The sequence below is a fragment of the Actinoplanes sp. NPDC026623 genome, from assembly GCF_040638275.1.
In the GTDB taxonomy this organism is placed as follows: domain Bacteria; phylum Actinomycetota; class Actinomycetes; order Mycobacteriales; family Micromonosporaceae; genus Actinoplanes.
The window spans coordinates 1-55,560 of the sequence record NZ_JBEZXZ010000036.1 but is presented as its reverse complement, the minus strand read 5'-3'; the positions used below and the strand labels follow the sequence as shown (position 1 = coordinate 55,560).

Here is a 55,560-nt window from a genome sequence, read left to right as displayed (position 1 = left end):
TGAAATCCGGCGACACCCTGCTGGACGTCGGCTGCGGTCCCGGCACCATCACCGCCGATCTGGCGACCCTCGTCACACCGGGGCGGGTGACCGCTCTCGAGGTCACCGCGCCGGCCCTGGACCTGGCCCGCGCCGAGATCGGGCGCCGCGGGCTGGACAACGTCGACTTCGCCGTCGGCGACGTGCACGCGCTCGACTTCCCGGACGGCACCTTCGACGTGGTGCACGCCCACCAGGTGCTGCAACACCTCGGCGATCCGGTCGGCGCGCTGCGCGAGATGCACCGGGTCACGAAGCCCGGCGGCGTGATCGCGGTACGCGACAGCGACTACGCGGCCTTCACCTGGTTCCCGCCGCGGCCGGAACTGGACGAGTGGCTGGACCTCTACCAGCGGGTGGCCCGCGGCAACGGCGGCGAACCGGACGCCGGGCGCCGCCTGCTCGCCTGGGCGCACGCGGCCGGCCTGACCGACGTGACCGCCACGTCGAGCACCTGGTGCTTCGCGACGCCGGAGGACCGCCGCTGGTGGGGCGGCATGTGGGCGGAACGCATCCTCAAATCCGACATGGCACGCACCGCGCTGGATACGAACGCCGCGACGCCCGAGGACCTGGAACGAATCTCCCAGGGGTGGCGGGACTGGGCCGAGGAGAGCGACGGCTGGATGTCCCTGCTGCACGGCGAGCTGGTCTGCCGGGTGCCGGGAGAACCGGGCAAGCCCTAGAGCGACTTGGGCTTGAAGGCCCAGTGCCACGGCTCACGCGGGGTGTTCTCCACGAATCCGTACTTCTCGCCGTTGGCGCGCATCCACGCCTGCGCCTTGTTGTTGAGGTCGAGGTCGGTGGCCATGCCCCAGCCGTGCTCGCTGGTGCCGGGCTTGGCCGCCAGCCCGCCCTGCGAGTAGAGGCCCTTGCGCCGGGCCACGTCGACCTGCTCGTCGTACGAGCGGTACGAGTCGGTGATCCCGATCTTCACGCCCTGCGCCTTGGCGTCGGAGATCATGCGGGTCAGCGACTCGGCCGCCGGCGCCCAGAGCTTGTGGCCGGTGTCGCCCACCTTCTCCAGGGCGCTCGCCGGGATCTTGCCGTTTCCGTACCCGGCCAGCTCGTTCGGGATTCCCTTGCCGTTCAGCGAGTAGGACTTCGCGGTGCCCGCGGACGACTGGGTTCCCATGGCGTCCGCGAGCGCCGTCGCGAAGGCGGTGCCCGAGGCAGGCGTGGTGGCCGTGGTGGACGACGCCTGCTTGGGCGCCGTGACCTGCTGGGTCTGCATCGCGATGATCCGGCTCTGGATCTGCGCGATGCGGCTGTTGATGCCCTCGATCCCCAAAGCCAAAACCTCCGCGCTCGACGCCTTTCCAAGTACCGATCGGCGTCGCACGCAGCTGGCTGAGCGTAAATCGGAAGTCAGACAGCCAGCGGCAGGTCGATGGTGTGCGCGGTGTGTGCCACCTTGGCCTGCAGGTAGCGCACGTTGGCGTCCGAGGCGTGCACCTTGGTCGGCACCACGGTCCGCACGTCGACACCGGAGGCGCGCAGCTGGGCCGGCTTGTCCGGATTGTTGGTCAGCAGGTCGACGGTGCCGACGCCGAGGGCGGTCAGCATCTGCGCGGCCGCGGTGTAGTCCCGCTCGTCGTCGGCGTGCCCGAGTGCCCGGTTCGCCTCGTACGTGTCCATGCCGAGGTCCTGCAGCGCGTACGCGTCGAGCTTGGCGTAAAGACCGATTCCGCGGCCTTCCTGACGCAGATAGAGCAGGAAGCCACCGGTGGCGGCGATCCGCTCGACCGCCTCGCGTAGCTGGGGGCCGCAGTCGCAGCGCTCGGAGCCGAGCACGTCCCCGGTGAGGCACTCGGAATGCGGGCGCACCAGCGGCACCTCGGCGCCGAACGCGTCACCCAGTGCGAGCGCGAGGTGCTCCTTGCCGTCCGCGAGGCCGTCGAAGGTGATGACCTCGGCGGTGGTGCGGTATCCGTCCGCGAACTTCAGCGGCACGGTGACCCGGCTGCGAATACCCAAAGACATGAGAACTCCCTAAGCACTTGACGCTTCAAGCGCGTGATTCACCATACGCCGCCCTTGTTAAGACACCACGAGCCAAACGTCACAACGGATCAAGGAACAGCCGACAAAGATCAGCAAGAGTCGCCGCGCCGGCCGCGGGGTACCCCGGAAACAGGCCCGCAGGCCCGCTCAGGCAAGGTCGGCGGGATTCGTGTTCGCGCCGCAGAGAAGCACGACGACCCGCTCCCCCGAGGCCGGCACGTAGGCACCCGAGTCCAGCGCGGCCTGCGCGGCGGCGGTGCCGTGCTCCACGACGATCCGGTAGTCCTCCCACAGCCGGCGCCGGGCATCCACGATCGCCTGGTCGTCCACCAGTACGGAGCGCAGCCGCTCGGCGACCGCGGTCTCGTACGCGATCGTCCCGGTCCTGCGCGCACCGAGGGAATCGACCGCGACGCCCGAGACGGGCACGTCCACCGGACCGCCCGCCTCCAGCGCCGCGTTCAGGGCGGCCGACGTGTAAGGCTCGATCGCCACGACGCCGGCCCGCCCGCGCAGGGCGGCCGCGAGGCCGGCCACCAGCCCGCCGCCGCCCACCGCGACGAGCACGGTGTCGAAGCCGTCCGGCACCTGCTCCAGCAACTCCAGCCCCAGGGTGCCGTTGCCCGCGACCATGTCCGGATCGTCGTACGCGTGGCAGAACAGCGCGCCGGTGACGTCGGCCCGCACGATCGCCGCCGCGTACGCCTCCGCGTACTCGTCGCCGACCTGGACCACCCGCGCGCCGAGCTTGCCCAACTTGGCGACCTTGACCGGCGGGGTCGTGACCGGCACGAAGATCTCGGCCGGCACGCCCAGCTCGCGGGCCGCGTAGGCCGCGGCGAGGCCGGCGTTGCCGCCGGACGCGCCGATCACGCCCGCGGCCGGCAGGCCGCGCTCCGCCGCCGCGAGGATCCTGTTGAACATGCCGCGGGTCTTGAAGGACCCCGCGTGCTGCAGGAACTCGAGCTTCAGGAGGGCCGGCCCGTCCCGCAGCACCGGGGTGCGCCGGATCCGGCCGGCGATCCGTCGCGCCGCCGCCTCGACCTCGCTGGTAGGTGTCACCCGATCCGTTCTACACGACGCCGAACCGGTAGGGGGCACCCGCCGGCACGGCCTCACGTTCCCCCACGAGGCGCGCCAGATCCAGCAGCCGGTGCGAGAAACCCCACTCGTTGTCGAACCAGCCGCGCACCTGGACGCCGCCGTCGGCGCTGGTCTGGGTGCCGGACGGGTCGAAGAGGCAGGAGGCCGGGTTGTCGCGGACGTCGATGGAGACCGTGGGGTCCGGGTCGTAGTCGAGGACGCCGGCGAGATAGCCGGCCGCGGCCTCGGCCATGGCCCGGTTGACCTCCTCGCGGCTGACCGGACGGTCGGTGAAACCGGTCAACTCGGCGAGCGAGCCGATCGGCGTCGGCACGCAGTAGTAGCTGTAGCGCACCTTGCCGAGCTCCGGTAACGCGACGCTGAGCAGGTCACCGGCGACGTGGTTGTGCGGAATGATGCTCTCGGCGGTGGCCCGGCCCAGCCGGGGATCCTCCCGCGACGAGCCGATCACGGCGTCCTGCGCCTTCTGCCAGCCCTGGACCGCCAGCACCACCGAGGTGTGCACCGAGCGCAGGCCGAACCGCTCGAGCAGCACCTTCGCCAGCACCGACAGCGCGTTCACCCCGCAGGAAGCCGGCGAGATGACGTGATGCAGGAGCGGGTCGTAACGATGATGGTTGGCGCCGTAGACCAGCACGGCGTCCGGGTTCTCCGCCGAGGCGCTGATGACGACCTTGCGGGCGCCGCCCCCGGTGATGTGGCCGCGCGCGCTGCCGCCGTCGCGGAACCGGCCGGTGGCCTCGATGACCACGTCAACGCCCGCGTCGGACCAGGGGATCCGGCCCGGCTGAGATTCACTGAACGCCCAGATCGGGCGGCTGTTAACAATCAACTGACCGGCTCCGGCGGCGACCGTTCCCGCGAATCGGCCGCGCAGACTGTCGCGTTTCAGCGCGTACGCCAATCTGTCCACCGGAGCAATGTCGTTAATGGCGGCCACCGTGATTCCCACATCGGAATCGGCACCGATGATCCGCATAACACTTCGCCCGATCCGACCGAAACCGTTGATGCCGATCACGACACTCACCAAGATCTCCCTACGGCCGGATGGTCGACGGACGTGCCGTGCGCGACCGTACTGGCACCGCGCCCACACACACTAGCCGTCACCCTTCAGACACTATGAGTGTGCAACTTGCACGTCAACTGAGGTGCTGCGAACGGATACTCACAGTGTGACACCCGATGACGACGGGGTGACCGAGCAGTGTACTCAATCCGGTACTCCCCACTGGACAACGCCACCCACCTGGGAATATCACCTCCGCGAGAGAATCCCAGGCAGAGCTGACGCGGTGCCGCTAGGTAGTCACGGAGTCGACCCCTCGGAACCACCCCGCGCGCCGGCGCCCTCACGGACAGACCAATTGTCCAAATCGGACGGTCTTGCGCCCCCGGGCGGGAAAATTGGCACACCCGTCCCCGGGGCGGCGGCGCGTCCGCTACGAGGAGTCACGTATCCGGGCCCGATTCCGATCATCGGCGTTTTCGATGGTCCACTGCCTGGAAGACCATTCATTCAGCCCTTCGAAACACGTGCCGACAATCGATCCAGATCCGTAGTCAATGACGAGGACAGGCGCGGCGGCGGCCGGGTTGGAACGCCATCCGGAACCGTCACCTAACGGATTGCCGCGCCGCTACCCGGGCGGACGGCGGGGCCGGCGGAAGCCATGAATCGGCGTACCGAATCGGCGATCCGGTGAGCTGGTTCGCCCGGCCGGCCCGTTACGAGCACCGGCCGGAGAGCAACACGGCGAAAGCCGGGCCCGCCCGCGAACGATCGGGAGTGGACCCCGGCGGCGCACGCTTCACCGGCCGGCTGTCCGTTTCTACCCGGGCGTTTCCTGGTGATTCACGCGGCTTCCGGCCGGCTGACGGCTTCGGATCGGGCAAAATCGCGGTACTTCACCTTGCCCCACCGGCCGTCCGGGTGATGCCACACGATCCCCTCGTACCGGGGATGCGCCAGCACCCAGTCGCGCAGGCCCTCGAGGTCCCGCGGTCCAGACGGCCGCCGAGTCCGCGCCACCGGCCCGCCGCCTGCTCGAGGTGCTCCACGAATGCGCCCGGGACAACCCCCTGGCCTTCCCGGCCCAGGTGATGGTCAGAGATCGATGTGGTGTTCGGTCGAGTGGTGGTCCTGGCCGGCGTACTCGCTCAGAGCGAACCGGCCGGGCTCCTCGGTGGGGTGCACGGTGACGGTCAGGTGGCTCGCGTCCGGGAACCGCAGTTCGAAGACCGGATCGAGATCGCGGAGAAACACAAACCCCTCGCGGTCCTCGTCGTTCTCGGTGATCAGGTGACCCTGCGCGTCCCAGCCGGCGCCGGTGGGGGTGAATCACGACGTCGACCTCCTCGCTGCAGAGCAGGGTGCTGGAGTTCCCCCACCAGTCCAGCCGGCAGCGTCCCTCGAAGCGGTCCATGGCCGTCATCTTCCCCGGCCCGAGCCCGTATGGACACCGCGTCAACAATGTCTGCGTGACCGTCTTCCTCTGCGCGAAGTGCAGCACCGAGCTGACACCGGATCTCACCCGGCTTCCGGGCGTTCCCGAGGTCGCGGACGACTTCGGCCGAGAAAGGGGCCAGCACCTGGCACGGTGGTCATCCATCCCGGCGACGCGCCGTTGCTTCAGCATCTGCCGGGTTTCAAGAACAGCAGCGGATGCTGCGGACCGGGAGGAACCCAGGGACCCAACCGGGCCTGCCCCTGCGGAACGGTGGTGGCGACCCTCGCCGCCGATTGCCTGGGACCGTTCGAACTGCACTTCGACCCGGTGCGGGTGATCCCACTGATCTGACCCGTCCCGGCGGCCCGGCCATCCAATCCTGGACCAGCTACAGCAGACGCATCTCGACTCGCCCGAACACGTTGTTCTCACGGACGGGCAGGCTCCCAGGATCGCGTCACTCGAACAGACCGGCGGGCGGCAGGATGCGGCCCTCCTTGACATGGGAGTAGTCGCGGGCCTCGACCACCAGGCCCTCGTCGTTGAAGCGCAGCAGCGTGCAGCCGGAGATGGTGAGTGGCCCGCCATTCGGGTAGGTCACCGCCCAGTACTCCACGGCCGCCAGTTCACCGCCGACCTGCGGTTCACCGAACCAGACCTCAGCCGGGCGGGTTTCCTCGTCGAAGCTCTCCTGGACGTAGGTGCGTAGTCCCGCACGCCCGCGGTACGGACGGAACATGGACGCCCAATGATCGCCGTCCTCGGCTTGCAGACCGACGATGCCCTCGACGTCCTTGGCGGGCCAGCCCTGGGCCCACATGTTCGCCCACCGTTTCGCCGCGTCGCGTATGTCCACGATCCATCCCCCTCACGACAGTGCTTGCCACAATTCTGCCGACCACCTCCGACATCCCCGAGCCGACAGTGCGCTCAGGCCGACCCGCGGTTGTCGGCCCTCCGCCAGCTCCCAGAACTGGACCGAGATCAATGCAACCGCCAGGTGTGGTCGAGGCGTCGGTTGGGAAACCCGCGCGGGCAGCCGCACGCGTATCGTCGCCGCCATGCCGGCCCCGCACTGGTTCTTTCGCTTCATGTACGACCGCGAGAGCGCGGCCTGGGAGCGGCGACGCGACGAGCCGGAGCATCGTGAGCTGGTCGAGCGGACCGTCAGTGAGCTCGCGAACGTGGTCGCACCGCCCGGGCCTGTAGCCGACCTCGGCTGCGGACCAGGCGCGCACGCGCTGGCACTCGCGCGGCGCGGTTACGACGTCGTGGGTATCGACGGGTCGCCTCGCATGATCGAGGCCGCGCGGACAGCAGCCGCTCGTGACGAGGTCGACGCGACGTTCGACGTGCTCGACGTCAGCGCGCCGCTTCGCCTCGCGGACGCGTCGCTCGGAGGTGTTCTGGCGATCCTCGTCATACAGCATCTGCCGGATCCCGCGGCCTTCATCACCGAGATCCGGCGCTGCCTCCGGCCGGACGGGTACCTGTTGATCACCGCTCCCGCCCGCGACCGTATGTCGATGAAATCCCAGAACTGGTACTGGCGGACGCGCGCGGCGTGCTACCACCTCGTGCCTGGCATGGTCCGCTTCTACGACACGAACTCCCTCCCTCGTCTCGTCGAGGAACGGGGTCTGACCATCGTCGAGTGCAAGGGCGAGCCCGGTCGCGTGAGCGTGTTGGCTCGCGCATGACGTCGCTCGGCGATGTGCGCTCCGGCCAGGGCCGATCCGGCTGACCCACCGCAGCGTGCCCGGCGTGGGCGATGCCGACGTGGATTCGCTGCATGGCGATGACCAGGGCGCCGGTTGCTGGATGCAAAGGATGCCCGCCGGGTCGCTGCGGCAGGACGGGCCGTCCGGGACGGCTCCGGTTTACGGCTTTGAACCGGCTGATCGCTTTGGTGGTGGTCCGGGGCACCTCGGGTCACCGGCACCCCGGCCTCGACTTCGAGCACAGCGCGATACCGCTACTCCTTCATGGTCAACTCCATCAGCACCCGGCGAAGTGTCACGTACCAACTGAAGCCACGGTGTAACGCATCAAGCGGAGTACGACACCAGACCGGCTAAACGCTTGTGAGAAGCTTCTGTACGGGTTCAAGGCGGCCCGCTTCGCAGGCCGCTCGCGCCGCCCAGCAGGGCCGGGCCGGAGGCCCGGCGCTCGGGGCCCCGCGCCCGGGAGCTTCGCTGGGCGCACCCCGGCGGTTCCAGCCCGGCGGCAGACAAGACACACGAGGAAGCGAAGTAGCTGGCAGATTGGCTAACCAGTCCGCGATGACATGACGCCTCCGGCGGGGACTCTGACCTCGGGGATGGGTGGTGCCATCCCATCAACCTTCGTCCGGGCGAAGCCGAGCAGACAGGGCCTGCCTGGTCAAGGTCGGTCAGACAGTGGGGTGCTCCACCTTGCCCAGGCAGGCCCTGTCCGCTCCACGGTGTGTGGACGAAGGCCGACGGGATGACGGGTGACGCTTTATGCGCACGACCTCAAGCCGATACGTCAGCAACAAACAGCGGGTAATCAAATTCCGCTACCTCAATGCCAACGATCTTGTGGTCGCGAGACAGGGCGCGAAGAGCACTCTGCACTGTTCTGGAATCTAGGCCGGTCATCCGTGCAAGCTCCTCTGACGCAATGCGTTCAGAAGACTGAGCGAAATGTTCCTTGAGCACTGTCAGGACCAATTCCTGCACCTCAGGAGGTGTGAGTTGGTCTCGAATCCCGTTACCTCGTGGCGCTGCAGCAAACTGGACCCTTAGGGTGCGCTCGGTCGTTGGCTGCTGGCCGTAGAGCGGCGTAGTTATGTTAAGTTTCCGGGAGGCTCCAAGAACCGGAAGCTCAACCTTCAACTGAACAGACGAAAGCACTCCTAGGTATTCGTCCGTGTTGGGCGTCAGCTTTCCAAGTACGCCATAGAGTTCGACACGCAATGTGCCGGGACCGGAGCAGTAGAAGCCCTCAGGTGTAGAGCTAATAGGCCCAGAACTGGCAACGATCGGACTCGCAGTCAGCGCCTGCTCGGAGCCCCAGATGTTTAACGTAGCCGTCATTAAATGAGTGGGAATGGCAATCGCCCCTGGTTGCAAGTGCTCAATGTAGAGTGTGATGCCGCCTCGAAACTGCAGTGCCGATTCGGCCGTGGCACTGATTCGACCTTTAGCAGCCAAAAGTGTCGCGCTAGGTACGGAGACTGTTGGGAGGAGCGTCCTTAACAGCTCATGCCGCTTCGCGCTGCGCGTACGGGTGCCGGCGCGCCAAGGAATCTCTAGCTCCGGCGTTCCGCCACCGGGGTTCTTAACAGCATACGGCGCCCTGTCAGTCGTGAAGTGCAAGGCCAAGACGAGCCTGTCGCCGGGGAGGGGTATCCACAGCGATGTCAGGCCGGGGGCAACCTGATCGTCGAAGCACCGCTCCACCTTGGCCCACCAGTCGGCCAGGTCCACGGTCGAGTCGACCGTCACGACCTCTGCTGCTGCCTCGTCCACGCCGACGATCCAAATGATGTCGTCTCCTAGCGCAGCGTTGGCTGCTCCTGCGAGCTGCCGAGCCTTCGCGGGCGGCATAAGCTCCGATTTGCACTCGATGCGCTCGTCCTCGATTCTTTTACCGGACAAGACCGCATCTACTGCGGAGATCACCAGCGCCTCGATGAAGGCCTTTTTCGGCATGTAGTCACCCTGCCCCCTGGTCGCACAGCTTGTCGATAGAGTTTCAAGGTGCACATCGGCGAGTCCATACAAGTGGCAACGCTTGACGACTGGCGTGCCGTTGTGTGTCCAATGCTGCAGCTAACGGACAGCGATGGCGGTCAAGGATGGAAACCACGAGCGCCGATGAGCTGGAACCTCGGCAGGTGAGCGACCCAGGACCCGCGGATTGTCCAGGATTCCTAAACTGCGTGGCGACCGGTGAGCCGTACAGCAGGGAAGTACAGCAACTAACTACACCAGGCCGGACCGTCTGAGATGCCAGCACCACGTCTGACCTCGCGCGCGACCCTCAACGACCGTTTCGCGTGAACCTGTTACAGAAGCGGCACCTCGGTCGGACCCGTCGATCGACCGCGCTCCTACTAGCGCCTACGCACCTGCCGCATCTTGGCCCAGTTGGACAGCTCGGATGGAACTGCTGCGAGCATCCGTTGCAGGATGGCGCGAGCGACACCCTCCTGGTCGAAGTAGTACGCGACCTCACGGCCATCCGAGCCACCTTCCCGTCCAGCCGGTAGGCGTGCGGATGAGGTAGACGTCGCGCCGGTTCGGGCCGTAGCGGCGGTTGAACCAGTGCTCGATTCGTTCGCCCATGGCGCTAGATCAGAACACGCGTTCGATGTGATCGAGGAGGTGCGGCCGTAGCCGCCTACATCACGGCCCCAATCGCGGCACCCTGGACTTTCGCCGACAGCGAGGCGCAAGGGCGCCCAACGTTCTCCCGGCTCCGGGGCGCCTTCGGGGCGTCGGGGCGCCAGTGGGGCGTCAGATGTCGACCAGAATCCACCAACGTTGACCATCAATGCTGATCCATAAGTCCAGCTCACATCCCTACCCGGGCAGGTGGCCTTGAGGGCGACGGACGAGTCGACCTATACGCCGGATTTTGTACGCGGCGGCCCTGCGGCCGCCGGTGGCGGTCATCCATCTCGGCTTACCGTTGCCGGCACGCTCTTGCGGCCTACCCGCAGACTCGGGCGAGCAGCCCTCGAATGCCTGCGCCGGCCTCCGCCTCGCGGCGGGGGCCTTGCTTGGCCTTGCTCCGGGTGGGGTTTACCTAGCCACCCCGGTCACCCGGGGTGCTGGTGGGCTCTTACCCCACCGTTTCACCCTTACCGGCACGAAGCCGGCGGTCTGTTCTCTGTGGCACTTTCCCGCGGGTCGCCCCGGGTTGCCGTTAACAACCACCCTGCTCTGCGGAGTCCGGACGTTCCTCGGTGACGCTCGTGAGAGCGCCGACGCGACCGCCCGGTCGACTCGTCCGTCGCGCCGTCATCTTACTTGCGGCTCGCCGGGGCCGGCGGGCGGCGCTCGGATCTTCGCACCCGTAGATTCGTCGGCATCATGGACCTCGCGCATATCCTGCTGCTCGCCGTCGCCGGCCTGGCCGCCGGCGCGGTCAATGCGATCGCCGGCGGCGGTTCTCTGATCACGTTTCCGAGCCTGATCGCGGTCGGGCTGCCGACCGTCGACGCCAATGTCACGAATTCTGTCGCGGTTTTTCCCGGGTACGTCTCCAGCGTCGCGGGAAGCCGGGCTGATCTTGCCGGGCAGGGGCGGCGGCTGCGGGCGATCATTCCCGCGAGCCTGGCCGGGTCGGCGCTCGGCTGTGCGTTGCTGCTCGGTACGCCGGCCCGGGCGTTCGAGGTCGTCGTGCCGTTCCTGGTGCTGGGGGCCGCGGCCACGCTGTTCTTCCAGGATCGGCTCAAGGCACTGGTCGGGCGGTCGACCTCCGAGAAGCGGGTCGCCCTGCAGGTCGTGGTCTTCGTCGGCGCGATCTACGGCGGGTATTTCGGTGCGGCGCTCGGGGTCATGTATGTCGCCGCGCTCGCGCTGGTGCTCGACGAGACCCTCAATCGGATCAACGCGCTCAAGAACGTGCTGTCGGCCTGCGTCGGGTTCGTCACGGTCGTGGTTTTCGCGTTCTTCGCGCCGGTGCACTGGGGTGCGGTGCTCACGCTGGCGCCGGCCACGATCGTCGGGGGGTACGCCGGCGCGCGGCTTGCCCGGCGGCTGCCGGCCCGGGTGCTCAAAATCCTGATTGTCACGTTCGGCACGACGATCGGTCTCATCCTGATGTGGCGGGCATTCAGGCAATAGTCGCTTTCAGCAAACGTTCAGCAACGGCAGGAAAAATACAGCAAAACATAGCGACCCGGGACGGGAAGGAAAGATGGCCGACGACGACGCGGCGCTGGGGACGATCGAGACCCAGGTGGCAATGCTGATGCGGCTGGGCGAGGCCACCCGCCGTTCCTCGCCCCGACCGCACCGGGCCCTCGACCGGGCCGCCTACGTCATCCTGCGGTCCCTGCAGGAGGGCGGCCCGCAGAACGTCTCCTCCGTCGCCGAGCGGCTCAACCTGGACGGCTCCACGGTGACCCGGCAGGTCGGCGCCCTGCACCGCGACGCCCTGGTCGAGCGCAGCGCCGATCCCGACGACGGTCGCGGCACCGTCATCGCCGCCACCGCCAAAGGGCTCGCCCAGGTCGAGGCGGTCAGCCTGGCCCGCCGCGAGTTGTACGCCACCGTGCTGAAGGACTGGACCTCGGACGAGCGCCGCGATCTCGCCCTCGCCCTCGAGCGGCTCACCCGCGCCATGGACGCGTACCTGAAGGGCCTCGCGCCTGGCTAGACCTGGAAAGGGCCGTGGCCCCGGAAGGACGTCCGGGGCCACGGCGCGGGAGCGGGTCAGGTGGAGGACGCGATCGCTTCCGGGCTGGTGCGGGCCTTCTCCAGGCGCGGGTCGCCCTCGTCGGCGAAATAGTCGTCCGGCTTCGTGCCGTCGACGCCGTCCGGTGTCTTCATCGCCCGCAGGATCAGGGTGACGATCACGACGATCAGCAGGTTGACCGCGACCGCCACGAAGCCGACGTAGATCGTCTTCGGGGTGTCGAAGCCGAACTTGCTGAGCGGGAACGCGGAGCCGCCGAAGTGCTCCTTGTGTGTCGACGCGTTCGGGATCTGGTAGAGCATCCAGAACCCGAGGCACATGCCGGCGATCCAGCCAGCGACCAGGCCGCCCCGGTGCAGCCACCGGGTGTAGAGGCCGAGCGCGACCGCCGGGGCCGTCTGCAGGATGATGACGCCGCCGATGAGCTGCAGGTCGATGGAGAACTGCGGGTCCAGGAAGATGATGAACGCGACCGCACCGATCTTCACGACCAGCGATGCGATCTTGGCGACGCCGGCCTCCTGGGCCGCGGTGGCGTCCTTGCGGAGGTATTCCTTGTAGATGTTGCGGGTGAACAGGTTCGCCGCGGCGATCGACATGATCGCCGCCGGCACCAGGGCGCCGATGCCGATGGCCGCGAACGCGATGCCAGCGAACCAGGACGGGAACTGCTGGTCGAAGAGCAGCGGCACGACCGTGTTGCTGTCGACGCTGCCCGCCTTGGCGCCGGGCAGCGGCTTCACCCCCGCCGAGATCGCCATGAAGCCGAGCAGCGCGATCAGGCCGAGCAGCAGGCTGTACGCGGGCAGCGCCGACATGTTCCGCTTGATCACGTTGCGGTTCCGGCCGGCCAGTACGCCGGTGATGCTGTGCGGGTACAGGAAGAGGGCGAATGCGGAGCCCAGGGCCAGGGTGATGTATTGAAGCTGGTTGTTGGCGTTGAGGATGATGCCGTCGCCGGGCGCGGGCGACGCCTGGAACTTCGCGCTCGCGTCGTCGAAGATCGTGCCCCAGCCGCCCAGCTTGTAGGGCAGGTAGAGGACCGCGACGATGATGACGATGTAGATCAGCGTGTCCTTGACGAACGCGATCAGCGCCGGCGCCCGCAGCCCGGACTGGTAGGTGTATGCCGCCAGGATCGCGAAGGCGAGGATGATCGGCGCGTGCCGGGCGAGCGGGCTTTCGCCGGTCACGCCCATGGTCTTGAGCACGGCCTCGATGCCGACCAGTTGCAGCGCGATGTACGGCATGGTCGCGACGATGCCGGTGATGGCGACGAGCAACGCGAGCGTCGGCGAGTCGAAGCGGGTCCGGACGAAGTCGGCCGGGGTGACGAAGCCGTGCCGGTGCGACACCGACCAGAGCCGGATCAGCACCAGGAAGAACAGCGGGTAGATCACCACCGTGTAGGGCACCGCGAAGAACCCGGCCGCCCCCGCGCCGAACATCAGCGCCGGCACGGCGACGAACGTGTACGCCGTGTAGAGGTCGCCGCCGATCAGGAACCAGGTGATCCAGCCGCCGAAGCTGCGTCCGCCGAGGCCCCACTCGTCCAGGTGTGCCATGTCCTTGGGGGCGCGCCACTTGGCCGCGACGAAGCCCATGCCGCTGACCAGCACGAACAGCAGCGTGAAGATGATGATCTCGGTGATGTGCTCACTCATCGGACGCCTCCGAGGTCGACGGCGTCTCCGAGGTGGACGGAGCTGGCGAGGTGGACGGAGCCGGCGACACAGGGGCCACCGAAGACGAAGCCGGAGCCGCCGCCGGGCGCCTGGTCATCTGGTAGACGATCGAGGTCGTCGCGACGCCGAGGAGGATGAACGAGAACTGGATCCAGTAGAACGCGGGAAAGCCGAACAGCCGCGGGGAGTCGAAGTTGTACAGCGGCGTGAGCAGCGGAATCACGATCGGGATCAGCAGCAGCCAGTTCCACGGGCTGCGATCACTGCGGGGTGTTGACATGCCGTACCTCCTCATCGGAGCGCAGACGAGGTGGTGACCGTGGTCACGGCCATCGGCCGCAGGTTACCGAGAGGTTTCGTTCCGGATGCGCCCGGTTGAGATCACCCTGCGCCGAACGGCCAGGGTGGTGCGCCGAACGGCGCACCACCCATGATCGGACGGCTAGTGTCCGGGGGTCCAGAGACCCGCCGAGATCGTACGGGTGAGAGAGGCCTGCTCGTCGTCCCCGTCGAGCGACCACATCATCGCGCCGCCGAGGCCCTCGACGCGGATGTACGCCGTCTTCTGCAGAACCTGCGCCGGGTCGTCGTACGTCCAGAAGGTGGTGCCGTCGAAGAGCCACGAGTGGCCGGAGCGCCAGTCGCGGTGCAGCTTGAAGCCCTGCGCGGGCAGCGTCTTGAGGGTCTTGTAGTCCTCGGTGCCGACCGCGAACTTGCCGGGCGCGCCGCCGGTGACGGTCGCGAACAGGCCGTTGCCGCCGCCGGTCGCGCCGGTCCAGCCCTGGCCGTAGTAGGGAATGCCGAGGACGAGCTTGCCGCCCGGCGCCCCGCGGTCGCGCCAGGTGTCGATCGCGACCTGGGCCGAGAAGTCCGGGTTGTCCGGCGCGCCGGCCGGGACCCGCAGCGCGGACTGCTGGTTGGTCCGCGACTCCCACGAGCCGTGGAAGTCGTAGCCCTGCACGGTGCCGAAGTCGAGGTACTTGAAGATCTTCTTCGCCTCGAAGCCGGCGTCGATCTTGGCCGGGGCGGCCGGCAGGAACGCGGTCAGGTCGTAGTGCCGCTTCGTGGTGCGGGTCAGCGCGTCGAACTGCCTGCGGAATTCGGCGGCGAGCAGGGTGAAGTTCGGCTTGTCCTGCGGCCGGATCACGTTGCCGGCGTTGCCCTCCGAGCCGGGCCACTCCCAGTCGAGGTCGACGCCGTCGAAGATCCCGGCGCCGGCGCCCGCGGCGAGCCCGGGCAGGTTGCCCTTGATCCACAGGTCCACGCAGGAGGAGACCAGCTTCTTGCGGGAGGCGTCGGTCAGCGCCGCGTCGGAGAAGTACGCCGAGCCGGTCCAGCCGCCGAGCGAGATCAGCACCCGCAGCTTGGGGTTCGCCTTCTTGAGCTCGGCGAGCTGGTTGAGGTTGCCGGAGATCGGCTGGCCGGCGACGTCAGCGACGCCGTCGACGCTGTTGGCGTCCGAGAACGGCACGCTCCAGTCGGCCCAGGAGTCGGCGGAGTCGCAGACGCCGGCGGCGGTCACCGGGCCGAACGCGTAGTTGAGGTGGGTCAGCCCGGCGGCGGCGCCGGATCGCTGCACCTTGGCGAGCTGGAAGTCGCGGCCGTAGATGCCCCACTGGGTGAAGTATCCGACCTTGACGTATGACTTCTTCTGATGTGCCTGTGCGGTGGTCGGTGCGGCCGTGACTGCGACCAGTACGGCAGCGCCGACGGCCAGCAGGCGGCGGGAGAATCCGCGCATGAGCCCTCCAGGGGCGGACGGAAGTTGTCGACGAGGAATCGTGAAGAAAGTTTCCTAATCGAGGAAGCTAAACGTCCGCACCTGGCGGGGTCAATAGGTTCAGCGCAGGTGTGCCGTCTCGTTCACCGATCGCACCGCAACGCCCCCGTCCGGCCACATGTCCACGGTGGAGACGCCGGCCGCGTCCAGGAAGAGCCGGTGCAGGAAGGCGTCGCCCGCGGCGAGCGCGTCGCGCAGGATCAGCTTGATCGGCGAGACGTGCGAAACCACCACGACCGTGCCCGACGGGTACGCCGACTGCAGCTTCGCGCACGCGCCGCGCACCCGCTTCGCCACCGCCTGGAAGGACTCCCCGTTCGGCGGCGCGACGGCGGTCGAGTCGAGCCAGCGGTCCAGCTCGTCGGGCCAGCGCTCGCGCGCCTCGGCGAAGGTCAGGCCCTCCCAGTCGCCGAAGTCGCACTCGATCAGCTCCGGCAGCACCGTGACCTTCACGTTGCCCAGCTCGGCCGCGATGAACTCCGCGGTGCGCACGCACCTCCGCAGGGGTGACGAGACGACGGCCGCGACGTCGCGGGAGATGCCCGCCACCCGCCCGGCCGCGGCCATGGCCTGCGCCTCGCCCTGCTCCGAGAGCGGGACGTCGCCGCGGCCGGAGTAGCGGCCCTGAGCGGTCAGCGCGGTCTCGCCGTGCCGCACGAGGATGAGCCTGGTGGCCGAGTCGAGCGACGGCGGCGCCCAGTTCTTCGGGGCCTTCGCCTCGAAGGCCGGCGACTCGGAGCGCACCGGCTTGCCGGCGGCCTCGTCCATCGCGCGGTTGGCCAGCGCGTCGGCCAGCTTGTTGCGCTCGCGCGGGATCCACTCGAAGGACACCGCCGCGAAGCCGTCGACCAGCTTCGCCGCCTCGGCGGCGAGCGGGCGCAGCCCGGGATTCTTGATCTGCCAGCGGCCGGACATCTGCTCGATCACGAGCTTGGAGTCCATCCGCACGTCGACCCTGGCGGCGCCCAGCTCGGCGGCCGCCCGCAGCCCCGCGATCAGGCCGGAGTATTCCGCGACGTTGTTCGTCGTGGTGCCCAGCGAGCCGTGCCGCTCGAGCAGCACCTCGCCGGTGCCCTCCTCGAGCACGACGGCACCGAAGCCGGCCGGGCCCGGGTTGCCCCGCGAGCCGCCGTCGGCCTCCACCACGACCCGCAGGCCGCTCGCCGCATTGGTCACAGCCCGGACTCCGCGGTGCGGACCATGATCCGGCGGCACTCCTCGCAGCGGACCAGTTCGTCGGCGGGCGCGGTCTTCACCCGGTTCAGGTCGGCGCCGTACAGCTCGATGCGGCAGCCGCCGCATCGCCCGGCGCGGAACAGCGCCGCGCCCAATCCCGACTCCGCGCGGATCTTGTCGTAGAGGGCGAGCAGGTCGGGCGGCAGGTCACCGGCGAGCGGGGCCCGCGACTGGTTCCTGAACTCCTGCTCCTTGGTGATGTCGGCGTTCGCCTCGTCGCGGCGGGCCTCGGCCGCCGACCGGCGCTCGCCGGCCTCGGCCAGCCTCTTCTTCACGTCGTTGAGGGTCTGCTCGGCGCCCTCCTTCTGCTCCATGAGCTCGAGCTCGGCGTCCTCGAGCTCGGACTGGCGCCGGTTGAGGGTGGCCAGCTCGTGCTGCAGGCCCTCGATCTCGCGCAGGGCGCCGCCGGCCTCGAGCCGGGCCTGGTCCCGGTCCTTGCGGGTGCGGACCTGCTCGATGTCCTTCTCGAAGCGGGCGATGTCGCGGTCCAGGTCGTCGACGGCGACCTGGGCGCGGATCCGCTCGTCCTCCAGCGCGGAGAGCTCGCGGGAGATCTTGTCGATCTCCGCCAGCTCGGGCAGCGACTTGCGCCGGTGGGCGAGCTGGGCAAGTGCGGTGTCGATGGCCTGCAGGTCGAGCAGACGGCGCTGGGCTTCCGGGGCGGCCTTCACGTCAGGTACTCCTTATTTCCACTGACCGCATGCACGGTCCAGGGGTCGGTGTCGAGATCGGACACGAGTGCCGTGACCGGGAACTGGGCGCGCAACCAACCGGCCACCTCGTCGAGCCACGGCCGCTCGCTCGCCCAGTGGGCGACGTCGAGCAGCGCCGGGCCGTCGGCGGCGAGGTGCTCGCTCACGGGATGATGCCGCAGATCGGCGCAGAGGTACGCATCGGCACCCGCCCGGTCCGCGTCGCGCAGGAATGAGTCGCCCGCTCCCCCGCAGACGGCGAGGGAGCGGATCAGCCGTGCCGGGTCCCCGGCGGCACGCACCCCGGCCGTGGTCGGCGGCAGCCTGGCGGCGACGAACCGGGCCAGCTCCGCGAGCGGCATCGGCGCGGCCAGGTCGCCGACCCGGCCGGCGCCGCGGCCCTGCCCGGCGGCCGGGCTGCCCGCCTCGGCGGGGACCAGCGGCCGGGTGCCGGTCAGGTCGAGCCGGGCGGCCAGCGCGTCGGAGACGCCCGGGTTCGCCACGTCGGCGTTGGTGTGCGCGACGTAGAGCGCGATGTCGGCCTTGATCAGCCGGTGCACGATGCGACCCTTGTAGGTGTCCGGCGCGACCGACGAGACGCCCTTGAGCAGCAGCGGGTGGTGGGCGACGATCAGGCTCGCGCCCCCGGCGACCGCCTCCTCGACGGTCTCGGGCACGCAGTCGACGACGCAGAGGACCCTGCTGACGGGGGTGTCGAACTCCCCCAGGACGAGGCCCACCCTGTCCCACTGCTCGGCCCAGGCCCTCGGATAGCGCGCGTCGAGGGCGGCCACCACCTCACGGACGGCGGGCGGGGCAACGGCGGTGTCGGTCACGGCCGCCAACTCTACCCAGGCTCAGGATCGGGCTCCGGGCTCGACTCGGTTGTCGGTCACGAATCTGCTGTGCAGCGCCTGAAGCGCGCTCCGCCACGGGAACTGGCTCCGAAAACGGTCGTTCTGTCCCGGTCCGCCGAGTCGTACGACGTCATCGCCGTAAAGCACTTGGACACCCCAGTTGCGAAGTTTGTCCATGCTTTCGTGCAGCGTCGGGTGCAGGGCCATCACCTTGTTCGTGTACGGCACCACCACGGTCGGCACGCCGAAGCCGTAGCCCTCGACCAGCAGGCCGAGCACGAGCGTGTCGGTGATGCCGGCCGACCACTTGTTGATCGTGTTCACCGTCGCGGGAGCCACGATCATCGCGTCGGCCGGGGGCAGCAGGTCCTCGTCGCCGGGATTCTTGTAGTAGCTGCGCACGGCGTGCCCGGTCTGCGCCTGAAGCGCGGCCGCGTCGACGAACTTGCGTCCGTCCGGCGTGGTGATCACACAGACCTCCCAGCCGTCGCGCTGGGCCAGGTCGACGAGCACGCCGACGTCGCGGGCGATGGGCGAGCCGCACACGAGCACGTACAGCACGCCGGGCGAGATGTTGACACTCATCACCCGAGAACCCACCTCATACGCCGACTCCCATCTGCTCTGCCAGCTCCGCTATGGGCGCCGGCGGTGTGCCCCGCGTGCGTCGCAGCACGTCGGAGATGACCTCATGGGCGAGCGGGCGGCAACGGATCTCCGAGGGGGCCAGGCGGTCACCCTCCAGCAGCATCTCGCTGGCCATCTCCACGTCGCCTACCTGCGTGTAACCCCGGGCGATGTCCAGGTAGTGATGGGCACGCCGCTCCGGGAGCATCGCCGCGAAGCTCTCTTTGTTGATCTTGTTGTGCGTCTCGATGGCCTTGCCGCCGTCGCCGAGCTCGATCGCGGCCGCGGCCCGATGCAGCTCCACGTTGGTCGGCCCGAACGAGGTCCAGTAGTAGTTGTAGTCGCCGCCCAGCGCGCCGGCCGCCTGCTCCGCGCCGCAGACCAGGTCGCGCACGGTGGCGCTGTCGCCGATCCGGGCCGCGGCCATCGCCCCGGTGAGCAGCAGCAGGCCATAGACGGAGAGCCGCTCCGGCGTGGCCGCCTCGGGCGTCATCGGCGCGAGCCGGTTGGCGATGTTGACGTTGACCTCGAGCGCCGAGCGGATCCGGCCCAGCGAGAGCAGCGCCATGCCGACCCGGTGGCTGGCCATCCCCGCCAGCAACTGGTCGCCGGCGCGCTGCGAGACCGCGATCGAGCGGTCGGCGGCCAGCCAGGAGAGCTCGTGCTCGCCGACCTTGCGCAGGGCCGAGGAGGCGATCTGGTACACCTGCCCGAGCAGGTGCGCCGCGTCGCGGGCCTCCTCGCCGCTGGCGTGCGCGCTGTCCGCGGCCTGCGCGTCGCGCAGCAGCTGCGGCAGCTTGCGGGCCAGGACGCCGTACTTCGCGTGCTGATAGGTCAGCCAGGCGTGGCTGACCGCCTTGCGCATCTCCATCAGCGGCGGCGCCTGCGGCACCGGATGGAAGAACGCGCTCATCTGGTCGTACCGTTCGAGCGCCGCGCGGATCTCCTCGACCTCTACCTGGTCGATGCAGTTCTGCGTCTCGGGCCGCCGCTCGACGTCCTTGCCCAGCAGCAGCTGGACGTCGATCTGCAGCACGTCGGCGATCTCATAGACGACCGAGAACTTGTCGAGACGGCGGACCCCGCGCTCCACCTTGTCGACCCAGCTCTTGGATTTCCCCAGCCGATCCGCGAAGACCTGCTGGGACATCTTGCGACGGCCGCGCCAATAAGCAACTCGGCGGCCGATCGGCAGCTCGTCCACGGGTGCCTCCCCCACTCAGCCGGCGACCGGCGCCGGTGAGCATTGCGGTGTGTCAGCTGCAGTGTGGACCTCACTCGTCCGCGCAGGTCGCACAGGCTGTGTGATCGTCTGCCCACCGATGCTCGATAGTTTCTCATGCAAGTTGCAAGACGTGATCTGCCCGAACAAACGAAGCGTGTCGAGCTTGGTGACGGCGGCCGCGCCTGGTAATGCGGCTACCGATCCCGAATCGGGGGTTTTACGACCATGCAGTGGACCAACAGGCGGCCGATCGGCCCATGGGAGCACATAGATCGGATACGCCTGCGCCGGGCGGCGCTGCGCTATGCCGCTCGCGGCTGGGCGGTGACGCCCGGTGCGTACCTGTCCGGGCACCGTTTCCGCTGCGGGCGGGCCGGCTGCCCGATCATGGGGTGCCACCCCGCGATCGAGTCCTGGGAGGACAACTCCAGCACCGACGCCGGGCGGGTGGCCCGCTGGTGGCGACGCCGGCCGTACACGGTGCTGCTGGCCACCGGCTGGCGGTTCGACGTGCTGGAGGTGCCGGCCACGGTCGGCCTGCGCGCGCTGGGCGCCATCCGCCTGCAGACGGGCGTGCTGGGACCCGAGCGCGGCGACGCCCGGGGCCCGGTCCTGGTGACGCCGACCGGGCGCTGGATGTTTCTGGTCCAGCCCGGCGAGGAGCTCCGGCCCGAGCTCGGCGCCTGCCTGGACGTGCTGCGTCACGGGCGCGGCTCGTGGGTGCCCGCCGCGCCCAGCCGTACGCCCGAGGGCCCGGTCCGCTGGGCCGTCGCACCGGAGCAGACCGGCTGGCACCTGCCGGGATCCGCGGCCGTGCAGGCGGTGCTGCTCGACGCCCTGGACGCCGTCGGCGGCCGCCCACAGCGCACGTTCACGATGATCGTGCCCCGGCAGATGTCGACCGCCCGCCGGGCCGCCTGACACCCGGCAGGTAGACGCCGGGCAGCCGCCGGCCGCCGGGTCGCTGACCCGGATCGCGGACGGTGTTCGGGCATGGTCGGTTACGCACATGTCAGGTGACAACGTATTTGCCTACCTTGCGGTAGCGAGTCACCCGAATAGGTGAACACCAGATCACCCTACGCAGGCAACGGATCCGACCGGCTCCGCCGATCGGTCAACGGGACCTGGCACCATCCATCCAATGATCATGATTCGTACGGCGGAGCCCGGGACACCGGACGCCGTGGCCCTGGTGCGGTCCTACCTGAGCGAGATGGTGGACCGCTACCACGGCCGGCCGATGCCGGCGTCGGCAGTGGACGAGGCGCTCGCCGACGAACCCGCCGACGACGTGGCGGTGCTGCTGGTCGCGTACCGCGGCGAGGAGCCGGTGGGCTGCGTCGGCCTGCGCCTGGCCGAGCCGGGCACCGGCGAGATCACCAAGATGTACGTGCACCCGGGCGCCCGCCGGCTCGGCATCGGACGCCGGCTGCTGTCCGCGGTGGAGCACGCCGCCCGGGAGCGCGGCCTGGGCGTCCTGCGCCTGGACACCCGCACGGACCTGACCGAGGCCCGGTCGATGTACGCGGCCGCCGGCTACGCCGAGATACCGCCGCACCGCGTCGAGCCGTACGCGGATCACTGGTATGCGAAAGACCTGACACCGCCGCGGCAACCATGACCGTCGCTGTCCGGGGAGGATGGCGGCATGACGCACACGCATGATCATGTCGACTGGGGCGAGCACGGACCCGACCTGATCGCCGACGCGGAGATCAACGCGCCGATGGTCGACCAGGCCCTGCACTGGCTCACCGAGCGCATACCGCACGCCGCCCTGGTCCTCGACGTCGGCAGCGGTCCGGGGGTGGCGGCCTGCAGATTCGCCCAACTGCTGCCCGGCGCGACGGTGCTCGCCACGGACGGCTCGGCCCCGCTGGTGGCGCTGGCCCGCTCCCGGGCGGAACGGCTGGGCCTGGCGGACCGGGTCGCCGTCCGCGAGATCAAGTTGCCGGACGGTCTCGCCGATCTGCCGACCGCGGACCTGATCTGGGTCAGCGGCGTTGCGCACCATCTGCCGGATCCGGCAGAAGGGATAAGGGCCTTGGCGGAGCTGCTCCGGCCCGGCGGGCTGCTGGCGCTGCGCGAGGGCGGCCTGCCGCTGCACTTCCTGCCCTCGCACGCGGACGGCGGCCTGACGGCACGGATCAACGCGGTGGACAGCGCCCTGTCCCAGAGCCGCACCCACCCGATGGGCGCGATCGAGCCGCCGCGGGCCTGGCCCGACCTGCTGGCGGACGCCGGGTTGCGCTCGGTGCGCAGCCGCAGCTTCCTGCTGGACCTGCCGGCGCCGCTGAGCGAGGCGGCCCGGCAGCAGCTGGCGCGGACACTGCGGCGTACCCGGCAGATGCTGGACGGGCACCTGACGGGCGCGGACGCGGACCGGCTGGAACAGCTGACCGACCCCGGCGACCCGGAGAGCGTGCTGCGGCGCGCGGACGTCTTCATGCTCCGCGCGGCGACCATCCACACCGCCGTCCGCTAGCTAGACCGGGCCCGCCCGGCCGGAGCGGGTCGAGCGGGCCCGGACGTGCATGCGCTCGCCCTGGCTGCCGAAGATGGTGAGGAACTCGACGGCGTCGCCCGTCACGCTGCCGAACCAGTGCGGGACCCGGGTGTCGAACTCGGCCACCTCGCCCGCCGGCAGCACGAGGTCGTGCTCGCCGAGCACCAGGCGCAGCCGGCCGCTGAGCACGTAGAGCCACTCGTGACCCTCGTGGGTGCGCGGGTCCGGTGTCTGCGGCGGGCCGGCGGGGATCAGGTGCTTGAACGCCTGCGGCCCGCTGGGCTGCCGGCTCAGCGGCACGATCGTCTGCCCGCTGCTGTGCTTGATCGGCCGCGCGTAGATCCGCGGATCGCCGGTGGGCGGGGCGCCGACGAGCTCGTCGAGCGGCACCCGGTAGGCCCGGGCCAGCGGCAGCAGCAGCTCAAGAGTGGCCTTGCGCTGCCCGGACTCGAGCCGGGAGAGGGTGCTCACCGAGATGCCGGTGGTCTCGGCCAGCGCGGTCAGGGTGGTGCCGCGCTCCTTGCGCAGCGCCCGCAGCCGCGGCCCGACCGCGGCGAGCACGCTCTCCTCGTTTGCCGTCATGGCAAAGAAGTTTGCCACCCCTCCGAGGCCCGGTGACCGTGGTGGCATGACATACGACGTGATCGTGATCGGCGGCGGACCCGCCGGGCTCAGCGGCGCGGTGGCCCTCGGCAGGGCGCTGCGCAAGGTGCTGGTGGTGGACGCGGGCTCGCCGCGCAACGCGCCGGCCGAGGGAATCCACAACTACCTGACCCACGACGGCATCTCCCCGGCGCGGTTCCACGCGGCCGGGCGCGCGGAGGTCGAGCGGTACGGCGGCGACCTGATCGAGGCCACGGTGACCTCCGCCGCCCGCGACGGTGACCTGCTGACCGTGACCCTGGCGGACGGCCGGACCATCGCGGCCCGGCGGCTGCTGGTCACCACCGGCCTCACCGACGAGCTGCCGCGGGTGCCGGGCCTGCGCGAACGGTGGGGCCGGGAGGTGGTGCACTGCCCGTACTGCCACGGTTACGAGGCCCGCGGCCGGGCGATCGGCGTCCTCGGCTCCTCCCCGCTCTCGCTGCACCAGGCGCTGATGTGGCGCCAGTGGAGCGACGACGTGACGCTGTTCCTGCACGACGCGCCGGCCCCGGACGCCGAGCAGGCCGAACAGTTCGCGGCCCGCGGCATCTCGGTGGTGCCCGGGAAGGTCGCGGAGGCGGTCGTCGAGGACGACAGGCTGACCGGGGTACGCCTGAGCGACGGCACCGTCGTTCCGCGGGAGGTGCTGGTGGTGGCGCCGCGGTTGACGGCCAACGCCGAACCGCTGCCGTCGCTGGGGCTCACCGCGACGGAGAACGACTTCGGCACCGCCGTGGTCGCCGAGCCGAGCGGCAGGACCGAGGTGCCGGGCGTGTGGGTGGCCGGAAACGTGACCGACCAGATGGCTCAGGTGATCAGCTCGGCGGCCGCGGGCCTGCACGTGGCCGCGCAGCTGAACATGGATCTGATCATGGACGACACCGCGCGCGCGGTCGCCGGGCTCGCGGCCGCCGGCCGATAGGCCCGCCGCGCGGGAGTCAGCGCTCGGCGGCCAGCTCGCGGTAGGCCGCGATCACCGCGGCCGTGCGCTCGGCCAGCTCCGGTCCGGCGTCGGACGGTGCCGGGCCGGCCGCCAGCCGGGAGATGGCCAGCTCCGCCTCCCGGGCGGTCTCGCCGATCCGCTGCTCGCGGATCAGGTTCTCGCCCGCGAGCGCGGCGGCGTTGACGCTCGCCAGGATGCGGTTGGCCGCGTCCGCCGTGGAACGCCACAGCCCCTCGACCCGCAACCGCTGCTCCGCCAGAGCCCGCACCGCCGGGCTGCCGGCGGGAAGATCATGGGGAGCGGCGCCGGCAAGCTCGTCGCGAAGCCGGCGGAGCTGCTGGCGCCGGGCCATGATCGCGGCGAGCTGCTCGAGGGCGGCGGACAGGCTCCGGTCCGCCTCAATCGGGTCGATCATGTGGCACAGCGCGGGCCAGGTGCCGCGGACCCGCCGCGCCACCACGACCGCCCGCTCGAACGCGGTCCGCTCCTCGGCCGAGTACAGGACGTGCACGCCCTCCCCGCGGGGCAGCGCGATGCTGCCGACCCGGGCGGCCCGAGCCTGCCAGCCGACGACGATCGCCACGATCGCGACCGACCCGGCTGCCGACAGCCACCCGGAGACGCCGAGCACGCTCAGCACCGCGGAGACCAGGACCAGGACGAGCGCGACCTGCGAGGCGGACCGCCGGCGGTCCCCGCGGCTGCGCCCGCTCCCGGGCGCGGACGTCACCTCGGTGACGGACCCCCACCGGGAACGCCTGGCGCGCCCGGCACGCATCCGCAGCGGGTACGGCGAGACGACCACCTTCTCCGCGTCGACGCCGATGTGCAGGCCCTGGGGCCGGGATGCGACCACCTGTGCCCCTTCCGCCTGAGCTGAGCCGAGCGGGCCCGGGCACCGAGGGGGGTCGTGCCCGGGTCCGCTCGCCGGCGGAGCCGTCCGCCGGTGACTCAACGAATCGGGTGTGCGCCGCCCCACCTGAGCACGCGCCGGGTGCAGCGTGGGTGCATACATTCCGGCCGCCCGTCCCCAGGCGGTCGATACCCTGACCGGGCAGGGCACCGCGCACACCTCGAGGACGGCCACCACGGATGGATGATCTGGGACCGCCGCCCGCGGTGCGTGCGGCCTTCGGCGCCCACGGCGATCCGGTACGCCTGGCCGGCGGCAAGGGCGGCACCTGGCGGATCGGCGACGTCGTCCTGAAGCCGTCCGAGGGCGACGACGAGGTCCGCTGGCGCGCCGAGGTGCTGACCGCCCTCCCCGGGTCCGCCCGCCTGCGGATCGCCCGCCCGTTACGCGCCGCCGACGGCGACTGGCTGGCCGGCGGCTGGGAGGCGGCCGAGGCCGTCGCCGGGCACCCCGACCGGCGCCGCGTCAACGACGTCATCCGGGTCGGTGCCGCGTTCCACGAGATGGTCGCGGCGGTGCCGCGCCCCGCGTTCCTGGACACCCGGCACAACCCCTGGGCGTACGGGGAGAGCCTCGCCTTCGCCGACGCCCCGCCGCCGGGGCCGCGCCGCGAATCCGAGCTGCTCGACGAGCTGCTCGCCCTGCGCCGGCCGGCGGCCGTGCCCGAGCAGATCGTCCACGGCGACCTGTTCGGCAACGTCCTGTTCAGCGCCGGCCTGCCGCCCGCGGTGATCGACTGGCCGGCGTACTGGCGGCCGCCGGCCTGGGCATCGGCGGTCGCCGCGGTGGACGCGATGGTGTGGCACGGCACCGGCACCGGGGTGATCGGCCGCTGGGCGCACCTGCCGCGGTGGGAGCAGATGCTGGTCCGGGCCGCGATCTACCGGCTCGGCACCTGGGACGCGGCGGGCTGGCCGCAGGAGCCCGAGGACGTCTACCGCCCGGTGGTGGCGACGCTCACCGAGCTGGTCGCACACGGATCCCGGCAAACGCCCTAGGGTCCGGTGCATGGCTGAGATCACGACGAACTTCGATAGCTACGAGCGCCGGATGTGGGCCGGCCGCGCGGCGGCATACACCCGCAGCGCCGCTTCCCTGTGCGGCGCCGTCCGCGACCAGGTCCTCGACCTGGCCGAGGTGGCCGGCGGGAAGCGGATGCTCGACGTGGGCACCGGCCCCGGCACCCTCGCCGCGGCCGCCGCCGCGCTCGGCGCCGTGGTCACCGCCGTCGACGCGGAGCCGAGCATGGCCGAGGCGACCCGGCTCGCCGTGCCCGGCGCCGACGTCCGGGTGGCGATGCTGCCGGACCTGCCCTTCCCGGCCGGGTCGTTCGACGCGGTGACCGCGAACTTCGTGCTCAACCACGTCGGCGACCCCGCCGCGGCGGCCCGCGAACTGGCCCGGGTCACCGCCGCCGGCGGCCGCGTCGCGGTATCGGTCTGGCCGCAACCGCCGCCGCCGCTGCAGGCGCTCTGGGGCGAGGTCGTCGCCGACTCCGGCATACCGCTGCCCGAGGCGCCCCGGGTCGAGGCCGACCGCGACTTCCCGCGTACGCCGGAAGGGCTGGCCGCCCTGCTGCGCGCCGCGGGCCTCGAGGCCGTACGGGTGGAGACGGTGAGCTGGACCCACCGCGTCGACCCGGAGGCGTGGTGGTCCGGCCCGGCCAACGGGCTGGGCGCGATGGGCACGCGGATGCTCGATCTGCCGCCCGGCTCCGTCGCTTTGATCCGGGCGGCGTTCGACCGCGGGATCGCCCCCCACCTCGACGGCGACGGGCGGGTTGGCCTGCCCACCTCGGCCGTGCTGGCCTGCGGCCGACCGGCCGCCGGATAGCGTCAGCGGCGGCCGTTCTTGCGCCGAATGGTGATCACACCCGCGACGACGAGAAGAATGGGAAGAAACAGCCCCCACATCAGCCAGCCGTTCATGGGCAACCTCCGCTAGATCGTGGTCAGCGCCGATCGACACGCGGTCCTCGCGGGCGACACAGGCAGATGTCCGGGTGTGCGTCCTGCGCCCAGCCTCCACCGCGGGCCCCGGCCCCGGCTCATCCCCGCCGAATGAGAACCGCGCCGGCTATGCCGGCGGGTGGCCCGGCACCCAGTGGTGAACCGGATAGGCCCCGGCCGGCAGCGGCGCCGGCTTGGGCACGAAGTAGTTACGGGCCGAGCGCGGCACGCTCAGGGCCACCAACGCGGCCAGGGACGTCACCACGACGCCGCCGCCGGACCACGGGATATCGCCGACGGTGGCCAGTACGGTGACGAGCGTCAGCACGATGCCGAACAGGAGCGTGACCGGCAGCAGCACCAGGCCCACGATCCAGGCCCACATCCGTCCCCGCCCCATCTGGTACGCGAGCACCAGGACGAACAGGCCGAAGACCAGCACGATCGAGTTGAGGAAGAGGAACATCGCGCGGGCGCCGTCGGTCCAGCCCTCCCGGCCCAGGTTGTCCACCACGCCGTACGCGACCCGGCCGACGATGAGCACGCCGACGATCGCGAACAGGCTCACCCCGATCTCCACCGACTGCGGCCTCCGGCGCTCCTGGACCGCAGACGTGCCCCCGTACGACATCCCGTTTCCCCCATCGCATCGAAAAAGATAATTGCGATGATCCCATTGCTGATCGTCGAGGCCGGGTCCGGGGCGGGACGCACTCCGCGCCGCGACGAAGCGGATCGCCATGAGACGCGGGCCCCCCCGGCCCGAAGCACCCGGCCTCGCCGCCAAGAGGGGGTGCGGAGCCGGGCAGACGCCCCGACGCGGGCGGCCGTATCCTCTGGGCTCCTCAATGATCAAGACACGTTCGCTCCGTCCGGAGGACACGCAGATGAACCCCGCTCCCCCGGCGCCCGCCATCCCCCGTCGAAGCCCCCGCCAGTGGATCCAACTGCTCGTCGGACCGGTCTTGGCGGGCGCCTTGTTCCTCGCGGGCGTGCTGCACTCGGCGTGGTACGAACCCGAACCGTCCGACTGCCGCAGCCGGCCGGAGACGGTAAGCCAGATCCGCGAGGAACCGGTCGTCACCCAGCACCCGAAATCGACGCGGCTCAGCAGGCCCAGCGAGGTGGTCACCTGCAACACCGCACCGGCCGACGGGCCCCTCAGCTTCGTGTCGAACGGCGTCATCAGCCGGGAACTCACCACGTCGATGAACCCGGCGGACATCCGCGCGTACTACGCCGATCTGGCCGAACGCTCCGGCTGGCGGCCCGACCCGTTCGCCGTCGGCCTGTACTCGGCGACCAAACCGGCCGGCGACTGCCCGTGGTGGTTCGTCGTGACCGCCGAGAAGGACGGATACGGGATCGCGGTCCACTTCCAGCCGATCGGTGTGCCCGCCGACGACTGCGCGTGGGCGTCCGGCAGACCCATGCTCCTCCCGCTCACCGACTGAGCAAACCCTCAACCGCCGCCGAGGCGCTCCAAGCGCAATGACCACAGTGGACGCCATGTCTCCCGCAGCGTGATGACGTCCCGATCTGGCCCCAGCCTCGCCATCGGCCGGCCGTTCGCGGTCACGGACTGTCGCAGGGGACACGGCGTGCGACACCATTCTCAAACACCCACTCACACTGCGGTTGCAGAAGGTGGGGGCTGATGACCAAGGTGACCAGCACGATCACAGCCGCATTGGCACTGCTCGGAGTCGTGCTGGGCGGAGGGCGAGTTCGCCGCCGTCCGGCGGCTGGTGTCCGAGTTGCAGGAGACGGTGCAGTCGGCAAATCGCGTGGTCATAGCCGTCCGGCAGATCGCCGCGGCGCGAGCCACCGTCGCCGAGGCGGAGATCTCCCCGGACGCCTTCGAAAACCTGGCCGCCGCCGAACGACGGCTCCTCTGCGCGATCCGCCGCGAACTGGGCCTGACATCCAAGGCTGAAAACCCGGCTACCGACGGCTGACCCGTCACGACAGGGCCCGGCATATCCGCTAGTCAATCGCGCAGGCGTGCTGGCCGCTCAGCGGCGGCAAGGCCGGCCAGCCACTGCGCATGCCCGCGAATGCGGGACAGGTCGTCGGGAAAGCAGCTCTCCCACGGGTGATCCAGGCTCATCCAGGCGGCGGGCTGACCGGGCTCGGCCACCAGCGGAGCCGCGGGGTCGGCGATCGCGGCGTAGGACAACCCCAGGGCCACGGGCTTGCCGGGATGATACGAGCGGACGCAGACGGCGGCCGGCCGGTCGAGGAGATCGACGTCCAGCCCGGTCTCCTCGCGCAGCTCACGACGCGCCGCTTCGCGGGGCGTCTCCCCAGGTTCGACCTTGCCGCCGGGCGGAACCCAGGCCCGCCACGGATGACGCACCAGCAGAACCTGGGACAGGCCCGCGTCGAACACCCAGACCTCGGCCGCCAGCGGATCCTCCGGGCCGGCACCGGCGGAAGCCACCCAGCCCGCGACGTCGTCGAACTCGACCCGTGCATTGCCGACGTCGCCCAACGCGGCCTCCAGCGACTGCCGCTGCAACTCGTCACGCCCCATGGCCGCAACCTAGCGAGGGGGTACGACACCGCCGAGCTGGTCAACGGATTGCCGGCCTGTTGTGGAGACCCGCGACGGACAACTGAGACGGAGCGGGCGCCGGCGGTGCCGGTGCCGGTGCCGGTGCCCACTGTTCGTCCTGGTGGGGATGGTGGGCGCGGTAGGTTTCGAACCTACGACCCCTCGCTTGTAAGGCGAGTGCTCTCCCACTGAGCTACGCGCCCGGTTCCGTGGCAACCGGAATGGTCATCGTACCGTGCCCCACCGCGGGCCCTCGCGGCGCCGCAGGTCAGAAAATGATCTCTGACAGCGTCTGCCGCCAGCTCTTCTGGTCCCGGGCCTCGCCGGGGCCCTGCATGTGGGCATAACGGACCAAGCCGTCCTTGTCGATCACGAAGGTCCCCCGGTTGGCGAAGCCCGCCTCGGAATGGAAGACCCCGTACGCCCGCGCCACCTCGCCGTGCGGCCAGAAGTCGGCCAGCAGCGGGAATTCGTAGCCCTCGCGGTCCGCCCAGACCTTGTGGCTGTACACCGAGTCGACGCTCACCGTCAGCACCTGGACGTGCTCGTTCGCGTACTCGGAGAGGTTGTCGCGGATCTCCGCTAGCTCGCCCTGGCACGTACCGGTGAAGGCGAGCGGGTAGAAGACCAGCAGCACCGCCTTGCGGCCCTTGAAGTCCGCGAGGCTGACCTCCTGGTTGTTCTGGTCCTTCAGGGTGAAGTCCGGCGCCGGGGCGCCCACATTGATCGACATCAGAACACCTTAACCGCACGCACGTCGAATGGCCGGTCACCCGTCGATATGGGTGCCGGCCGGAACAGCGCCGCTGTTACTTCTTCTTGGCGCCGCGCGGTGAGACCAGCCTTGCGGCCGTCCAGTCCTGGCCCGCGTTCACCGTGGAGGTCTGCTGGAGACCGGCGGTCGGCGCGGACTCGCTGACTTCACTCGGCTCGACGTGGCCTTCGCGGCCGGCCTTCGGGGTCAGCAGCCACACCACTCCGCTGTCGGCCAGCGGCCCCAAAGCATCGGTGAGCAGCTCGAAGAGGTCACCGTCGCCGTCGCGGTACCAGAGCAGTACCGCGTCGACCACCTCGTCGGTGTCCTCGTCGACCAACTCGCCACAACGTTCGGCCAGGGCGTCACGGAGGTCTTCGTCGACATCGTCGTCGTAGCCCATCTCCATGACCACCATGCCCGGTTCGATCCCGAACCGGTCCGCCGGGCTACGTACGCCATCGGCCTGACCAGCGGTCGCGCTCACTGTCGAATGCCTCCTTGTTCCGTGGTGGGGCCGGAATGCCGACCCCGGTCTGGGTAGTCCACACAGTTGCGGCGCTGCGCGCAAGTGGCGCACCGAGTGTGAGGCAATTTACCGTGCCAGCAGGGCATGGGCACCCTGTGTGATGGCATCCTCCCCGATCAGGACATGTTGCGCTGCCGGACCCAGCGGAACAAGGGAGTCGGCGGAGGCAATCCGGCGGACCGCGCCCACGAATCCGCCGTCGACAAGCGCCGCCAGGATGCCTTCGCCGACGCCGCCGGACCGCCTGGTCTCGTCCACGATCAGGACGCGGCCGGTCGCGGAGGCCTCCCTGACCAGGTCGGATGCGGGCAGGGGCGACAGCCAGCGCAGGTCGACCACCCGGGAGCCGTAGCCCTCGGCGGCCAGCCGGGCCGCGACGCGCAGCGACATCCGTACGCCGTTGCCGAAGGTCAGGATCGTGAGATTGTCCGCTGAACCCACCGGGTAGGTGCGGGCCCGGCCGATCGGCATGTGGCCGCCCGACCAGTCTCCGGGACCCGCGTACGGCGCCAGCCACTCGTTGTCGCCGGGCTCGTACAGGTCGCGGGTGTGGTAGAGGGCGATCGGCTCCAGGTAGACGCAGACGCTGCCGTCCACCGCCGCGGCGGCCAGGCAGGAGCGCAGCATCGCGGCCGCGTCCGCGGGGCGGGCCGGCACGGCGAGCACCAGGCCCGGGATGTCGCGCAGCACCGCCACCGAGTTGTCGTTGTGGAAGTGCCCACCGAAGCTCTGCTGGTAGGCCAGGCCCGCGACCCGGACGACCATCGGGTTGCGGAACGCGCCCTGCGAGAAGAAGCCCAGGGTGGCCGCCTCTCCGCGTAGCTGGTCCTCGGCGTTGTGCAGGTATGCCAGGTACTGGATCTCCGGGATGGGCAGCAGCCCGGCCAGGCCGGCGCCCAGGGCGAGGCCCAGGATGGACGTCTCGTCGAGCAGGGTGTCGAAGACCCGGTCGGCGCCGAAGCGGTCCCGCAGGTTCTTCGTGACGCCGTAGACGCCGCCCTTGACGGCGACGTCCTCGCCGAACAGCATCGCGCCGGGCTCGGCCAGCAGGGCGTCGGTGAGGGTGGCGTTGATGGTCTGCGCGAGGGTGAGCGGGCCGCCCTGCTCCGGCAGCCGGCCGCCGAAGGCCTGCATCCGGGCGGCCGAGCCCGGTCCGGCGGCCCGGCCGGCCGCGTCGGCGATGCTGCGGGCGGCGCGCAGCGGGCGGCGCGGCGCCAGCGGGGCGACGACCTCGGCGGCGCCGGCGAGCTTGGGCTCGCTCAGCACGTCCTCGGCGACCTTGCGGACCTGCCAGCCGACCTCGTCGTAGCGGGCGATCAGGTCTTCCGGGGTGGCGAATCCGCCCTCGACGAGCAGCCGGGCGGTGCCGGCGAGGGGGTCGCGCGCCAGGTCCGCGGTGATGTCCTCGGACGACCGGTACGCGACCTCGGCGTCCGCGCCCGCGTGGCCCATGAGCCGGACCATCGTCAGGTGCAGCACGGCCGGGCGGCGCTGCTCGCGGACCCAGTCGGCGGCCTCGCGGGCGGCGTCGTAGGTGGCGGCGACGTCGCAGCCGTCCGCCGCGAAGTAGCGGATGCCGGGGCGGGTGCGCAGCGTCTCGGCGGTCCAGCCGTCGGGCGACGGGACGCTGATGCCGAAGCCGTTGTCCTCGCAGACCAGCAGCAGCGGCAGGCGCTGGCCGGTGTGGTCGTACCAGCCGGCGGTGTTGAAGGCCGCGGTCGCGCTGGCGTGGTTGACCGAGGCGTCTCCGAAGGAGGCGACGGCCAGGGCGTCGGCCGGCCAGGGTGCGCGAAGGTTGCGGGCGATGCCGAAGGCGAGGCCGACGGCCCGGGGCAGGTGCGAGGCGATCGTCGAGGTGGTCGGGATGACCTGCAGGTCGGCGCGGCCGAAGACCTTGTGCCGGCCGCCGGCGATCGGCTCGGCGGCGGAGGCCACCACCCCGCGCAGGACGTCGCGCACGGCCTCGACCAGTGGGTCCTTGGCGGACTCGTCGTCGCCTTCCAGGCCGGCCTGGAAGGCGCGGACACAGTAGAACGCGCCGGAGCGGTAGTGCAGCAGCGCCGGGTCGTCGGGGCGCAGCGCGGCGGCGACGGCGGCGTTTCCCTCGTGGCCGGACGAGCCGATCGTGTAGAAGCCCTCGTTGAAGCTGCGCAGCCAGCGCGCGGCGAGGTCGAGGTGCCGGCTGGCCAGCTGGGCGTCGAAGAGTTCCCTGGCCCGGGCCCCGGTCAGGGTAGAGCCTTCGCGGACCGGTTCGTCGGGCGTGCGGCGCTGCTCGCCCGGCTGCAGTGCCGAGACGGCGTCACGGAATCGCTCGTCGAGGTTTTGCGGGGTGGTCACGCGACCCAGCATCGCCGACGGTGGCGAGCACCGCCACCGCGCATGATGCCATCGGACACTCCCGCAGGGGGCGCGGTTCACCCGAATGACCGCACCGGCGCGGGGTGAGCGCGGCCGGAAACGGCGCGGGCCGGCCGCACCCGGTGGTGGAGTCGGTGGATGGCGGTGCTCGGTCGGGTCGCGCAGTGTGGCTGCTGGTTTCTGGTCGTGGGCGTGTGCTTCCTCGTGCTGGACCTCTTCACGTAGCCCGGTGGCCGCGGATGGCAGACTTTCCGGTCATGGACACCACCGTGATCACCGTGCGGACCGGGGACCGGCCCACCGTCCTGGACATCACGGCCGAGGTCGAGCGGTTCGTCAGCGGGCGAGGCGACGGCCTCCTGCACGTCTTCGTGCCGCATGCCACCGCCGGGCTCGCCATCATCGAGACCGGGGCCGGGTCGGACGAGGACCTGCTGAAAGCCGTCGACGACCTGCTCCCGGCCGAGGACCGGTGGCGGCACCGGCACGGCTCGAAGGGGCACGGTCGTGATCATGTACTGCCGGCCTGGATCCCCCCGTACGCCTCACTGCCGGTCATCGGCGGGCGCCTCGCGCTCGGCACCTGGCAGTCGATCTGCCTCGTCGATCCCAACGGCGACAATCCGCAGCGGCAGGTCCGGCTCAGCTTTCTCCCCGGCTGACCAGAAGTTACTGGTCAGTACCTGTGTCGAGCATCGCGTACGAGCGCGGTAGGCGTGACGCCAGCCACCGACAGGGGGCAGGATGGACCTATTCCCCGTGCGGTTCACACGATGAGCGCACGGCCCGACACCCGACTTAGAGGAATGCCTGTGGCCACGGAACGCAAGCGCCCGGTGATCAGCGACGGCCTGCCGAGCCAGCTTCCGGACATCGACCCCGAGGAAACCAGCGAGTGGGTCGAGTCGCTCGACGGAGTCATCGACGATGGCGGAGCCAAGCGCGCACGCTACGTGATGTTGCGACTGCTCGAACGGGCCCGGGAGCGACAGGTCGGCGTGCCGCCCCTGACGTCGACGGACTACATCAACACGATCTCGCCCGAGCGTGAGCCGTGGTTCCCCGGCGACGAGTTCGTGGAGCGGCGGATCCGGGCCTACATCCGGTGGAACGCCGCGATGCTGGTGCACCGCGCCCAGCGGCCCGAGATCGGCGTCGGCGGCCACATCTCCACCTACGCCTCCTCCGCGAGCCTCTACGAGGTGGGCATGAACCACTTCTTCCGCGGCAAGGAGCACCCCGGCGGCGGCGACCACATCTTCTTCCAGGGTCACGCCTCCCCCGGCATGTATGCCCGGGCGTTCCTCGAGGGCCGGCTCAGCGAGCACGACCTGGACGGCTTCCGCCAGGAGTTGTCGCACGCGGGCGGCGGCCTGCCGTCCTACCCGCACCCGCGGCTGATGAACAACTTCTGGGAGTTCCCGACGGTCAGCATGGGCCTCGGCCCGCTGAACGCGATCTACCAGGCCCGCTACAACCGCTACCTGCACAACCGCGGCATCAAGGACACCAGCCAGCAGCACGTCTGGGCCTTCCTCGGCGACGGCGAGATGGACGAGGTCGAGTCGCTCGGCGCGATCGGCCTGGCGGCCCGCGAGGAGCTCGACAACCTGACCTTCGTGGTCAACTGCAACCTGCAGCGCCTCGACGGCCCGGTGCGCGGCAACGGCAAGGTCATCCAGGAGCTGGAGGCCTTCTTCCGCGGCGCCGGCTGGAACGTCATCAAGGTCGTCTGGGGCCGCGAGTGGGACCCGCTGCTCGCCGCCGACAACGACGGCGCCCTGGTCAACCTGATGAATGTCACGCCGGACGGCGACTACCAGACATACAAGGGCGAATCGGGCGCGTATGTGCGGGAGAACTTCTTCGGCCGGGACCCGCGCACCCGCAAGCTGGTCGAGGGCATGACCGACGACCAGATCTGGAACCTCAAGCGCGGCGGCCACGACTACAAGAAGCTCTACGCGGCCTACAAGGCGGCCACCGAGCACACCGGCCAGCCCACCGTGATCCTCGCCAAGACGATCAAGGGCTGGACCCTGGGCTCGCACTTCGAGGCCCGCAACGCCACGCACCAGATGAAGAAGCTGACCCTGGACGACCTCAAGCAGTTCCGGGACCGGCTCTACCTGGACATCCCGGACTCCAAGCTCGAGGAGAACCCGTACCTGCCGCCGTACTTCCACCCCGGTGAGAAGTCCGACGAGCTGCAGTACATGCTCGACCGCCGCAAGGAGCTGGGCGGCTTCGTGCCGAGCCGGCGCACCAAGCACAAGTCGCTGGCGATCCCGGAATCGAAGACCTTCGGCGACGTCAAGCGCGGCTCGGGCAAGCAGAAGGTCGCCACCACCATGGCGTTCGTCCGGCTGCTCAAGGACCTGATGCGCGACAAGGAGTTCGGTTCCCGCTGGGTGCCGATCATCCCGGACGAGGCGCGAACGTTCGGCATGGACTCGCTCTTCCCGACGAAGAAGATCTACTCACCGCACGGCCAGACCTACACGTCGGTCGACCGGGAGCTCTTCCTCTCCTACAAGGAAGCGACGAACGGCCAGATCCTGCACGAGGGCATCAACGAGGCCGGCTCGACCGCCAGCTTCATCGCGGCCGGCACCTCGTACGCGACGCACGACGAGCCGATGATCCCGCTCTACATCTTCTACTCGATGTTCGGCTTCCAGCGCACCGCCGACGAGCTGTGGGCGGCCGCGGACCAGATGACCCGCGGCTTCCTGCTCGGCGCCACCGCCGGGCGGACCACGCTCAACGGCGAGGGCCTGCAGCACGAGGACGGGCACTCGCTGCTGATCGCGGCGACGAACCCGGCCGTGGTGGCCTACGACCCGGCGTTCGCGTTCGAGATCGCGCACATCGTCGAGAACGGCCTGCACCGGATGTACGGCGAGCACCAGGAGAACGTCTTCTACTACCTGACCATCTACAACGAGCCGATCCTGCAGCCGGCCGAGCCGGCCGAGGTCGACGTCGACGGCCTGCTCAAGGGCATCTACCGCTACGCGGCGGCTCCGGACACGACCGGACCGAAGGCGCAGATCCTCGCCTCCGGCACGGGCATGCAGTGGGCGATCAAGGCACAGACGCTGCTGGCGCAGGACTGGGGCGTCGCCGCGGACGTGTGGTCGGTCACGTCCTGGACGGAGCTGCGCCGCGATGCCGTCGCGACCGAGGAGCACAACCTGCTCAACCCGGGCGACCAGCCTCGCAAGCCTTACATCGAGACCAAGCTGGAGGGCACCGAGGGCCCGGTCGTCGCCGTCAGCGACTGGATGCGGGCCGTGCCCGACCTGATCAGCCGCTGGGTGCCGAACGACTACACGTCGCTGGGCACCGACGGCTTCGGCATGAGCGACACCCGGCACGCGCTGCGCCGCCACTTCCACGTGGACGCGGAGTCGATCGCGGTGGCGACGCTGCGCCAGCTGGCGCTGCGCGGCAAGGTGCCGATGCACGTGCCGGCCGAGGCCGCGAAGAAGTACGCGATCGACGACGTCAACGCCGCGCCGGTGGGCGAGACCGGCGGCGACAGCTGATCGACGGGCGAGGCAGGGGAGCCGGGCCGGGCTCCCCTGCTCATCCCGGCGGTGTCGGGCCGGGCTGCTCCATGAGCCGCCGGAGGTGGGCGTCGAGCTTGTCGAAGCTGGACTCCCAGAACCGGCGGTAGCGCTCGACCCACTCGGTGGCTTCGCGCAGCGGCTCCGCCTCCAGCCGGCAGGGCCGCCACTGTGCCTGCCGGCCGCGGGAGATCAGGCCCGCCTGTTCCAGCACCTTCAGGTGCTTGGAGACGGCCGGGAGCGTCATCGCGAACGGCTCGGCCAGCTCGTTGACCGTCGCCTCGCCCTCGGCCAGCCGGGCCAGGATCGCGCGGCGGGTCGGATCCGCGAGCGCGCCGAAGACGACGCTCAGCCGGTCCGTGGCCACCGGGCTCATTCCGGCACGTAGGTGATGACCTCGACGCCGGTCTTGGTGGTGAAGTGGCCGGCCTGCCGCAGTGCCACCTTGGTGCCTTCGTCCCACAGCTTGCGGCCCTCGCCGACGACGACCGGGAAGATCATGATCCGGTATTCGTCGATGAGGTTGTGCCGGGTCAGCAGGTTGACCAGGCTGGCGCTGCCGTTGATCATCAGGGTGCCGGCCTCGGCCTTGAGCTTCTTGACCGCCTCGACGACGTCGCCCTTGATGAACTCGGCGTTCCACTCCGGCTCGGTCAGGGTGGTGGTGGCCACGTGCTTACCCATGCCGTTCATCTTCTTGCCGAAGTCGCCGGTCTCGGCCTCCATCTTCGGCCAGGCCTCCTTGAAGCCCTCGTAGGTCCGGCGGCCCAGCAGCATCGCGTCGGCCTCCTTGAGGTTCTCGGCCTGCCAGTTGCTGAGCTCCTCGTTGAAGTACGGCCCACTCCAGGCCGGCTCCTCGAAGACGCCGTCGAGGGTCACGTACTCCACCGCGTAGATCTTGCCCATCGTCTTCGCCTCCACGTTGTTTTACCATCTGGTTAATTAGCCAGTTGGTAAATTACTCGGCCTTCCGGCGCCCGTCAAGAGTCGGACTCTTCCCTGGGAGACCGCGATCCCCTAGGGTCCGAGAATCTTTCGCGTCTCCGGAGGTGCAATGAGCGTCACGCAGGGCACGCCGGCCGCGCTGGCAGAGCCGGTGGTGCCGGTACGGCGCTCCTGGGTCGGCCTGCTCTTCGCCGCGAACCTCGGACTCTGGATGGCGTTCTTCACGCCGGTGCAGGTGCTGCTGCCCGAGCAGATCACCGACATCGGCATCGTCGGCAAGGAAGCGGCGCTGGGCTGGGTCACCGCGCTCGGCGCGCTGGTCGCGATCATCGTCAACCCCGCGGCGGGCGCGCTCTCCGACCGGACCCGGCTGCGGATCGGCGGACGCACCTACGGGCGCCGGCACGTGTGGACGCTCGCGGGCGCCGCCATCTCGTGCGTGTCGTTGCTGGGCCTCGCCGGGCAGCAGCACATCGCGGGCGTGGCGCTCGGCTGGGCGGGCACCCAGGTCGGGCTCAACATGATGCTGGCGACGCTGACCGCGGCGGTGCCGGACCGGGTGCCGGTCGGGCAGCGCGGTGCGGTCTCCGGCTGGATCGGCATGCCGCAGGCGCTCGGCCTCGTGCTCGGCGCGGTGCTGTGCACGGCGGTCGTCACCGGCGTCGCCTCGGGGTACGTGGCGATGGCCCTGGTCCTGGTCCTGCTCGCCGTGCCGTTCGCGCTGCTGACGCCGGACGATCCGCTGCCGGTCGAGGCGAAGCGGCCGCGCTCGCAGACGAGCATCTGGCGCACCTTCCGCGACAACCCCGACTTCGCCTGGGCCTGGGGCACCCGGTTCCTGGTCCAGCTGGGCAACGCGCTCGGCACGCTGTACCTGCTGTACTTCCTCACCGACCGGGTCAGGCTCGACGACCCGGACGGCGGCCTGCTGATCCTGATCCTGCTGTACACGGTGGGCATGGTGGCGACGGCGGTGTTCGGCGGGCGGCTGTCCGACCGGTCCGGGCGGCGCAAGATCTTCGTGATCTGGTCCGGCGTGATCATCGCGATCGCGGCGCTGCTGCTGGCGATCTGGCCGACCTGGGAGGTCTCGATGGTGGCCTCGGTGCTGCTGGGCGCCGGCTACGGGGTCTACCTGGCCGTGGACAACGCGCTCATCACCCAGGTGCTGCCGGCCGCGGTGGACCGGGCCAAGGACCTCGGGGTCATCAACATCGCGACGGCGGCGCCGCAGGTGCTGGGCCCCGCGATCGCGGCACCGCTGGTCACCCACCTCGGCGGCTATCCCACGCTGTACGCGCTGACGGCGGCCGTGACGCTGCTCGGCGCGGTCATGGTGGTCCGCATCCGTGCGGTCCCCTGAACCAGCGGGACCGCACGGAGCGACCCGTTACGCGGGGAGGACCCAGCGCTGGTTGGCGCCGGCGAAGCAGTCCCAGATCTGCAGGCGGGTGCCGTTCGCCGAGCTGCTGTTCGACGCGTCCAGGCACCGGCCGCTCGCCGGGTTGCGCAGCGTGCCGTTGCTCTGCGCCTGCCACTGCTGCGCGCCCGTGCCGTTGCAGTCGTAGAGCTGCACCAGCGCGCCGTTCGCCGTGCCGGCGGCCGCGACGTCCATGCACTTGCCCAGCGCCCGCAGCGTGCCGTCGGTGGCCACGGTCCAGGTCTGCGCGGCGGTGCCGTTGCAGTCGTAGAGCTGGACGGCGGCGCCGTTGGCCGACGAGGCAGCGGCGACGTCGACGCACTTGCCGGCGACGCCGGTGATCCGGCCGGTGCGCCCCGACGGCGGGTTCGTCGGCGGCGGGGTGGTGCCGCCGGTCACCGTCGTGTAGATCGCGTTGACCAGCGAGTTCGCGCCGGTCGCGTCCTGGGACAGCTCCCAGTTCATCATGCCGCCGGCGTTCGCCATCGCCCACTGGGTCTTGCGGCGAATCGTCGGCAGGCCGTTGTAGCACTCGTTGACGCCGCCGATCGTGGCGCAGTCCTGGTTGGCGAAGGCCGGGTTCGTGGCGACGATCTGGGCGTACGTCAGATAGCCGGGGCGGCTGTAGAACGGCACGCCGAGGACCGCCTTCGCGGCCGGCAGGCCGCGGCCCTTCCAGAAGTTGACGCTGGCGATCGACCAGTCGTAGTTGGCGTGCGGGCTGCCGCCGTCGTACGCCATGATGTTGAGCCAGTCGACCATGCCGAAGACCGCGGGCTGCACGCCGTTCGCGGTGCCGCCCTCGGAGACGACCGCGGCGGTGAGCAGCTTGCCCTGGTTGTGCAGGGCCGTGCTGAGCTGTTGCATCAGGGCCGTGTAGTTGTTGCCGGAGGTGCCGGGGTCGGGGTATTCCCAGTCGATGTCGATGCTGTCCAGGTTGTACTGGCCGACCAGGCCCATGACGGCGTTGACGAACGTGGTGCGTGCGGAGGAGTTGCCGGCGAGCGCCTCGAACGCGGAGTCGTTCCCGTCGTTCCAGCCGCCGAGCGCGAGCCCGACCTTGACGTTGTTCTGGTGGCCGAGCGAGACCAGTTGCTGCAGCTTGCCCGGGTCCGGCACCGCCTGCAGGGTGCCGTTCGAGTTCGGCAGCACGAACGCGTAGTTGATGTTGGTCAGCTTGCCGTACTGGATGGCGGCGACGTTGCCGGCCCACGACGGCTGGTAGCCGACGCTCTTGAAGTTGCCGGGCAGGACGGCCGCCTCGGAACTGCTCTGGAAGGCGACCGCGCTCACGGCGGCCACGGCGACCGCGAAGGCGGCGGCGGCCAGTTGTCGTTTCATGGGGGAACCTCTCTGTCCGGCGCGGGGGCGCCGTCGGGGATGACATCGAGCGTTCAAATATTAAGAAGCCTTACTAATAATCGTCAATATACGGCGTGATAAAAGGTCGCCGACAAAGACCTCGACGAGCGCCGTAGGCTGGTCGGGTGACAGTTCGCGTACGCTTCGCCCCTTCTCCGACCGGAATGTTCCACGTTGGCGGCGCCCGCTCGGCGCTGCAGAACTGGATCGTCGCCCAGCAGACGGGCGGCGTCTTCGTCTTGCGCATCGAGGACACCGATGCAGCCCGCAACCGTCCCGAATGGACCGAGGCGATCATCTCGGCGCTCGACTGGATCGGCATCGAGCGGGGCACCTACGAGGGCCCCTACTTCCAGTCGGCGTACGCCGATGAGCACACCGCCGCCGCGACCCGCCTCTACGGCGAGGGCCGCGCCTACTACTGCGGCTGCACCCGCGACGACGCGGTGGCCCGCTCGGGCAACAAGCACACCGGCTACGACGGCTTCTGCCGCGACCGCGGCCTCGGCCCCGGCGAGGGCCGGGCGCTGCGCTTCCGCACGCCCGACGAGGGCGAGACCGTGGTCGTCGACATGGTCCGCGGCGAGCCCACCTTCGAGAACAAGCTGATCGAGGACTTCGTCATCGCCCGCAGCGACGGCTCCGCCGTCTTCCTGCTGGCGAACGTCGTCGACGACATGACCATGGGCATCACCCACGTGATCCGCGCCGAGGAGCACCTGCCCAACACCCCGAAGCAGCAGCTGCTGTGGGAGGCGCTCGGCGTCAAGCCGCCGGTCTGGGCGCACGTGCCGGTCATCGTCAACGAGAAGCGGCAGAAGCTCTCCAAGCGGCGCGACAAGGTGGCGCTGGAGTCCTACCGCGACGAGGGCTACCTCGCCGCCGCGATGCGCAACTACCTGATGCTGCTCGGCTGGGCACCCTCCGGCGACCGCGAGATCGTGCCGTGGTCGGTCGTCGAGGAGGAGTTCAAGCTTGCGGAGGTCAGCCACTCGCCCGCGTTCTTCGACGTCAAGAAGCTGCGGGCGTTCAACGGCGACTACATCCGCGCCCTGGACGCCGAGGAGTTCGCCGCGGTCTGCGCGCCCTGGCTGGGCGGCACCGACACGATCCCCGCGCCGCCGTGGGACCCGTCCGCCTTCGACCCGACCGTGTTCGCCGCGGTCGCCCCGCTGGCGCAGACCCGCATCGCGGTGCTCAGCGAGATCGTCGAATACGTCGACTTCCTCTTCCTCGACGAGCCCGTCTCGGACGAGCAGTCGTGGAACAAGGCGATGAAGGAGGGCGCCGCCGACATCCTCGACGCCGCCGCCGCGGCGTTCGGCGCGCAGTCCGACTGGTCGGCCGAGCCGCTCAAGGCGGCCCTCGAGCAGGTCGGCGAGGAGCGCGGGCTCAAGCTGGGCAAGACCCAGGCACCGGTACGCGTGGCCACGACCGGCCGCACCGTCGGCCTGCCGCTGTTCGAGTCGCTCGAGGTCCTGGGCCGGGAGCGGACGCTCGCCCGGCTGGCCGCGGCCCGCGCGAAGCTGGGCTAGCCGCAGGCTCGTGACCGTTCGGTACGCGCGCGCCCGGTTTGCGGCGCGCGCGTACCGCACGAGGCAACGCCTTGACCAGGTGCGAACGTCCTACGGGTATGAACGTCAGCAGCATGGGTGACCGGGCACGGCGGAACTTGCGATGCCTAGGTACTATTCGCCCGCTGAACAGCGACCGTCTTCGCCGCCGCAACCGATCCCAGATGGCTCCAATTCGTCCCGGTCCGAGATGCGGCCGAGACCATCTGCGGGAAGGCTGTGAGCACGGCCGTGCCGTCGTCGGCTCGGCCGAGCCGGACCGGCACGACGAACAGCGCGAATGTTTTCATCCACGGGGGCGGGGAGGCCGGACGGTGGTTCAAGGGGTGATCGCCCGATTCTTATCGGCGGCAGGCGTCATGGCGGCAGGTGTCGCACTCAGCGCCGGGCTGGTTCCGCTCGCCGGACCGGCCGCGGCCGCGCCGAAGGTGCCGGCCAAGCCGACCGCGATACGGATCACCGGGCAATTCCCGGGTAACAAGATCATCGTGCAGCAGGCCGAGCGGGACGACCTGTTCAAGCGGCTGCTGAGCGAGGTCAACTGGCTGGCGAACACGGCACCGACGACGTCGGCGCCCAAGGCCGGCAAGACGGGACCGAAGTTCGTCGTCACCGTCATGATCAAGGACAAGGCGACCCAGGTCTACGACCTCTACCCCAACGCCGCCGGCGGCCCCCGGGCATACCGGCCGGCCAAGCAGCCGACGGGCAAGAGGCAGGCCGGCTGGTTCTACGGCCGGCTGACCATGTCCGAGTCGCTGCGCCTGAGCGGGGTGCCGCTCAAGCCGAAGCCGGACGTGGTCACGGGCGGCATCGGTGGCGGCGCGGGCCAGGAGGTCGCGGCCGACGAGACGAACCCGGTCGAGAACGTCAACCACGTCCTCGCCGACTTCCGCCGGCTGTTCCTGCTCAACGCGGCGGTGCTGATCGTCATCCTGCTCGGCCTGGCCGGCATCGCCTACCTGATCCGCCGGCGGGTCTGACCCCGGTTTCGCCCGGGCGCGGCGAACGTGCTCAGTCGCTCGGGCGGACCGGAAATCTCAGAATCGGGCAGGCCGGGGCCGGGCGGTTGCACCGCTCCCCCACCCCGAACGCGTCCTGCAGGTGCGGGTCGGTCGCGACCTGTTCCACCTCGGTGATGCTCAGCGGCGGCCGGCCCGCCTCCGCGCTGCCGGTGCCGCGCTCGCCGGTGGCCATGACCGCCACCGTCCGCCCGTCGACAACCCGGCGGGCGATCACCTGGTTCACCTGCCAGTCGACGTCGCCGGTGTCGGCGTAGCGGGCGTACTCGATGCCCGCGCCGGTGCGGTCCGGCAGGGCGCAGGCGGCCGGGTCGGCGAGGACCGGCAGGCAGATCCCGGCCTCCGCGTCGAAGACGACCACCTCCACCAGGCCCCGGGGTGCGCCGGCCGCGTCGTGCACCACGTACCGCCGCCAGCCCGAGCCGGACGCCGGTTCCGGCGGCACGATCTCGTAGCCCTTGGCGTCGATGAGCGGCGCCAGCCTCGCCAGCACCGGATCGAGGACGCTCGACGGCCGCGGCTGGGGTACGGGCACCGCGGCGGTCGAGGGCGGCTTGGGGCCGGGCAGCAGGACGGTCGTGAGGGCGTACCCGAGCAGGACGACGATGACCACCACGACGACGGCGGCGAACACCACGCCCCAGGCGCGACGGCGGCGCAGCCGCTCGGAGCGCGCGACGATGTCGGCGGCGGCGTCGCCGGGCGGCGGCTCGCTCTCGCAGGCCCGCTGCAGCACCTCGGTCAGCAGGGCGCTCATCGCGCGTCGGCCGGGCGCGCGGACGCGAGCAGCGACTCGAAGGCGCCCAGCCCCTCGGCCTCGAGGGTCAGCACCCGGCTGTCGTCGAGGCCGAGGGCGTCGGCGGTCTCGTCGATGGCCAGGCCGCAGAAGTGGCGCAGGACGAGCACCGCCCGGCAGCGCGGCGTGAGGCTGTGCAGCGCGTCGAGGACCAGCACGGTGTGCGCGTCGGCGCCGGTATCGCTGTCCGCGGGGGCGACGAAGACCCGCTTGCGGCGCCCGCGCGGCCTCTTGAAGCCCGCCATCAGATCCGCGTAGGTCCAGAGTTCCGGGTCCCCGACATCGATCTCGTTGAGGAAGCGGGCCAGCGTGGTCCGGGCGAGGTCGTCGGCAAGCCCCCAGTCGCCGCACATCAGGAACGCCGCACGACGCAGATGGACGTAGCGCTGGGTGACGTACCCGTCGGACATATCTCTTTATAGGCCAATGGTCGCGGCGAACGACGCGGAACGGCCTCAGCCAACGCCAACGGTGACCTCCACGAGCCGGACCAGGTCGTCCAGGTCCGCATCGAACTCGGCGGCGGCGTCGTCGTGCCCGGCGGCCTCGTCGGCGGGCAGGCCCCCGGTCACCTCGCCGACGGTGTAGCCGAGCAGGAACGCGCAGATCATCCGGGTCAGCCGCGGCACCTGTTCCGCGGGCACGCCCGCGTCGTACAGGCAGCCGCGCAGGGCGGCGGTCAGCCAGGACGCCGAGGCGCCGGCCGAGGGCCGGCTCAGCAGCAGCGGGTACGCGCCGGGGTGCGCGCGGGACAGCGCCCGTACGGCCCGCCCCAGGGCTCTCAGCCGCTGGCGCCAGTCGATGCCGGCCGGGTCCTCGCCGTACTCGGTGCCGAGCTCGAGGTGCAGGAGGTCGACCAGCCCGTCGAGCAGAGCGTCCTTGCCGCCGACGTACGGATAGAGCGCCATCGAGGTGAGCCCGACCCGCTCCGCGACCGCACGCATGGACATCGCGCCGAGGCCCTGTTCGTCGACGAGAGCCAGGGCCTGGTCGAGGATGAGCCGTCTCTTGTCGTCCACCCGCTCACGGTGTCGGGACGGGAGGGTCGGCGTCACGGAACGCGCGCGCCACACCGCAATCAGTCACTCAACCGAGTGAGATCAGCACCAGCGGCCCGGCGGGCGACCGCGGCCCACCGCGCGCCGGCGCGGCCGGACCGCGCCGTGCAGGTGCGCCCCGGCCCAGCCGCGGAGCTCGGTGCGGCAGCCGACCCGGTGCGGAACGTCGCCGGCCGGTTCGTCGGCGAGTGGGATGAGCGGATCCTCCGCGGCCACCTGCTCCGCGTCGGCGCACAGTTGGCCGTCCTCGCGCTCCGTCATCACTGCCTCCTTCCCTGCCGGTCTTTCTCGGGCACCCGGTCCCATCGGCAAATCCGTGGCCGGCATTACCCGTAGCGCGCCCGGATACGGGGGCCGCTAGGACGACACCTTGCCAGGTCACCGACCGAAATCACCGATGAGGCGCACCGCTATTACGGACAAATTTCTCAAAAGGTACAGAATCGAGATGTTCGAGTGACCGCGCGGAACGGTACAACCTCAAGGCCCGCCCCGACCACGGCGAACAGGATCGTGACAGGGTGGTCAGGTGGCACAGGCAGCGAAATCCGGCGGGTCGGGCAGGCGGCCGCCGCTGGCCGCCACGCTGCGTCGCGTCGAGAGCCGCGCCGGGGCACTGGCCAGCGCCAGCGTCGCCCGCATGGACGAGACCCTGCCGTGGTTCCGGGACCTGCCCGCCGACCAGCGCTCCTGGGTGATGCTCGTCGCGCAGGCCGGCGTGCGATCGCTGGTGGAGTGGCTGCGCTCCGGCGGCACCGCCGCCGGCACCCAGGAGATCTCCGACGAGGTCTTCGCCGCCGCGCCGCGGGCCCTCGCCCGCTCGATCACGCTGACCCAGACCGTCCAACTGGTGAAGGTCACCATCGACGTCGCCGAGTCCGAGGTGTCCAGCCTCGCCGCCGCGGGCGAGGAGGAGGCGCTCGAGCAGGCCATCCTCAAGTTCTCCCGGGAGATCGCGTTCTCCGCGGCCCGGGTCTACGCCCGCGCCGCCGAGTCTCGCGGCGCCTGGGACGCCCGGCTGCAGGCGCTGCTGGTCGACGCCCTGCTGCGCGGCGACTCCTCCGACGTGCTCGCCAGCCGGGCCGCCGCGCTCGGCTGGGCGGACGCGCCGCCGGTGGCCGTGGTCGTGGGGCGCTCACCCGGCGGCGACATCACCGCGGTGCTGCACAGCGTCTACCGGGCCGCCCGCCGCGCCCGGGTCGAGGTCATCGGCGGGGTGCACGGCGACCGCCTGGTGATCGTCATGGGCGGGGCCGCCGACCCGCTCGCCACCGCCGGGCAGCTGGCGGCCAGCTTCGGCGAGGGGCCGATCGTGGTCGGGCCCGCCGTGCCGTCGCTGGACCACGCGACCGAGTCGGCCCGGGCCGCCCTGGCCGGTTTCCGGGCCGCGCCCGCCTGGCCCGGCGCGCCCACCCCGGTCGCCGCCGACGACCTGCTGCCCGAGCGCGCCCTCGCCGGGGACTCCGAGGCCCGGCGTGCGCTGCGTCACGACGCGTACGGCGCGGTCGTGCGGGCCGGCGGCGGACTGCTGGACACGCTGGACGCGTTCTTCGCCGCCGGCGGAGTACTGGAGAGTGCGGCCCGCGAGCTCTTCGTGCACCCGAATACGGTGCGATACCGCCTTAAAAGGATCGCCGATGTGACCGGATTGTCCCCTCTGGACGGGCGTGACGCCTTCGCGCTGCGGCTCGCGCTCGCCATCGGCCGCCTCGACCCTGCGAGCTAAATCACTGCGCGACAGGGCCGGATTTGAAAGATCGTTAAGCACCTGAAGTGCGTATACTTCACCACCAACCCGGACATTTTTCGGGAGTGTTTGTAGGAAACCTACAACGCCAGTCGTAGGGTTTGGTCTCGTGCAGCAACCCCGGAACCTGCCCCCATCCGGAAGAGTCAGCAACGTGCTCGCAGTTCTCTCGCCCGGCCAGGGTTCCCAGAAGCCCGGCTTCCTCTCTCCGTGGCTCGACCTGTCCGGCGCCGAGGCCCGCCTCCGCTGGTGGTCGGCGCTGGCCGGCGTCGACCTGATCCACCTCGGCACCGCGGCCGACGCCGACGAGATCAAGGACACCGCGCGCACCCAGCCACTGCTCGTTGCCGCCGCCCTGCTCGCCGCCGAGCACCTGCCTATGTACGACGTCGGCCTGGTCGCCGGCCACAGCGTCGGCGAGCTCGGCGCCACCGCCCTCGCCGGGGTGCTGCCGGCCGAGGCCGCGATCACCCTCGCCGGGGTCCGCGGCCGCGAGATGGCCGCCGCCTGCGCTCTCGAGCCCACCGGCATGAGCGCGGTGCTCGGCGGCGACACCGACGAGGTGCTCGCCGCGATCGAGCGCCACGGGCTTTACCCGGCGAACCGCAACGGCGCCGGCCAGATCGTCGCCGCCGGAGCGCTGGACGCCCTCGCCAAGTTCGGCGCCGAGCCGCCGGCCAAGGCCCGGGTCATCAGCCTGGCGGTCGCCGGCGCGTTCCACACGCCCTACATGGCCCCCGCCGAGCGGGCCCTCAACGCGGTGGCGGGCGGCGTCACCGTCTCCGACCCGTCCCGCATCCTGCTGTCGAACCTGGACGGTGCGGCGGTCATCCACGGCCGCGAGATGCTGCAGCGCCTGGTCCGTCAGGTCACCGCCGGAGTCCGCTGGGACCTCGTGATGCGGAACCTGCGCGACCTCGGCGTCACCGGCATCATCGAGTTGCCGCCGGCCGGCACCCTGGCCGGCCTTGCCAAGCGCGAGCTCAAGGGCGACGGCGCCCCGGAGATCGTGACCCTCAACACCCCGGACGACCTGGCCGCCGCCCGCGACCTGATCGCCCGGCACGGCACCGTCTCCACCCACGAGCCGACCCCCCTGTTCCGGGTCGTGGTGGCGCCCAGCGCCGGCCTGTTCCGGCCCGCCGAGGGCCTGGACGAGGGCGCCGACGTGCGCACCGGCCAGGTGGTCGGCCAGGTGGTGACCCGCCAGGGACCGGTCGAGATCGCCGCGCACGGCGCCGGCGTGCTCACCGAGTGGCTGGCCCATCTCGACGACCCGGTGGCCCCCGGCCAGCCGGTCGCCCGCATCGGCGGACTGCTCCAGTGAGCCTTTTTCGACATGGCCCGGGCGTCCACGCCCGGCGGGGTCCAACGGCCCGTACCCCGCTGGCCTGCGGCCAGGTTGAGAATCGCCCGGCGAACGAGTCTGTCGCGATCGAAGGAGCTACACGATGAACGCGGGTTCCCGCATCGTCGCGATGGGCCACTACCAGCCCTCGCGAGTGATCACCAATGACGACCTCGCGAAGATCGTCGAGACCAACGACGCCTGGATCAGGGACCGGGTCGGCATCGCCGAGCGCCGCGTCGCCGACGCCGAGTCCGTCGCCGACATGGCCACCTTCGCCGCGGAGAAGGCCCTGGCCGGCTCCGGGCTCACCAGCGCCGACATCGACATGGTGGTCGTGGCGACCTGTTCCTCGATCGACCGCTGCCCCAACGTGGCGTCCCGGGTCGCCGCCCGGCTGGGCATCATCGCCCCGGCCGCCATGGACGTGAACACGGCCTGCTCCGGCTTCTCGTACGCGCTGGCCACGGCCGACCACGCCATCCGCGCGGGCGCCAGCCGCAACGCCATCGTCATCGGCGCGGAGAAGCTCTCCGACGTCACCGACTGGACCGACCGCACCACCGCCGTGCTCTTCGGCGACGGCGCGGGCGCGGCCGTGGTCTCCGCGGTGCCCGAGGGCGAGACGGCCGGCGTCGGCCCGGTGCTCTGGGGCTCGGCGCCGGAAAAGGGCGACGTGCTGCGGATCGAGGGCTGGCAGCCCTACATCCAGCAGGAGGGCCAGAGCGTCTTCCGGTGGGCGACCACCGCGCTGGCGCCGTTCGCGCTGCAGGCCTGCGAGCGCGCCGGCGTCCGGCCGGACGAGCTGGCGGCGTTCGTGCCGCACCAGGCCAACACCCGCATCATCGACGGCATCGTCAAGCGACTCGGACTGGGTCCGGACGTCGTCGTCGCCAAGGACCTGATCGAATCCGGCAACACCTCCGCGGCGAGCGTGCCGCTGGCGCTGTCCAAGCTGGTCGAGCGGCGCGAGGTGCCCTCGGGCGCCCCGGTCCTGCTCTTCGGCTTCGGCGGCGGCCTCACATACGCGGGACAGGTCATCCGCTGCCCGTAATGGGGCTAGAACCTGTCCGCGATTACCCCCACCATCGAAAGGAACCCACCGCAATGGCAACCCGCGCTGAGATCACCTCCGGCCTCGCCGAGATCCTCGAGGAGGTCGCCGGGGTGAACCCGGACGACGTCGCCGAGGAGAAGTCCTTCACCGACGACCTGGACGTCGATTCGCTGTCCATGGTCGAGGTCGTGGTGGCAGCCGAGGAGAAGTTCGGCGTCAAGATCCCGGACAACGAGGTCCAGAACCTCAAGACCGTGGGCGACGCCGTCTCCTTCATCGAGGCGAACCACTGACATGAGTAACACAGACGTCGTCGTCACCGGGCTCGGCGCGACGACCCCGCTTGGCGGGGACGTCGCGTCCACCTGGGACGCCATGCTTGCCGGCCGCTCCGGGGTGGGACCCCTCACCCAGGAGTGGGCCGAGCAGTTGCCCGTCCGCATCGCCGCACAGCTCGCGGTCGACCCCTCCGAGGTCATCGAACGCGTCAAGATGCGGCGGCTGGACCGCTCCGAGGCGATCGCCCTGATCGCCGCGCACCAGGCCTGGGCCGACGCCGGCCTCAAGGACTCGGGCGTCGACCCCGAGCGGCTCGCCGTCAGCTTCGGCAGCGGCATAGGCGGTGCGCAGACCCTGCTCAGCCAGGACGACATCCTGGAGGCCTCCGGGCCGCGCCGGGTCAGCCCGCACACCGTGCCGATGCTGATGCCCAACGGCCCCGCCGCCTGGGTCGGCCTCGAGCTCGGCGCCCAGGCGGGCGTCCACTCGATGGCCAGCGCCTGCGCGACCGGCGCCGAGGCGATCTCGCTCGGCCTGGACCTCATCCGCTCCGGCCGGGCCGACGTGGTCATGGCCGGCGGCACCGAGGCCGTGATCCACCCGCTGCCGATCGCCGGCTTCGCCTCGATGCGGGCCATGTCCACCCGCAACGACGCGCCCGAGAAGGCCTCCCGCCCGTGGGACAAGGGCCGCGACGGCTTCGTGCTCGGCGAGGGCGCCGGCGCGGTCGTGCTCGAGCGCGCCGACCACGCCGCCGCCCGCGGCGCCCGGGTGTACGCCCGGCTCGCCGGCGCCGGCATCACCTCGGACGGCTACGACATCGTGCAGCCGCACCCCCAGGGCGCGGGCGCGATCCGCGCCATCGCCAAGGCGCTGGCCGACGCGGACCTCTCCAAGTCCGACATCGTGCACGTCAACGCGCACGCCACCTCCACACCGGTCGGGGACATGGCCGAGATCGTCGCGCTGCGCAAGGCGATCGGCGACCACCCCGTCCTCACCTCGACCAAGTCGATGTCCGGGCACCTGCTCGGCGCCGCGGGCGCGCTGGAGTCGATCGCCACGATCCTGGCGATCCGCGACAGCGTGGTGCCGCCGACCATCAACCTGGACGACCCGGAAGACCTGATGCTGGATGTCGCGGCACACAAGGCCCGTCCGCTCGACATCCCGGCCGCGCTGAACAACTCGTTCGGCTTCGGCGGCCACAACGTGGCCCTGGTCTTCACCCGCGCGTGACCGTTCACCGGCATTGGAGAACGTCGTGACCATGACCTCGAACCCGGCCGACGCCGTCGTCGTCGACCATCGTGATCCGCAGGGGCGCCTGCGGGCGCTCTTCGACGCCGGCTCCCTGCGCCTGCTCGCCCCCAGGGACGACTCGGGGGTGCTGTGGGCGCGGGGCGAGGTCGACGGCACACCGGCGATCGCCTTCGCCACCGACGCCACCCGGATGGGCGGCGCCATGGGCGTCGAGGGCTGCCAGCACGTCGTCGACGCGATCGACACGGCGGTCCGCGAGCGGGTGCCGGTGCTCGGCCTCTGGCACTCCGGCGGCGCCCGGCTCGCCGAGGGCGTCGTCGCCCTGGACGCCGTGGGCCAGGTGTTCGCGGCGATGGTGCGCGCCTCCGGGCGCGTGCCGCAGATCTCCGTGGTGCTCGGCCCGGCGGCCGGCGGCGCCGCGTACGGGCCGGCGCTGACCGACATCGTGATCATGAGCAAGTCGGGCCGGATCTTCGTGACCGGGCCCGAGGTGGTCCGCAGCGTCACCGGCGAACAGGTCGACATGGAGCGCCTCGGCGGTCCCGAGCCGCACGGCCGGCGCTCCGGCGTCGTGCACATCACCACCAAGGACGACGAGAGCGCGCTGCTCGAGGCCCGCAAACTCACCGTCCTGCTCGGCCGCCAGGGCCGGCTCACCCCGGCGGACGTGGCCGAGGGCCCCGACGAGGACCACGACCTGAGCAAGACGATGCCGGCCGAGGCCAACCGGGCGTACGACGTGAAGCCGGTGGTCAAGGCGCTGCTCGACGAGCCGGGCGTGGAGTTGCACGCCAAGTGGGCGCCGAACGTCTCCACCACGCTGGGCCGCTTCGGCGGCCGCACGGTGGGCGTCATCGCCAACAATCCGCTGCGCCTCGGCGGGTGCCTCGACGCGTCCAGCGCCGAGAAGGCGGCCCGGTTCGTGCGGATGTGCGACTCGCTGGGCGTGCCGTTGATCGTGCTGGTGGACGTGCCCGGCTACCTGCCGGGCGTGGGCCAGGAGTGGGACGGCGTGGTGCGCCGCGGCGCGAAGCTGCTGCACGCCTTCGCCGAGGCGGTCGTGCCCCGGGTGACCCTGGTGACCCGCAAGGCGTACGGCGGCGCGTATATCGCGATGAACTCCCGCTCCCTGGGCGCCACGGCCGTCTTCGCCTGGCCGGACGCCGAGGTCGCGGTCATGGGCGCGAGCGCGGCGGTGAACATCCTGCACCGCAAGCAGCTTGCGGCCGCGGCGCAGGAGGACCGCGAGTCGCTGCGCGAGGCGCTCATCCAGGAGCAGTTGAAGACGGCGGGCGGCGTCAACCGCGCGCTCGAGATCGGCGTGGTGGACGACGTGATCACGCCCGAGCAGACCCGCCGGCGCATCGCCGAGGCGCTGGCGGCGGCGCCAGCCGCGCGCGGCGCGCACGGCAACATCCCGCTCTGACGCTCAGGCGACAACGAGGGGGCGTCCCAGCCGGGGCGCCCCTTTTCTACGGGGACACGATGACCTTTCCGTGCACCCCGCCGGCCTCCGCGAGCCGGTGCAGCTCCGGCAGGTCCTCCAGGCGGCGACGATCGGTGATCCGCAGCCGCAGGGTGCCCGCGTCCACGAGCCTGACCAGCGCCGCCAGGTCGGCGGGGTCGTTGCGGACGACGAAGTGCCGCCCGCCGGGCACGGGCGTGGCGACCGTGACGATCCGGGCGCCCGGTCGCGCCAGCGCGGGCAGGGCCGCCGCCGCCCGCGGGCCGATCGCCGCACAGTTCAGGACGACGTCGACGGGCTCGTCCACGACGAGCGGGCCCGCGGTGTAGTCGAGAATCTCGTCGGCCCGCACCGCCGCCGCGCTGCGCGGGCCCGCGGTGGCGATCACGTAGGCGCCCGCGTGCCGGGCCAGTTGCACCGCGAAGCCGCCGATGCCGCCGCCGGCGCCGTTCACCAGCACCCGCTCGCCCGGCGCCACCGCGGCATGCTCGAAGACGGCCTGCCAGGCCGTCAGCCCCGCCAGCGGCAGCGCGGCCGCGTCGGCGAGCGCGACGCCGGCCGGCGCCGGCACCACCGCCGCGGCCGGCGCCACCGCGAATTCGGCCGCCGCACCGGATTCCAGGAATGCCACGACCGGCTCGCCGTCCACTGTGCCCGCCACGTCCCAGCCCAGGGTGAGCGGCAACTCGACCGGCAGCAGTTGCGCCAGGTGTCCCGAGCGCAGCGCCGTCTCCGTCGGGTTGAACGAGGTGGCCGCCACCCGCACCAGCACCTCCCCCGGGCCCGGGACCGGCACCGCGATCTCGTCGACGCGGATGACGGCCGGGCCGCCGTACCCGTGAATGCGCGCAGCTCTCATGACAACGACCGTAGGCGGGCCGGGTGGGACGACCTATGCTTCAGAATCCTGCAAACCTTCGTGATCGTCCTGGAGGGGCCGTGGACGTGCTCAGCGACGTGCTCGCGGTGCTGCGTACCGGCCGGCCGCGCTCGATGCTGCTGGGCTGGGACGAGCCGTGGGGGCAGGAGTTCGCGGCGGTGCCCGGCGCCCTGGGCTTCCAGGTGGTCCTGAGCGGCTCCTGCTGGCTGCTGCCGCCCGGGGGCGCCGATCCCGTGCGGTGCGGCGAGGGCGACGTGGTGCTGCGGCCGTACGGACGCGCGCACGCCCTGGTCAGCTCGCCGGAGGTGCCGTACGCGCCCTGTGCCGCCGAGCCCGGGCCGCCGCCGCGCGGGCGGGACGTCGTGACCCTCTGCGGCGCGTACGAGACGGACCCGGCCCGGACCCACCCGCTCGTGCAGGAGTTGCCGGAGTGGATCCACGTGGCACCCTCCGCCGAACTGGGCGCGGCCGTCGGCCTGCTCGCAGCCGAACTGCGGCGTCCCGGGCTGGGCACCGACGCCGCGGTGCCGGCGCTGCTCGAAACGGTGCTGATCTACCTCTTGCGGCACTGGTACGACGCGCGGCCCGCCGCCGCGACCGGCTGGGCCGCCGCCCTGCGCGACCCGGTCGTCGGCGCCGCGCTGCGCGCCCTGCACGAGGAGCCGGGCCGGCCCTGGACGGTCGCCTCCCTGGGGGCGCACGCCGGCCGTTCGCGGGCGCCGTTCGCGGGGCGCTTCACCGCGCTGGTCGGCCGCCCACCGCTCGGCTATCTCACCTGGTGGCGGATGACCCTGGCGGCCCGCCTGCTGCGTGACACCGACGCCACCGTCGCCGTGATCGCGCACCGGGTCGGCTACCGCTCCGAGTTCGCGTTCGCCACGGCGTTCCGGCGCCACCACGGCAGCGCGCCGGGACGCTACCGCCGGATCACTTGACGCAGGCGCTCCGCGGCAGGTTGCCGGCCTGCACCGGGGACCTCCCCGGCGCCGGGGCCGCACCGGCCAGCACGTTCGCCAGCGCGGTCAGCGAGAGCGGGCTCGACGAGTACGTGGCGAGCAGCGCCGGCGACCGCGAGCCCGCCAGCAGGTACGGCGTGTCCATGGCGACCGTGACCGCCGCGTCCGCGCTCAGATCGGTCTGCCGGTCGCCGTAGCCGACGAGGTGCACGACCGTGCCGCCCGCGGCCTGCACCCGCACCCCGGCGGCCTGCAGCGCCTTGACGAGGGCCACCCGCGCCGGCTCCCGGCCGCCGGAGGCGGTCACGATGACCGGGCCGGAAACCAGCGGACCGGTGCAGGCGCCCCGGAGGACGGTGGTCACCGCGGTGTCGGCGGCGTAGACGGCCTTCTGGTGCTCGGCCGACCCGACGGTGTCGAGCGCGGGCTGCGGCGGGGCGCCCCGGAACTTCAGGGTGAGAATCCGGGTGGCCGCCTCGACGAGGCGCTCGCGCTTGAGGGTGCCGTCCGCGAGCGCGGCCACGATGCCGTCCCGGGCGCCGGCCAGGTTCGGCGGCATGAGCAGCATGTCGTTGCCCGCGTTCAGGGCGCGGACGGCCGCCTCGCCGGGCGGCCACTTCATCGCGGGCGGCATGTTCATCGCGTCGGTGATCGCGACGCCGGTGAACTTCAGGCCGGTCCGGAGCAGGTCCGTCATGATCTTGTGGGAGAAGGTCGCGGCCACGCCCTTGTCGAGGGCCTGCACGTCGAGGTGCCCGGACATGACCACCCCGGTGCCCGCGGCGATGCCCGCGGAGAACGGCGGCAGGTCCTGGGTCGCCAGTTGCTCCTTGGACTGCGCCACCACCGGCAGGCCGTCGTGGCTGTCGCCGGTCGTGTGCCCGTGGCCCGGGAAGTGCTTGACGGCCGCCGAGACCCCGGCGCCCTGCAGGCCGCGCACGGCCGCCCGCACCTGCGCGGAGTTCGCCTGCGGGTCGGCGCCGAACGAGCGGGAGCCGATCACGGAGCTGCCCTTCGGCCCGAGCGTGTCGGCGACGGGCGCGAAGTTGAGGTTGATTCCCATCGCCGCCAGTTCCTCGCCCGCCGCGCGCCAGGCGCCCTCGGTCAGGTCCGGCCTGGCGGCGGCGCCGAAGGCCATCGCGGACGGCAGCAGCGTCACGCCCTGCCGGATCCGGGTGACCACGCCGTACTCCTGGTCGGTGCCGATCAGCAGCGGCGCCCCGCCGGGAAGCCGCGCCGCGGCCCGCTGCAGCCCCTCGGTCAGGGCGCGGACCTGCGCCGGGTTCTCGACGTTCGTCGCCGGGTTGGTGGCACCGGTCGGGTCACCGGGCGTGAAGCCGACCAGGATCAGGCCCCCGAGCCGGAACTTGGCGATCATCTCGGCCGGGGTGTCGACGCCGGCGAGGTTCTGGTTGCCCGCGGCGGCGACCTTGTCGACCCGGTCGGCCGCGTCGCCGTACGCGTAGGGCATCAGGACCTGGCCGGCCATACGTCATGGACGAGGCCGGGCGGTGCGACCGGCTGCTGCTGATCCGCGAGGGCCGGCTGATCGGCGACGACTCCC

55 protein-coding genes, 1 tRNA gene, 1 other RNA gene and 2 pseudogenes (1 of these 59 only partly in view) are annotated in these 55,560 nt (G+C 71.0%); 26 read left to right on the top strand and 33 right to left on the bottom strand.

Annotated elements, in window-relative coordinates:
* Positions 1-725, top strand: partial view of a methyltransferase domain-containing protein gene (locus AB0F10_RS14200; protein WP_360623693.1) — the 3' portion only. The gene continues 88 nt to the left of window position 1, outside the view; the window shows 725 of its 813 coding nt (coding positions 89-813); the start codon falls outside the window, past its left edge; it ends in the stop codon at positions 723-725.
* On the opposite strand, the gene AB0F10_RS14195 is transcribed toward AB0F10_RS14200, so the two are convergent.
* The 5 genes from AB0F10_RS14195 to AB0F10_RS14175 form a co-directional block, all read right to left on the bottom strand.
* The gene (locus AB0F10_RS14195; RefSeq protein WP_360623681.1) at positions 722-1,330 is read right to left on the bottom strand and encodes a M15 family metallopeptidase; all 609 of its coding nucleotides are present in this window, start codon (positions 1,328-1,330) and stop codon (positions 722-724) included. The genes AB0F10_RS14200 and AB0F10_RS14195 overlap by 4 nt on opposite strands.
* Positions 1,331-1,407: 77 nt before the next feature.
* Positions 1,408-2,022, bottom strand: a complete 615-nt coding sequence (gene ribA, locus AB0F10_RS14190; RefSeq protein ID WP_360623679.1) for a GTP cyclohydrolase II — start codon at positions 2,020-2,022, stop codon at positions 1,408-1,410.
* A 168-nt stretch (positions 2,023-2,190) separates the two neighbouring features.
* Positions 2,191-3,105: a serine/threonine dehydratase gene (locus tag AB0F10_RS14185; protein WP_360623677.1), complete on the bottom strand. Its 915-nt coding sequence runs from the start codon at positions 3,103-3,105 to the stop codon at positions 2,191-2,193.
* 10 nt (positions 3,106-3,115) lie between these two features.
* Positions 3,116-4,168, bottom strand: a complete 1,053-nt coding sequence (locus tag AB0F10_RS14180) for a glyceraldehyde 3-phosphate dehydrogenase NAD-binding domain-containing protein (RefSeq protein ID WP_360623691.1) — start codon at positions 4,166-4,168, stop codon at positions 3,116-3,118.
* Between the two features lie 1,089 nt (positions 4,169-5,257).
* Positions 5,258-5,416 (bottom strand): hypothetical protein, encoded by a 159-nt coding sequence (locus tag AB0F10_RS14175; RefSeq protein ID WP_360623675.1) that lies wholly within the window; start codon positions 5,414-5,416, stop codon positions 5,258-5,260.
* Positions 5,417-5,750: 334 nt separating this feature from the next.
* On the opposite strand from AB0F10_RS14175, the gene AB0F10_RS14170 reads away from it, so the two are divergent.
* Positions 5,751-5,951: a hypothetical protein gene (locus AB0F10_RS14170; protein WP_360623673.1), complete on the top strand. Its 201-nt coding sequence runs from the start codon at positions 5,751-5,753 to the stop codon at positions 5,949-5,951.
* A gap of 106 nt (positions 5,952-6,057) precedes the next feature.
* Here the strand turns inward: AB0F10_RS14170 and AB0F10_RS14165 are convergent, their stop codons facing one another.
* On the bottom strand, positions 6,058-6,456 hold the full coding sequence (locus tag AB0F10_RS14165) for a nuclear transport factor 2 family protein (RefSeq protein WP_360623671.1): 399 nt from the start codon (positions 6,454-6,456) through the stop codon (positions 6,058-6,060).
* Between the two features lie 205 nt (positions 6,457-6,661).
* Between AB0F10_RS14165 and AB0F10_RS14160 the strand changes: the two genes are divergently transcribed.
* Positions 6,662-7,300, top strand: a complete 639-nt coding sequence (locus tag AB0F10_RS14160; RefSeq protein WP_360623669.1) for a class I SAM-dependent methyltransferase — start codon at positions 6,662-6,664, stop codon at positions 7,298-7,300.
* A gap of 795 nt (positions 7,301-8,095) precedes the next feature.
* Here AB0F10_RS14160 and AB0F10_RS14155 read toward each other — a convergent pair.
* Positions 8,096-9,277: a hypothetical protein gene (locus AB0F10_RS14155; RefSeq protein WP_360623667.1), complete on the bottom strand. Its 1,182-nt coding sequence runs from the start codon at positions 9,275-9,277 to the stop codon at positions 8,096-8,098.
* A gap of 901 nt (positions 9,278-10,178) precedes the next feature.
* Positions 10,179-10,579: RNase P RNA component class A (gene rnpB / locus AB0F10_RS14150), an RNA gene on the bottom strand.
* An 84-nt stretch (positions 10,580-10,663) separates the two neighbouring features.
* On the opposite strand from rnpB, the gene AB0F10_RS14145 reads away from it, so the two are divergent.
* On the top strand, positions 10,664-11,419 hold the full coding sequence (locus AB0F10_RS14145; RefSeq protein ID WP_360623689.1) for a sulfite exporter TauE/SafE family protein: 756 nt from the start codon (positions 10,664-10,666) through the stop codon (positions 11,417-11,419).
* A 73-nt stretch (positions 11,420-11,492) separates the two neighbouring features.
* Positions 11,493-11,954 (top strand): MarR family transcriptional regulator, encoded by a 462-nt coding sequence (locus AB0F10_RS14140; RefSeq protein WP_360623665.1) that lies wholly within the window; start codon positions 11,493-11,495, stop codon positions 11,952-11,954.
* 56 nt (positions 11,955-12,010) lie between these two features.
* Here the strand turns inward: AB0F10_RS14140 and mctP are convergent, their stop codons facing one another.
* The 8 genes and pseudogenes from mctP to AB0F10_RS14100 form a co-directional block, all read right to left on the bottom strand.
* Positions 12,011-13,657: a monocarboxylate uptake permease MctP gene (gene mctP, locus AB0F10_RS14135; RefSeq protein WP_360623663.1), complete on the bottom strand. Its 1,647-nt coding sequence runs from the start codon at positions 13,655-13,657 to the stop codon at positions 12,011-12,013.
* Positions 13,658-13,763: 106 nt separating this feature from the next.
* A pseudogene (locus AB0F10_RS14130) lies at positions 13,764-13,958 on the bottom strand (DUF3311 domain-containing protein); the annotation flags it as partial.
* Between the two features lie 162 nt (positions 13,959-14,120).
* Positions 14,121-15,419: a glycoside hydrolase family 18 protein gene (locus AB0F10_RS14125; RefSeq protein WP_360623661.1), complete on the bottom strand. Its 1,299-nt coding sequence runs from the start codon at positions 15,417-15,419 to the stop codon at positions 14,121-14,123.
* 99 nt (positions 15,420-15,518) lie between these two features.
* The gene (locus AB0F10_RS14120) at positions 15,519-16,634 is read right to left on the bottom strand and encodes a bifunctional RNase H/acid phosphatase (RefSeq protein ID WP_360623659.1); all 1,116 of its coding nucleotides are present in this window, start codon (positions 16,632-16,634) and stop codon (positions 15,519-15,521) included.
* Positions 16,631-17,365: a C4-type zinc ribbon domain-containing protein gene (locus AB0F10_RS14115; protein ID WP_360623657.1), complete on the bottom strand. Its 735-nt coding sequence runs from the start codon at positions 17,363-17,365 to the stop codon at positions 16,631-16,633. Before AB0F10_RS14115 ends, AB0F10_RS14120 begins: the two co-directional genes overlap by 4 nt.
* Positions 17,362-18,222 (bottom strand): Nif3-like dinuclear metal center hexameric protein, encoded by an 861-nt coding sequence (locus AB0F10_RS14110; protein WP_360623655.1) that lies wholly within the window; start codon positions 18,220-18,222, stop codon positions 17,362-17,364. The genes AB0F10_RS14115 and AB0F10_RS14110 overlap by 4 nt, the downstream gene beginning before the upstream one ends.
* Positions 18,223-18,243: 21 nt before the next feature.
* On the bottom strand, positions 18,244-18,828 hold the full coding sequence (locus AB0F10_RS14105) for a flavoprotein (RefSeq protein WP_360623653.1): 585 nt from the start codon (positions 18,826-18,828) through the stop codon (positions 18,244-18,246).
* Positions 18,829-18,844: 16 nt separating this feature from the next.
* A complete protein-coding gene (locus AB0F10_RS14100) occupies positions 18,845-20,074 on the bottom strand; it encodes a helix-turn-helix domain-containing protein (RefSeq protein WP_360623651.1) in 1,230 nt (409 codons plus the stop codon).
* A gap of 246 nt (positions 20,075-20,320) precedes the next feature.
* Here AB0F10_RS14100 and AB0F10_RS14095 point away from each other — a divergent pair, with 246 nt between their 5' ends.
* The 3 genes from AB0F10_RS14095 to AB0F10_RS14085 all read left to right on the top strand — a co-directional run bounded on the left by AB0F10_RS14095 (position 20,321) and on the right by AB0F10_RS14085 (position 22,583).
* Positions 20,321-21,016, top strand: a complete 696-nt coding sequence (locus AB0F10_RS14095) for a bifunctional DNA primase/polymerase (protein WP_360623649.1) — start codon at positions 20,321-20,323, stop codon at positions 21,014-21,016.
* Between the two features lie 223 nt (positions 21,017-21,239).
* Positions 21,240-21,719 (top strand): GNAT family N-acetyltransferase, encoded by a 480-nt coding sequence (locus AB0F10_RS14090; protein ID WP_360623647.1) that lies wholly within the window; start codon positions 21,240-21,242, stop codon positions 21,717-21,719.
* Positions 21,720-21,746: 27 nt separating this feature from the next.
* Positions 21,747-22,583: a class I SAM-dependent methyltransferase gene (locus tag AB0F10_RS14085; protein WP_360623645.1), complete on the top strand. Its 837-nt coding sequence runs from the start codon at positions 21,747-21,749 to the stop codon at positions 22,581-22,583.
* Here AB0F10_RS14085 and AB0F10_RS14080 read toward each other — a convergent pair whose 3' ends face one another.
* Positions 22,584-23,186, bottom strand: a complete 603-nt coding sequence (locus AB0F10_RS14080; protein ID WP_360623643.1) for an XRE family transcriptional regulator — start codon at positions 23,184-23,186, stop codon at positions 22,584-22,586. It lies immediately after the preceding gene.
* A 46-nt stretch (positions 23,187-23,232) separates the two neighbouring features.
* Here AB0F10_RS14080 and AB0F10_RS14075 point away from each other — a divergent pair, with 46 nt between their 5' ends.
* A complete protein-coding gene (locus tag AB0F10_RS14075; protein ID WP_360623641.1) occupies positions 23,233-24,171 on the top strand; it encodes an NAD(P)/FAD-dependent oxidoreductase in 939 nt (312 codons plus the stop codon).
* A gap of 16 nt (positions 24,172-24,187) precedes the next feature.
* Here AB0F10_RS14075 and AB0F10_RS14070 read toward each other — a convergent pair whose 3' ends face one another.
* Positions 24,188-25,048 carry a hypothetical protein gene (locus AB0F10_RS14070; RefSeq protein WP_360623639.1) on the bottom strand — a complete coding sequence of 287 codons (861 nt, stop codon included), beginning with the start codon at positions 25,046-25,048 and terminating at the stop codon, positions 24,188-24,190.
* A 236-nt stretch (positions 25,049-25,284) separates the two neighbouring features.
* Between AB0F10_RS14070 and AB0F10_RS14065 the strand changes: the two genes are divergently transcribed.
* Together AB0F10_RS14065 and AB0F10_RS14060 are read left to right on the top strand one after the other, a co-directional pair.
* Complete coding sequence (locus tag AB0F10_RS14065; RefSeq protein WP_360623637.1) at positions 25,285-26,103, top strand: TIGR02569 family protein; 819 nt, start codon at positions 25,285-25,287, stop codon at positions 26,101-26,103.
* 10 nt (positions 26,104-26,113) lie between these two features.
* Positions 26,114-26,938 carry a class I SAM-dependent methyltransferase gene (locus tag AB0F10_RS14060; protein WP_360623635.1) on the top strand — a complete coding sequence of 275 codons (825 nt, stop codon included), beginning with the start codon at positions 26,114-26,116 and terminating at the stop codon, positions 26,936-26,938.
* Between the two features lie 243 nt (positions 26,939-27,181).
* Here AB0F10_RS14060 and AB0F10_RS14055 read toward each other — a convergent pair whose 3' ends face one another.
* Positions 27,182-27,622, bottom strand: coding sequence for a hypothetical protein (locus AB0F10_RS14055; RefSeq protein WP_360623633.1), 441 nt, complete (start codon positions 27,620-27,622; stop codon positions 27,182-27,184).
* A gap of 319 nt (positions 27,623-27,941) precedes the next feature.
* Here AB0F10_RS14055 and AB0F10_RS14050 point away from each other — a divergent pair, with 319 nt between their 5' ends.
* A complete protein-coding gene (locus AB0F10_RS14050) occupies positions 27,942-28,508 on the top strand; it encodes a hypothetical protein (RefSeq protein ID WP_360623631.1) in 567 nt (188 codons plus the stop codon).
* 303 nt (positions 28,509-28,811) lie between these two features.
* Positions 28,812-29,012: a hypothetical protein gene (locus AB0F10_RS14045; RefSeq protein WP_360623629.1), complete on the top strand. Its 201-nt coding sequence runs from the start codon at positions 28,812-28,814 to the stop codon at positions 29,010-29,012.
* Positions 29,013-29,044: 32 nt separating this feature from the next.
* Here the strand turns inward: AB0F10_RS14045 and AB0F10_RS14040 are convergent, their stop codons facing one another.
* From AB0F10_RS14040 to AB0F10_RS14020, 5 genes are all read right to left on the bottom strand, one after another.
* Positions 29,045-29,590: an NUDIX hydrolase gene (locus tag AB0F10_RS14040; protein WP_360623627.1), complete on the bottom strand. Its 546-nt coding sequence runs from the start codon at positions 29,588-29,590 to the stop codon at positions 29,045-29,047.
* A 149-nt stretch (positions 29,591-29,739) separates the two neighbouring features.
* Positions 29,740-29,814 (bottom strand) — tRNA-Val (locus AB0F10_RS14035).
* A 65-nt stretch (positions 29,815-29,879) separates the two neighbouring features.
* Entirely contained in the window at positions 29,880-30,344 is a 465-nt protein-coding gene (locus AB0F10_RS14030; RefSeq protein WP_360623625.1) for a peroxiredoxin, read from the bottom strand.
* 76 nt (positions 30,345-30,420) lie between these two features.
* A complete protein-coding gene (locus AB0F10_RS14025; protein ID WP_360623623.1) occupies positions 30,421-30,852 on the bottom strand; it encodes a DUF3052 domain-containing protein in 432 nt (143 codons plus the stop codon).
* 108 nt (positions 30,853-30,960) lie between these two features.
* Positions 30,961-33,243 carry a thiamine pyrophosphate-dependent enzyme gene (locus AB0F10_RS14020; RefSeq protein ID WP_360623621.1) on the bottom strand — a complete coding sequence of 761 codons (2,283 nt, stop codon included), beginning with the start codon at positions 33,241-33,243 and terminating at the stop codon, positions 30,961-30,963.
* A gap of 266 nt (positions 33,244-33,509) precedes the next feature.
* Here AB0F10_RS14020 and AB0F10_RS14015 point away from each other — a divergent pair, with 266 nt between their 5' ends.
* Complete coding sequence (locus tag AB0F10_RS14015) at positions 33,510-33,914, top strand: YjbQ family protein (protein WP_360623619.1); 405 nt, start codon at positions 33,510-33,512, stop codon at positions 33,912-33,914.
* A gap of 150 nt (positions 33,915-34,064) precedes the next feature.
* Entirely contained in the window at positions 34,065-36,803 is a 2,739-nt protein-coding gene (aceE, locus tag AB0F10_RS14010) for a pyruvate dehydrogenase (acetyl-transferring), homodimeric type (protein WP_360623617.1), read from the top strand.
* Positions 36,804-36,843: 40 nt separating this feature from the next.
* Here the strand turns inward: aceE and AB0F10_RS14005 are convergent, their stop codons facing one another.
* Both AB0F10_RS14005 and AB0F10_RS14000 read right to left on the bottom strand, forming a co-directional pair.
* Positions 36,844-37,200, bottom strand: a complete 357-nt coding sequence (locus AB0F10_RS14005) for a metalloregulator ArsR/SmtB family transcription factor (protein WP_360623615.1) — start codon at positions 37,198-37,200, stop codon at positions 36,844-36,846.
* Positions 37,197-37,745 (bottom strand): dihydrofolate reductase family protein, encoded by a 549-nt coding sequence (locus tag AB0F10_RS14000; RefSeq protein ID WP_360623613.1) that lies wholly within the window; start codon positions 37,743-37,745, stop codon positions 37,197-37,199. Before AB0F10_RS14000 ends, AB0F10_RS14005 begins: the two co-directional genes overlap by 4 nt.
* 133 nt (positions 37,746-37,878) lie before the next feature.
* Here AB0F10_RS14000 and AB0F10_RS13995 point away from each other — a divergent pair, with 133 nt between their 5' ends.
* On the top strand, positions 37,879-39,132 hold the full coding sequence (locus AB0F10_RS13995) for an MFS transporter (protein ID WP_360623611.1): 1,254 nt from the start codon (positions 37,879-37,881) through the stop codon (positions 39,130-39,132).
* 27 nt (positions 39,133-39,159) lie between these two features.
* On the opposite strand, the gene AB0F10_RS13990 is transcribed toward AB0F10_RS13995, so the two are convergent.
* Positions 39,160-40,530: a glycosyl hydrolase family 18 protein gene (locus tag AB0F10_RS13990; RefSeq protein ID WP_360623610.1), complete on the bottom strand. Its 1,371-nt coding sequence runs from the start codon at positions 40,528-40,530 to the stop codon at positions 39,160-39,162.
* A 146-nt stretch (positions 40,531-40,676) separates the two neighbouring features.
* Between AB0F10_RS13990 and gltX the strand changes: the two genes are divergently transcribed.
* Positions 40,677-42,086, top strand: coding sequence for a glutamate--tRNA ligase (gene gltX / locus AB0F10_RS13985; RefSeq protein ID WP_360623608.1), 1,410 nt, complete (start codon positions 40,677-40,679; stop codon positions 42,084-42,086).
* 398 nt (positions 42,087-42,484) lie between these two features.
* A complete protein-coding gene (locus tag AB0F10_RS13980; RefSeq protein WP_360623606.1) occupies positions 42,485-43,108 on the top strand; it encodes a hypothetical protein in 624 nt (207 codons plus the stop codon).
* 31 nt (positions 43,109-43,139) lie between these two features.
* On the opposite strand, the gene AB0F10_RS13975 is transcribed toward AB0F10_RS13980, so the two are convergent.
* The 4 genes from AB0F10_RS13975 to AB0F10_RS13960 form a co-directional block, all read right to left on the bottom strand.
* Complete coding sequence (locus AB0F10_RS13975) at positions 43,140-43,904, bottom strand: hypothetical protein (protein WP_360623604.1); 765 nt, start codon at positions 43,902-43,904, stop codon at positions 43,140-43,142.
* Positions 43,901-44,353, bottom strand: a complete 453-nt coding sequence (locus tag AB0F10_RS13970; protein ID WP_360623602.1) for a sigma factor-like helix-turn-helix DNA-binding protein — start codon at positions 44,351-44,353, stop codon at positions 43,901-43,903. The genes AB0F10_RS13975 and AB0F10_RS13970 overlap by 4 nt, the downstream gene beginning before the upstream one ends.
* A 45-nt stretch (positions 44,354-44,398) precedes the next feature.
* Positions 44,399-44,962, bottom strand: coding sequence for a TetR/AcrR family transcriptional regulator (locus tag AB0F10_RS13965; protein WP_360623600.1), 564 nt, complete (start codon positions 44,960-44,962; stop codon positions 44,399-44,401).
* Positions 44,963-45,043: 81 nt separating this feature from the next.
* Positions 45,044-45,262, bottom strand: a complete 219-nt coding sequence (locus AB0F10_RS13960) for a hypothetical protein (protein WP_360623695.1) — start codon at positions 45,260-45,262, stop codon at positions 45,044-45,046.
* Between the two features lie 268 nt (positions 45,263-45,530).
* Here AB0F10_RS13960 and AB0F10_RS13955 point away from each other — a divergent pair, with 268 nt between their 5' ends.
* The 6 genes from AB0F10_RS13955 (at position 45,531) to AB0F10_RS13930 (ending at position 52,121) form a co-directional block, all read left to right on the top strand.
* The gene (locus AB0F10_RS13955; protein WP_360623598.1) at positions 45,531-46,727 is read left to right on the top strand and encodes a helix-turn-helix domain-containing protein; all 1,197 of its coding nucleotides are present in this window, start codon (positions 45,531-45,533) and stop codon (positions 46,725-46,727) included.
* Between the two features lie 175 nt (positions 46,728-46,902).
* Positions 46,903-48,075 (top strand): acyltransferase domain-containing protein, encoded by a 1,173-nt coding sequence (locus AB0F10_RS13950; RefSeq protein WP_360623596.1) that lies wholly within the window; start codon positions 46,903-46,905, stop codon positions 48,073-48,075.
* 124 nt (positions 48,076-48,199) lie between these two features.
* Positions 48,200-49,150, top strand: a complete 951-nt coding sequence (locus AB0F10_RS13945; RefSeq protein WP_360623594.1) for a beta-ketoacyl-ACP synthase III — start codon at positions 48,200-48,202, stop codon at positions 49,148-49,150.
* Positions 49,151-49,203: 53 nt separating this feature from the next.
* The gene (locus AB0F10_RS13940) at positions 49,204-49,446 is read left to right on the top strand and encodes an acyl carrier protein (RefSeq protein ID WP_023359558.1); all 243 of its coding nucleotides are present in this window, start codon (positions 49,204-49,206) and stop codon (positions 49,444-49,446) included.
* A 1-nt stretch (position 49,447) separates the two neighbouring features.
* Positions 49,448-50,671 (top strand): beta-ketoacyl-ACP synthase II, encoded by a 1,224-nt coding sequence (fabF, locus tag AB0F10_RS13935; protein ID WP_360623592.1) that lies wholly within the window; start codon positions 49,448-49,450, stop codon positions 50,669-50,671.
* A gap of 31 nt (positions 50,672-50,702) precedes the next feature.
* Positions 50,703-52,121 (top strand): carboxyl transferase domain-containing protein, encoded by a 1,419-nt coding sequence (locus AB0F10_RS13930; protein ID WP_360623687.1) that lies wholly within the window; start codon positions 50,703-50,705, stop codon positions 52,119-52,121.
* A 46-nt stretch (positions 52,122-52,167) separates the two neighbouring features.
* Here the strand turns inward: AB0F10_RS13930 and AB0F10_RS13925 are convergent, their stop codons facing one another.
* Complete coding sequence (locus AB0F10_RS13925; protein WP_360623590.1) at positions 52,168-53,019, bottom strand: NADP-dependent oxidoreductase; 852 nt, start codon at positions 53,017-53,019, stop codon at positions 52,168-52,170.
* Positions 53,020-53,099: 80 nt separating this feature from the next.
* Here AB0F10_RS13925 and AB0F10_RS13920 point away from each other — a divergent pair, with 80 nt between their 5' ends.
* A complete protein-coding gene (locus AB0F10_RS13920; RefSeq protein WP_360623588.1) occupies positions 53,100-53,975 on the top strand; it encodes an AraC family transcriptional regulator in 876 nt (291 codons plus the stop codon).
* Here AB0F10_RS13920 and AB0F10_RS13915 read toward each other — a convergent pair.
* Entirely contained in the window at positions 53,968-55,485 is a 1,518-nt protein-coding gene (locus tag AB0F10_RS13915) for a glycoside hydrolase family 3 N-terminal domain-containing protein (protein WP_360623586.1), read from the bottom strand. The genes AB0F10_RS13920 and AB0F10_RS13915 overlap by 8 nt on opposite strands.
* On the opposite strand from AB0F10_RS13915, the pseudogene AB0F10_RS13910 reads away from it, so the two are divergent.
* Positions 55,485-55,560, top strand: a pseudogene (locus tag AB0F10_RS13910) (ABC transporter ATP-binding protein); the annotation flags it as partial. The gene AB0F10_RS13915 and the pseudogene AB0F10_RS13910 overlap by 1 nt on opposite strands.

Excerpts from the sequence above, each read along its gene's own strand:
- ribA (WP_360623679.1), bottom strand. The coding sequence starts at position 2,022 with ATGTCTTTGGGTATTCGCAGCCGGGTCACCGTGCCGCTGAAGTTCGCG.
- AB0F10_RS14160 (WP_360623669.1), top strand. The coding sequence starts at position 6,662 with ATGCCGGCCCCGCACTGGTTCTTTCGCTTCATGTACGACCGCGAGAGC.
- AB0F10_RS14155 (WP_360623667.1), bottom strand. The coding sequence starts at position 9,277 with ATGCCGAAAAAGGCCTTCATCGAGGCGCTGGTGATCTCCGCAGTAGAT.
- AB0F10_RS14145 (WP_360623689.1), top strand. The coding sequence starts at position 10,664 with ATGGACCTCGCGCATATCCTGCTGCTCGCCGTCGCCGGCCTGGCCGCC.
- AB0F10_RS14140 (WP_360623665.1), top strand. The coding sequence starts at position 11,493 with ATGGCCGACGACGACGCGGCGCTGGGGACGATCGAGACCCAGGTGGCA.
- mctP (WP_360623663.1), bottom strand. The coding sequence starts at position 13,657 with ATGAGTGAGCACATCACCGAGATCATCATCTTCACGCTGCTGTTCGTG.
- AB0F10_RS14125 (WP_360623661.1), bottom strand. The coding sequence starts at position 15,419 with ATGCGCGGATTCTCCCGCCGCCTGCTGGCCGTCGGCGCTGCCGTACTG.
- AB0F10_RS14105 (WP_360623653.1), bottom strand. The coding sequence starts at position 18,828 with ATGAGTGTCAACATCTCGCCCGGCGTGCTGTACGTGCTCGTGTGCGGC.
- AB0F10_RS14095 (WP_360623649.1), top strand. The coding sequence starts at position 20,321 with ATGCAGTGGACCAACAGGCGGCCGATCGGCCCATGGGAGCACATAGAT.
- AB0F10_RS14090 (WP_360623647.1), top strand. The coding sequence starts at position 21,240 with ATGATCATGATTCGTACGGCGGAGCCCGGGACACCGGACGCCGTGGCC.
- AB0F10_RS14085 (WP_360623645.1), top strand. The coding sequence starts at position 21,747 with ATGACGCACACGCATGATCATGTCGACTGGGGCGAGCACGGACCCGAC.
- AB0F10_RS14080 (WP_360623643.1), bottom strand. The coding sequence starts at position 23,186 with ATGACGGCAAACGAGGAGAGCGTGCTCGCCGCGGTCGGGCCGCGGCTG.
- AB0F10_RS14075 (WP_360623641.1), top strand. The coding sequence starts at position 23,233 with ATGACATACGACGTGATCGTGATCGGCGGCGGACCCGCCGGGCTCAGC.
- AB0F10_RS14065 (WP_360623637.1), top strand. The coding sequence starts at position 25,285 with ATGGATGATCTGGGACCGCCGCCCGCGGTGCGTGCGGCCTTCGGCGCC.
- AB0F10_RS14060 (WP_360623635.1), top strand. The coding sequence starts at position 26,114 with ATGGCTGAGATCACGACGAACTTCGATAGCTACGAGCGCCGGATGTGG.
- AB0F10_RS14050 (WP_360623631.1), top strand. The coding sequence starts at position 27,942 with ATGAACCCCGCTCCCCCGGCGCCCGCCATCCCCCGTCGAAGCCCCCGC.
- AB0F10_RS14040 (WP_360623627.1), bottom strand. The coding sequence starts at position 29,590 with ATGGGGCGTGACGAGTTGCAGCGGCAGTCGCTGGAGGCCGCGTTGGGC.
- AB0F10_RS14030 (WP_360623625.1), bottom strand. The coding sequence starts at position 30,344 with ATGTCGATCAATGTGGGCGCCCCGGCGCCGGACTTCACCCTGAAGGAC.
- AB0F10_RS14020 (WP_360623621.1), bottom strand. The coding sequence starts at position 33,243 with ATGCTGGGTCGCGTGACCACCCCGCAAAACCTCGACGAGCGATTCCGT.
- AB0F10_RS14015 (WP_360623619.1), top strand. The coding sequence starts at position 33,510 with ATGGACACCACCGTGATCACCGTGCGGACCGGGGACCGGCCCACCGTC.
- AB0F10_RS14005 (WP_360623615.1), bottom strand. The coding sequence starts at position 37,200 with ATGAGCCCGGTGGCCACGGACCGGCTGAGCGTCGTCTTCGGCGCGCTC.
- AB0F10_RS13995 (WP_360623611.1), top strand. The coding sequence starts at position 37,879 with ATGAGCGTCACGCAGGGCACGCCGGCCGCGCTGGCAGAGCCGGTGGTG.
- AB0F10_RS13990 (WP_360623610.1), bottom strand. The coding sequence starts at position 40,530 with ATGAAACGACAACTGGCCGCCGCCGCCTTCGCGGTCGCCGTGGCCGCC.
- AB0F10_RS13980 (WP_360623606.1), top strand. The coding sequence starts at position 42,485 with ATGGCGGCAGGTGTCGCACTCAGCGCCGGGCTGGTTCCGCTCGCCGGA.
- AB0F10_RS13975 (WP_360623604.1), bottom strand. The coding sequence starts at position 43,904 with ATGAGCGCCCTGCTGACCGAGGTGCTGCAGCGGGCCTGCGAGAGCGAG.
- AB0F10_RS13970 (WP_360623602.1), bottom strand. The coding sequence starts at position 44,353 with ATGTCCGACGGGTACGTCACCCAGCGCTACGTCCATCTGCGTCGTGCG.
- AB0F10_RS13960 (WP_360623695.1), bottom strand. The coding sequence starts at position 45,262 with ATGACGGAGCGCGAGGACGGCCAACTGTGCGCCGACGCGGAGCAGGTG.
- AB0F10_RS13945 (WP_360623594.1), top strand. The coding sequence starts at position 48,200 with ATGAACGCGGGTTCCCGCATCGTCGCGATGGGCCACTACCAGCCCTCG.
- AB0F10_RS13940 (WP_023359558.1), top strand. The coding sequence starts at position 49,204 with ATGGCAACCCGCGCTGAGATCACCTCCGGCCTCGCCGAGATCCTCGAG.
- fabF (WP_360623592.1), top strand. The coding sequence starts at position 49,448 with ATGAGTAACACAGACGTCGTCGTCACCGGGCTCGGCGCGACGACCCCG.
- AB0F10_RS13930 (WP_360623687.1), top strand. The coding sequence starts at position 50,703 with ATGACCTCGAACCCGGCCGACGCCGTCGTCGTCGACCATCGTGATCCG.
- AB0F10_RS13925 (WP_360623590.1), bottom strand. The coding sequence starts at position 53,019 with ATGAGAGCTGCGCGCATTCACGGGTACGGCGGCCCGGCCGTCATCCGC.
- AB0F10_RS13915 (WP_360623586.1), bottom strand. The coding sequence starts at position 55,485 with ATGGCCGGCCAGGTCCTGATGCCCTACGCGTACGGCGACGCGGCCGAC.